The organism is Candidatus Falkowbacteria bacterium (genome assembly GCA_013336275.1).
Classification (GTDB): domain Bacteria; phylum Patescibacteriota; class Patescibacteriia; order Patescibacteriales; family GWE2-39-37; genus JAAXUA01.
In genome coordinates this window covers 1-56,770 of record JAAXUA010000006.1, presented here as the reverse complement: position 1 = coordinate 56,770, position 56,770 = coordinate 1, and the positions used below count along the sequence as shown (strand labels likewise).

At 52.1% G+C, this 56,770-nt stretch carries 51 protein-coding genes; 41 read left to right on the top strand and 10 right to left on the bottom strand.

What is annotated here, in order from left to right; all coding sequences use genetic code 11:
* Window positions 1–4 precede the first annotated feature (4 nt).
* From uvrA to HGA34_05245, 4 genes are all read right to left on the bottom strand, one after another.
* The gene (uvrA, locus tag HGA34_05260) at window positions 5–3,013 is read right to left on the bottom strand and encodes an excinuclease ABC subunit UvrA (protein ID NTW22915.1); all 3,009 of its coding nucleotides are present in this window, start codon (window positions 3,011–3,013) and stop codon (window positions 5–7) included.
* A 155-nt stretch (window positions 3,014–3,168) separates the two neighbouring features.
* Window positions 3,169–3,579, bottom strand: a complete 411-nt coding sequence (locus HGA34_05255; protein ID NTW22914.1) for a hypothetical protein — start codon at window positions 3,577–3,579, stop codon at window positions 3,169–3,171.
* Entirely contained in the window at window positions 3,576–3,863 is a 288-nt protein-coding gene (locus HGA34_05250) for a hypothetical protein (GenBank protein ID NTW22913.1), read from the bottom strand. The genes HGA34_05255 and HGA34_05250 overlap by 4 nt, the downstream gene beginning before the upstream one ends.
* Window positions 3,860–4,549, bottom strand: a complete 690-nt coding sequence (locus HGA34_05245) for an HAD family phosphatase (protein NTW22912.1) — start codon at window positions 4,547–4,549, stop codon at window positions 3,860–3,862. Before HGA34_05245 ends, HGA34_05250 begins: the two co-directional genes overlap by 4 nt.
* A gap of 176 nt (window positions 4,550–4,725) precedes the next feature.
* Here HGA34_05245 and HGA34_05240 point away from each other — a divergent pair, with 176 nt between their 5' ends.
* The 25 genes from HGA34_05240 to recQ all read left to right on the top strand — a co-directional run bounded on the left by HGA34_05240 (window position 4,726) and on the right by recQ (window position 28,484).
* Window positions 4,726–5,844, top strand: coding sequence for a DNA recombination protein RmuC (locus tag HGA34_05240; protein NTW22911.1), 1,119 nt, complete (start codon window positions 4,726–4,728; stop codon window positions 5,842–5,844).
* Window positions 5,845–5,893: 49 nt separating this feature from the next.
* Window positions 5,894–6,781 carry a hypothetical protein gene (locus HGA34_05235; GenBank protein ID NTW22910.1) on the top strand — a complete coding sequence of 296 codons (888 nt, stop codon included), beginning with the start codon at window positions 5,894–5,896 and terminating at the stop codon, window positions 6,779–6,781.
* 11 nt (window positions 6,782–6,792) lie between these two features.
* Window positions 6,793–8,163 (top strand): O-antigen ligase family protein, encoded by a 1,371-nt coding sequence (locus HGA34_05230; GenBank protein ID NTW22909.1) that lies wholly within the window; start codon window positions 6,793–6,795, stop codon window positions 8,161–8,163.
* Between the two features lie 48 nt (window positions 8,164–8,211).
* The gene (locus HGA34_05225; protein NTW22908.1) at window positions 8,212–9,519 is read left to right on the top strand and encodes an insulinase family protein; all 1,308 of its coding nucleotides are present in this window, start codon (window positions 8,212–8,214) and stop codon (window positions 9,517–9,519) included.
* A gap of 1 nt (window position 9,520) precedes the next feature.
* Complete coding sequence (locus HGA34_05220; GenBank protein NTW22907.1) at window positions 9,521–10,144, top strand: hypothetical protein; 624 nt, start codon at window positions 9,521–9,523, stop codon at window positions 10,142–10,144.
* 13 nt (window positions 10,145–10,157) lie between these two features.
* Window positions 10,158–10,859 (top strand): peptidoglycan editing factor PgeF, encoded by a 702-nt coding sequence (gene pgeF, locus HGA34_05215; protein NTW22906.1) that lies wholly within the window; start codon window positions 10,158–10,160, stop codon window positions 10,857–10,859.
* 14 nt (window positions 10,860–10,873) lie between these two features.
* On the top strand, window positions 10,874–13,921 hold the full coding sequence (locus HGA34_05210; protein NTW22905.1) for a UvrD-helicase domain-containing protein: 3,048 nt from the start codon (window positions 10,874–10,876) through the stop codon (window positions 13,919–13,921).
* Between the two features lie 92 nt (window positions 13,922–14,013).
* Window positions 14,014–14,784 carry an HNH endonuclease gene (locus HGA34_05205; protein NTW22904.1) on the top strand — a complete coding sequence of 257 codons (771 nt, stop codon included), beginning with the start codon at window positions 14,014–14,016 and terminating at the stop codon, window positions 14,782–14,784.
* Between the two features lie 10 nt (window positions 14,785–14,794).
* Window positions 14,795–16,588 carry a hypothetical protein gene (locus HGA34_05200; GenBank protein NTW22903.1) on the top strand — a complete coding sequence of 598 codons (1,794 nt, stop codon included), beginning with the start codon at window positions 14,795–14,797 and terminating at the stop codon, window positions 16,586–16,588.
* A gap of 124 nt (window positions 16,589–16,712) precedes the next feature.
* Window positions 16,713–17,438 (top strand): alpha/beta hydrolase, encoded by a 726-nt coding sequence (locus HGA34_05195; GenBank protein NTW22902.1) that lies wholly within the window; start codon window positions 16,713–16,715, stop codon window positions 17,436–17,438.
* Window positions 17,435–18,076 (top strand): class I SAM-dependent methyltransferase, encoded by a 642-nt coding sequence (locus HGA34_05190; GenBank protein ID NTW22901.1) that lies wholly within the window; start codon window positions 17,435–17,437, stop codon window positions 18,074–18,076. Before HGA34_05195 ends, HGA34_05190 begins: the two co-directional genes overlap by 4 nt.
* Window positions 18,077–18,307: 231 nt before the next feature.
* The gene (locus HGA34_05185; GenBank protein ID NTW22900.1) at window positions 18,308–18,478 is read left to right on the top strand and encodes a hypothetical protein; all 171 of its coding nucleotides are present in this window, start codon (window positions 18,308–18,310) and stop codon (window positions 18,476–18,478) included.
* Between the two features lie 154 nt (window positions 18,479–18,632).
* The gene (locus HGA34_05180; protein NTW22899.1) at window positions 18,633–18,980 is read left to right on the top strand and encodes a nucleotide pyrophosphohydrolase; all 348 of its coding nucleotides are present in this window, start codon (window positions 18,633–18,635) and stop codon (window positions 18,978–18,980) included.
* A 152-nt stretch (window positions 18,981–19,132) separates the two neighbouring features.
* Window positions 19,133–20,833 (top strand): DUF2075 domain-containing protein, encoded by a 1,701-nt coding sequence (locus HGA34_05175; protein ID NTW22898.1) that lies wholly within the window; start codon window positions 19,133–19,135, stop codon window positions 20,831–20,833.
* A gap of 15 nt (window positions 20,834–20,848) precedes the next feature.
* The gene (locus HGA34_05170; GenBank protein ID NTW22897.1) at window positions 20,849–21,124 is read left to right on the top strand and encodes a hypothetical protein; all 276 of its coding nucleotides are present in this window, start codon (window positions 20,849–20,851) and stop codon (window positions 21,122–21,124) included.
* A gap of 30 nt (window positions 21,125–21,154) precedes the next feature.
* Window positions 21,155–21,325 (top strand): hypothetical protein, encoded by a 171-nt coding sequence (locus tag HGA34_05165; GenBank protein NTW22896.1) that lies wholly within the window; start codon window positions 21,155–21,157, stop codon window positions 21,323–21,325.
* Window positions 21,326–21,408: 83 nt separating this feature from the next.
* The gene (locus HGA34_05160; protein ID NTW22895.1) at window positions 21,409–22,038 is read left to right on the top strand and encodes a hypothetical protein; all 630 of its coding nucleotides are present in this window, start codon (window positions 21,409–21,411) and stop codon (window positions 22,036–22,038) included.
* 88 nt (window positions 22,039–22,126) lie between these two features.
* A complete protein-coding gene (locus HGA34_05155) occupies window positions 22,127–22,594 on the top strand; it encodes a GNAT family N-acetyltransferase (GenBank protein ID NTW22894.1) in 468 nt (155 codons plus the stop codon).
* A gap of 13 nt (window positions 22,595–22,607) precedes the next feature.
* Entirely contained in the window at window positions 22,608–23,453 is an 846-nt protein-coding gene (locus tag HGA34_05150) for a hypothetical protein (GenBank protein ID NTW22893.1), read from the top strand.
* Window positions 23,454–23,588: 135 nt separating this feature from the next.
* Entirely contained in the window at window positions 23,589–24,080 is a 492-nt protein-coding gene (locus HGA34_05145; GenBank protein ID NTW22892.1) for a flavodoxin family protein, read from the top strand.
* Between the two features lie 11 nt (window positions 24,081–24,091).
* The gene (locus tag HGA34_05140; GenBank protein ID NTW22891.1) at window positions 24,092–24,460 is read left to right on the top strand and encodes a hypothetical protein; all 369 of its coding nucleotides are present in this window, start codon (window positions 24,092–24,094) and stop codon (window positions 24,458–24,460) included.
* On the top strand, window positions 24,457–24,765 hold the full coding sequence (locus tag HGA34_05135) for a DUF1294 domain-containing protein (GenBank protein NTW22890.1): 309 nt from the start codon (window positions 24,457–24,459) through the stop codon (window positions 24,763–24,765). The genes HGA34_05140 and HGA34_05135 overlap by 4 nt, the downstream gene beginning before the upstream one ends.
* 40 nt (window positions 24,766–24,805) lie before the next feature.
* A complete protein-coding gene (locus HGA34_05130) occupies window positions 24,806–25,474 on the top strand; it encodes a hypothetical protein (GenBank protein NTW22889.1) in 669 nt (222 codons plus the stop codon).
* A gap of 208 nt (window positions 25,475–25,682) precedes the next feature.
* Complete coding sequence (locus HGA34_05125) at window positions 25,683–26,270, top strand: HD domain-containing protein (GenBank protein ID NTW22888.1); 588 nt, start codon at window positions 25,683–25,685, stop codon at window positions 26,268–26,270.
* A gap of 69 nt (window positions 26,271–26,339) precedes the next feature.
* The gene (gene recQ / locus HGA34_05120) at window positions 26,340–28,484 is read left to right on the top strand and encodes a DNA helicase RecQ (protein ID NTW22887.1); all 2,145 of its coding nucleotides are present in this window, start codon (window positions 26,340–26,342) and stop codon (window positions 28,482–28,484) included.
* Window positions 28,485–28,647: 163 nt separating this feature from the next.
* On the opposite strand, the gene HGA34_05115 is transcribed toward recQ, so the two are convergent.
* Window positions 28,648–29,034 carry a hypothetical protein gene (locus tag HGA34_05115; protein NTW22886.1) on the bottom strand — a complete coding sequence of 129 codons (387 nt, stop codon included), beginning with the start codon at window positions 29,032–29,034 and terminating at the stop codon, window positions 28,648–28,650.
* Window positions 29,035–29,325: 291 nt separating this feature from the next.
* On the opposite strand from HGA34_05115, the gene HGA34_05110 reads away from it, so the two are divergent.
* Genes HGA34_05110 through HGA34_05095 form a run of 4 tightly spaced genes read left to right on the top strand, consistent with a single transcriptional unit; the run spans window position 29,326 to window position 33,504 of the window.
* The gene (locus HGA34_05110) at window positions 29,326–29,706 is read left to right on the top strand and encodes a hypothetical protein (protein ID NTW22885.1); all 381 of its coding nucleotides are present in this window, start codon (window positions 29,326–29,328) and stop codon (window positions 29,704–29,706) included.
* A 9-nt stretch (window positions 29,707–29,715) separates the two neighbouring features.
* Window positions 29,716–30,741 carry a phenylalanine--tRNA ligase subunit alpha gene (gene pheS / locus HGA34_05105; GenBank protein ID NTW22884.1) on the top strand — a complete coding sequence of 342 codons (1,026 nt, stop codon included), beginning with the start codon at window positions 29,716–29,718 and terminating at the stop codon, window positions 30,739–30,741.
* 49 nt (window positions 30,742–30,790) lie between these two features.
* On the top strand, window positions 30,791–33,199 hold the full coding sequence (locus HGA34_05100; GenBank protein NTW22883.1) for a phenylalanine--tRNA ligase subunit beta: 2,409 nt from the start codon (window positions 30,791–30,793) through the stop codon (window positions 33,197–33,199).
* Window positions 33,200–33,216: 17 nt separating this feature from the next.
* Window positions 33,217–33,504 (top strand): hypothetical protein, encoded by a 288-nt coding sequence (locus HGA34_05095; GenBank protein ID NTW22882.1) that lies wholly within the window; start codon window positions 33,217–33,219, stop codon window positions 33,502–33,504.
* Window positions 33,505–33,555: 51 nt separating this feature from the next.
* On the opposite strand, the gene topA is transcribed toward HGA34_05095, so the two are convergent.
* Together topA and dprA are read right to left on the bottom strand one after the other, a co-directional pair.
* Entirely contained in the window at window positions 33,556–35,826 is a 2,271-nt protein-coding gene (topA, locus tag HGA34_05090; GenBank protein NTW22881.1) for a type I DNA topoisomerase, read from the bottom strand.
* A 94-nt stretch (window positions 35,827–35,920) separates the two neighbouring features.
* A complete protein-coding gene (gene dprA / locus HGA34_05085) occupies window positions 35,921–37,021 on the bottom strand; it encodes a DNA-protecting protein DprA (GenBank protein NTW22880.1) in 1,101 nt (366 codons plus the stop codon).
* 557 nt (window positions 37,022–37,578) lie between these two features.
* Between dprA and HGA34_05080 the strand changes: the two genes are divergently transcribed.
* Window positions 37,579–38,502, top strand: a complete 924-nt coding sequence (locus tag HGA34_05080; GenBank protein ID NTW22879.1) for a 5'-nucleotidase — start codon at window positions 37,579–37,581, stop codon at window positions 38,500–38,502.
* A gap of 23 nt (window positions 38,503–38,525) precedes the next feature.
* Here HGA34_05080 and HGA34_05075 read toward each other — a convergent pair whose 3' ends face one another.
* The 3 genes from HGA34_05075 to HGA34_05065 are packed head-to-tail and all read right to left on the bottom strand — an operon-like array spanning window position 38,526 to window position 42,048.
* On the bottom strand, window positions 38,526–39,053 hold the full coding sequence (locus HGA34_05075) for an aminoacyl-tRNA hydrolase (GenBank protein ID NTW22878.1): 528 nt from the start codon (window positions 39,051–39,053) through the stop codon (window positions 38,526–38,528).
* A 12-nt stretch (window positions 39,054–39,065) separates the two neighbouring features.
* Window positions 39,066–40,523 carry a ribosome biogenesis GTPase Der gene (gene der / locus HGA34_05070; GenBank protein NTW22877.1) on the bottom strand — a complete coding sequence of 486 codons (1,458 nt, stop codon included), beginning with the start codon at window positions 40,521–40,523 and terminating at the stop codon, window positions 39,066–39,068.
* Between the two features lies 1 nt (window position 40,524).
* The gene (locus HGA34_05065) at window positions 40,525–42,048 is read right to left on the bottom strand and encodes an LCP family protein (GenBank protein ID NTW22876.1); all 1,524 of its coding nucleotides are present in this window, start codon (window positions 42,046–42,048) and stop codon (window positions 40,525–40,527) included.
* A 212-nt stretch (window positions 42,049–42,260) separates the two neighbouring features.
* On the opposite strand from HGA34_05065, the gene HGA34_05060 reads away from it, so the two are divergent.
* The 11 genes from HGA34_05060 to HGA34_05010 form a co-directional block, all read left to right on the top strand.
* On the top strand, window positions 42,261–42,491 hold the full coding sequence (locus tag HGA34_05060; GenBank protein ID NTW22875.1) for a hypothetical protein: 231 nt from the start codon (window positions 42,261–42,263) through the stop codon (window positions 42,489–42,491).
* Between the two features lie 63 nt (window positions 42,492–42,554).
* Complete coding sequence (locus HGA34_05055) at window positions 42,555–43,010, top strand: hypothetical protein (protein ID NTW22874.1); 456 nt, start codon at window positions 42,555–42,557, stop codon at window positions 43,008–43,010.
* A gap of 213 nt (window positions 43,011–43,223) precedes the next feature.
* Window positions 43,224–43,700 (top strand): hypothetical protein, encoded by a 477-nt coding sequence (locus HGA34_05050; protein NTW22873.1) that lies wholly within the window; start codon window positions 43,224–43,226, stop codon window positions 43,698–43,700.
* Between the two features lie 103 nt (window positions 43,701–43,803).
* Window positions 43,804–45,453, top strand: coding sequence for a hypothetical protein (locus HGA34_05045; GenBank protein NTW22872.1), 1,650 nt, complete (start codon window positions 43,804–43,806; stop codon window positions 45,451–45,453).
* A gap of 6 nt (window positions 45,454–45,459) precedes the next feature.
* Window positions 45,460–46,269, top strand: a complete 810-nt coding sequence (gene rsmI / locus HGA34_05040) for a 16S rRNA (cytidine(1402)-2'-O)-methyltransferase (GenBank protein ID NTW22871.1) — start codon at window positions 45,460–45,462, stop codon at window positions 46,267–46,269.
* 2 nt (window positions 46,270–46,271) lie between these two features.
* Entirely contained in the window at window positions 46,272–46,994 is a 723-nt protein-coding gene (locus HGA34_05035; protein NTW22870.1) for a PHP domain-containing protein, read from the top strand.
* A complete protein-coding gene (gene metG / locus HGA34_05030; GenBank protein ID NTW22869.1) occupies window positions 46,987–48,513 on the top strand; it encodes a methionine--tRNA ligase in 1,527 nt (508 codons plus the stop codon). The genes HGA34_05035 and metG overlap by 8 nt, the downstream gene beginning before the upstream one ends.
* 17 nt (window positions 48,514–48,530) lie before the next feature.
* Window positions 48,531–49,295 (top strand): hypothetical protein, encoded by a 765-nt coding sequence (locus HGA34_05025; protein ID NTW22868.1) that lies wholly within the window; start codon window positions 48,531–48,533, stop codon window positions 49,293–49,295.
* Between the two features lie 5 nt (window positions 49,296–49,300).
* Window positions 49,301–49,822, top strand: coding sequence for a CvpA family protein (locus HGA34_05020; protein ID NTW22867.1), 522 nt, complete (start codon window positions 49,301–49,303; stop codon window positions 49,820–49,822).
* Window positions 49,819–50,430: a threonylcarbamoyl-AMP synthase gene (locus tag HGA34_05015; protein NTW22866.1), complete on the top strand. Its 612-nt coding sequence runs from the start codon at window positions 49,819–49,821 to the stop codon at window positions 50,428–50,430. Before HGA34_05020 ends, HGA34_05015 begins: the two co-directional genes overlap by 4 nt.
* 129 nt (window positions 50,431–50,559) lie before the next feature.
* The coding region (locus HGA34_05010; protein ID NTW22865.1) for a hypothetical protein at window positions 50,560–56,770 on the top strand (6,211 nt) is incomplete at its 3' end.

The window sequence follows — 56,770 nt, the reverse complement described above, 5'->3', positions numbered from 1 at the left end:
ACAGCTAAGGTTTAAGCGGCTTACATGCGCACAAGCCCACCGAAGCTTGGACTGTCCCTGATTCTAGGGCCAGAGGTACGTTCTTATCTTCACTCGCAGCCTCTTCTTCACGGAAGAGGCGTTTTTGTTCATATGTAACAGCCCCGCTTCCGCGGGGCTTTTTCTTTTTGATGATCTTGGCTAGATATTGTCCGGTGAGGCTCTTTTTGACTTTCGCTACTTCTTTCGGTGTGCCTTGGGCCACGATCTCGCCGCCCTTGTCGCCGCCCTCGGGACCGAGGTCGATAATGTGGTCGACCGATTTGATGACGTCGAGGTTGTGCTCGATGATCAGGACGGTGTTGTTCTTGTCGACCAAGCGGTTCAAGACATGGAGCAGGCGCTTGATATCGTCGAAGTGCAGACCTGTTGTCGGCTCGTCCAGGATGTATAAGGTCTTGCCGGTAGCGCGGCGCGAAAGTTCCGAGGCCAGTTTGATGCGCTGGGCTTCGCCGCCAGACAAGGTGGTGGCCGATTGCCCGAGCTTGATATAGCCGAGACCGACATCACAGAGGGTCGAAAGCTTCTGATGGACAGCTGGGATATTTTTGAAGAACTTGGTCGCTTCTTCTACGGTCATGGCTAGGATATCGGCAATGTTCTTTTCCTTGTAGTGGACTTCGAGCGCTTCCTTGTTGTAGCGCTTGCCGTGGCAGACTTCGCATTCGACGTAGACGTCGGGCAGGAATTGCATCTCGATCTTGACCATACCGTCGCCTGAGCAGGCTTCACAGCGGCCGCCGACGACATTGAAGGAAAAGCGTCCGGCCTTGTAGCCGCGGATCTTGGCTTCGGGCATATTCGCGAACAGGTCGCGGATCGGAGTGAAGACGCCGGTATAAGTGGCCGGATTGGAACGCGGGGTGCGGCCGATCGGCGATTGGTCGATATGGATGACTTTGTCGATATGGGAAAGGCCTTCGATCAGCTTGTGTTTGCCAGGCATTTCTTTGGCCCGATAGAATTTCTGGTTCAGGGCAGTGGCCAGAATATCGATCATCAGGGTCGATTTGCCGGAGCCGGAGACGCCGGTGATGGCGACGAATTTGCCTAAAGGAATCTCGACATCGATATTTTTCAGATTGTTCTCTTCGGCTCCGAGGATTTTGATCGAATTGCCGCTGCCCGCGCGGTATTTAGCCGGAATGGCGATGGACTTCTTGCCCGAGAGGTATTCGCCGGTCAGGGATTTGGCTTTTTTAACCTGGTCAGGCGTGCCTTGGGCCACGATCTGTCCGCCGTGCTCGCCGGCACCAGGGCCGACATCGATCAGCCAGTCAGCGGCTAGCATGGTAGCTTCGTCGTGTTCGATGACGATGACCGAGTTACCGATATCGCGGAGCTCTTTCAGGGTCTCGATCAGCTTGTCGTTGTCGCGCTGGTGCAGGCCGATCGACGGCTCGTCGAGGACGTAGAGCACGCCGACTAGGGCCGACCCGATCTGGGTGGCCAGGCGAATGCGCTGGGCTTCGCCGCCGGAAAGGGTATTGGCCGAGCGGTCGAGGGTTAGGTAATCAAGCCCGACGTTGGAGAGGAACTCCAGGCGGGAACGTATTTCCTTGAAGATCAGTTTGGATATTTTCTTTTCGCGCTCGGTCAGGGTCGAACCGCCTTCAAGCTGGATGAAGAAGGCCTTGCAGGCGTCGATCGGCTTGGTGGTGACGTCTTGGATCGAGAGATCGGCGATGGTGACAGCCAGCATTTCCGGCTTCAGGCGTTTGCCGTGGCAGGTCGGGCAGATTAGGACGCGCATGAAGCTCTCGATTTCCTTGCGGATGTAGTCGGATTCGGTCTGTTGGTAGCGGCGTTCAAGATTAGGGATGACGCCTTCGAATTCGGTGGTCAGCTCGCCGGTGAAACGGGCGCTTTCATATTCGACCTGGTAGTTCTTGTCACCGGAGCCGTAGAGGACGATATCCAGCTGTTTCTTGGTCAGGTCCTTGATGGCAGTGTTGAGATCGAAGCCGTTTTTCTCGGCGACCGTGCCGAGAATCCGCATCAGCCAAGTCTGGCCCGGCGTATTGCCGTGCGACCATGGCTTGATGGCGCCTTGGGCGATGGTCAGGTTCTTGTTGAGGATCAGGACGGGATCGATCTCCAGCTTGGTGCCGAGACCGGTACAGTCAGGGCAAGCGCCGTGGGGGGAGTTGAAAGAGAAATTGCGCGGCTCGAGTTCGGGCAGGCTGATGCCGCAATCCGGACAAGCGAATTTGCGGGAATAGGTCACACGTTCCTGTCCGTCGGCGGTCATGACTTCGACGACATCGCTGCCTAGGTCCAGGGCTTTCTCGACGCTCTCGCTCAAACGGGAGAGGTCGGATTTATTGGTCGTAACGGTCAAGCGGTCGATGACGATGGCTAGGCTGTGTTTCTTCTGCTTGTCGACGGCCAGGTCTTCGGCCTCCTCAAGCGAATAGATGGTGTTGTCGAACAGGACACGGCTGTAGCCGGCTTTGGCGATGGCGATCAGCACGCTCTTATGTTCACCTTTCTTGTCTTTGATGATCGGAGCCAAGAGCACTACTTCTTTGGCAGTGCAGCCCTTGGTGACGCGATTGACGATCTCGTCGACGGTATATGGTTTGACCTTCTGGCCGCATTGCGGGCAATGAGGCACGCCGATGCGGGCGTAAAGCAGGCGCAGGTAATCGTAGATTTCGGTAACGGTGCCGACGGTCGAACGAGGATTATGCGAGGCGGTCTTCTGGTCGATGGAGATGGCAGGGGAGAGCCCTTCGATCGAATCGACGTCAGGCTTATCCATCAGGCCGATGAATTGCCGGGCGTAGGCTGAAAGCGACTCGACATAGCGGCGCTGGCCTTCGGCGTAGATGGTGTCGAACGCCAGGCTGGACTTGCCGGAGCCGGACAGGCCGGTAATCACGACGAATTTGTCACGCGGGATGGTGACATCGATATTCTTTAAATTGTGCACGCGGGCACCCTTGATGACGATGGCATTTTGTTGGGCCATGGAAGGAAATTTAAACCCGAGACTCGGTCTAAGGAGATTTATTTAAATCGCAACTTATTGTACTGGAAAAAAAGGGTTTTGGCAAGGGTATCGGCCGAATGAAAAAACCCGCCTGGTAAGAGACGGGTTTGGCTGATGTTAGCCGAACGTTTCGGTTATTCCAAAACGAGAGTGATGCCCATATCGACGAGGCCGGATTTGAGCCATTCTTGGTGTTCCGGTATGGTCAATAGGAAATTGTCCTGAGGGAAGGTGATGGCCGTCATGCAGCCATTGCAGACCATGACGCTGTAATTGGTGTGGTGTCCTCCGCCGACCGGTGCATATTCGATCAAGTGCGGAGCGGAGTAATTGTGTTCGTGTTCGCCCATGACGATGATTTCAGATTCTGGGCAAGGAACTGCCGCTTTGCGCTTCGGTCGGCAGTTCAGGGCGGGGAGAAGTAGGAATATGAAGGAGCAGTAGATCGCCATGACGACGATGACCCAGAAAAGGACATCGCTGCTTTTGGCGATCGGCCGGTTCAGCAGAGTGGCAAGCGAGTTGAGGGCGTCGTCAAAAGTCATGTGCCACCTCCTTGGCAGGTTTCTGTCGAAAGTCTCGAGCGGATGTCGCGGTAGCGCTGGAAGGCGCCCCACAGGGTAAAGAGCATGAAATAAATCTGGACAAAAACCATGCCTATGTTGTCTTTGGCGTAGCAATCGATGGAGCCGCCGATTTGGCCGCCGACCATCATGGCTGAGAACCAGAGGTAGTGCCGGTCGGACAGTTCGCCTTTGCGGTACTGCATCCAGGCCCAGCCGCCCATCATGACGGCCAGCAGGGGCCAGGTGATGTATTCGATTCTCATACTCCCTCCTTTGCGCAGCCAGCGAAAATCGCGGCAAGTTCAGCGAAGCTCTCGACGACCAGGTCGGCGCCGCAGTTATAAAGCCGAGGCGATGGATAGGAGGTGGTGATGCCGATAGTGCGGCAGCCAGCGCTTTTGGCGCTGGTAACGCCATTGTCAGAGTCTTCGATGACGATGCAATGGCTTGGCCGGACGCCCAATTTCAGGGCGGTCTTCAGGTAAGGCTCGGGGTGCGGCTTGCCGTTGGCCACCTCATCGCCGGTAAGGACTTCGTCGAAGTAGCGTTCGAGATCGAACCGGTCGAACACGAGCTCTTGGATGGCTCGGTTGCTCGAGGTGGTCAGTGCACACAGTCCGAAGAGCGATTGCGCTCCTTTGATGAAGCGGATAGCGCCTTCGATTTCCTGCAGGCCGGTTGCGGCTAGCTCGAGATAGAGCCTGGTTTTGCATTCGACGAACTGCTGGGGCGAAACGCCGCCCTTGGAATAGGTGTTCAGGATGTGGCAGGCGATATCGATCGCCGTCTTGCCTTTGAATCCGTCCCATTCGGAAAAGGGAATCTCGATGCCGAAATGCTGGCAAGCAGCCTTTTCGGCTTCCACGTGGATCGATTCGGAATCGACGATGACGCCGTCCATATCGAAGATGATTGCCTCCGCTCCTTGCAAAATGTTCTGTCCGTTCATTTGGCCTCCCTTGGCTATGGTTTTTTGCGTTTTTGGTTTTCAAACAGCACATCGCATATTAGCATCGCCGGGCTGAAAAATCAACAACCATAGCAAAAAAATAGGATATTCGGCCCTAGCGCCGAAGGTTGCAGATTGGCCCGAGGACTGATACACTGAAGCTATAAACAAACACTATGACCAATATTCTTATTATTTTTTTGCTAATATTACTGATTGCCGGCCTAGGGCTGGTTGTTTTTCTGCTTTTGCGCAAGAAAGAAGGTTCGCTCGAGTCGGAAAAGCTGATCATGATGATCGAGCAGCTGCGCCGGGAGAATCAGGAGCTTCGAGTCCAGCAGCGCGAAGAACAGAAAGAGATGCGCCAGATACTCGATCAGAAGCTCTCCGAGACCCATCAGGCCCATCAGGAACAGTACGGGCATACCACCAGAATTATCCAAGGAATCACCGGCCAATCGGCCAAGCTGATATCCGACGTCACGGAAAAACTGACCAAGCTCGACGAGACCAACAAGCAAGTGGTCAACTTTTCGGCTCAGCTGCAGAATCTGCAGGACATTTTGAAGAATCCGAAGCAACGCGGCGTCCTGGGCGAATATTTCCTTGAAGAGACCTTGAAAAATGTCTTGCCGCCCAACTCGTACCAGATGCAATACCCATTCAAGGACGGCACGATCGTCGATGCGGTCGTCTTCGTCAAGGACAAGGTCATTCCGGTCGACTCGAAATTTTCTTTGGAGAATTATGAACGCATCCTGACCGCGACTGACAGCGAAACCCGTGAGAAATTTGAGAAACTGTTCAAGCAGGATTTGAAAAACCGCATCGATGAGACCTCTAAATACGTCAAGCCATCCGAGAAGACGATGGACTTCGCCTTCATGTTCATTCCGTCGGAAGCGATCTATTATGATTTGCTGATCAACAAGGTCGGTGCGGCCCAGATCAACACTCGCGACTTGATCGATTACGCTTTCAAGGACAAACACGTCATCATCGTCTCGCCGACATCGTTCCTGGCCTACCTCCAGACGGTGCTGCAAGGCCTTCGCGCCATGCAGATCGAGGAGAGCGCCAAGGAAATCAAAGCCAATGTCGAGAAGCTGGGTAAGCACATCCTGTCCTACGATGATTTTTTGAAGAAGCTCGGCGGCAGCCTCTCTACCACGGTCAATCATTACAACAATGCTTATAAGGAGTTCAAGAAGATCGACAAGGACGTGATCAAGATCGCGGGCAGCGAATCGAAAATCGAGGCCCTGGCTTTGAATCGGCCTCAGCTTGAAGACTAAGACAATGACGGCAACCTCTGAGACAATACAGCAGACAAGGCAATCGGTAATGGCGACGATTGCTTTTTTTGACTTGTTCAATTATCCCTTGACCGCCCGTGAAGTCTGGCAGTCGGCCTTTGGCTTGGCTGCCGGATATGACGAGACACTGCAGGAGCTAGACGCCTTGGTGTCCGAGAAGCGGCTGGCGCAGGCGCAGGCGTTTTATTTCTTGCCCGGGCGCGAGGAGCTGGTAACTATCCGGCACGAGCGCTATAACATCACGTCCGAAAAGTTCAAGTATGCCCTGCGGGCCGCCCGGCTTTTCCGCTGGCTGCCCTGGATCAAGCTGATTACCGTGGGCAACCTGATCGGCGGCCACAACTTGCGCCGCGAAAGCGATATCGACCTCTTGATCGTGACAGCCAAGGGTCGGCTGTGGGCAAGTCGCTTGCTGGTGACCACGATTACCAAATTTCTCGGCTGGCGTCCGCAAGCGGGCAACAACCAAGATAAGATCTGCCTGAGTTTTTGGGCCAGCGAAGAAGGCTTGGACTTTTCAGGTTTCAGGCTGCCGGGCGGCGACCCCTATTTCCGCTATTGGCTGGCCGGGTTGTACCCGATTTACGATAACGATAGCGTCTACGATAAGTTGATTGCAGCCAATTCTTGGCTCGCTCAGGAACTGCCTCGATGGTCGCCCAAAGCGACGGTCCGTTGGCGCCGGGTGGGCGGTCGGATCGGTCTCTTGGCGGCCGCTGTCTTCGATCGGCTTTTCGGCTGGTCCGAAAAACTGGCCAGAAAGATCCAGCTCAGGCTGATGTCGCCGGAACTTAAGCGTTTGGCTAATCAGGACACCCGGGTGGTGGTCAACGACTGCGTGCTGAAGTTCCATGCCAATGACCGGCGGGAAGAGTACCGCAGAAGATTGGCAGAAAAATTGCAAGGAATTTCATAATTTCCATAAGTATGACTTTGAAAAAAATCATCGAATACGGCTCATACCTATTCTTATTCATATTGCCGTGGCAGACGCGCTGGATTTTTCATGCTGGGATTATCCAAGGCGGAACCTCAGAGTATCTTAATTACAGCTTGTATGGCAGCGATGTCATCGCCTTAGCCTTGCTGCTTTTGGCCGGCCTCTATTTCTGGCGTTTGCGCGGGTTTGGCCGTCGGGCTGACCGTGTCAAAGGCATCATTGCCGCTTGCGCCGGCGCTTATTTCGCTTTTTCGATCGCCCAAGCGCCTGATCGCGCCTTGGCCGAGTTCGTTGCCTTGCGTTTGGCCTTGGCTATCGCCATGGTGCGGTTGTCCTTGGTTTTTGCCGAGAAAACCAGAGCCGCTTTCTGGCTGGCCGCCGGGCTGGTGCTGCCGGCTTGGCTGGCCGTCTGGCAGTTCCTGACTCAGAGCACTTTTGCGAATAAATGGCTCGGGCTGACTCGGCATATCGCCGCCGAACCAGGCACCTCGGTAATTGAGCGGTATCCGCTCGGCCAGCTGCCGGAGCGCTGGCTCCGGGCCTATGGTAGCTTCGATCACCCGAACATTCTCGGAGGAGCTATGGCCGTCGGTTTGATTTTCGCTTTGTGGCTCTTGGCCGAGTGGTATTATAGTAAAGAAAAAGATAACTTGCGCCTGTTGCTTTATGTGATCATCGCCAGCTTGTCGGCCGGGCTGTTCGTCAGCTTCAGCCGCGGAGCTTGGCTCGGCCTCTTTTTGGGTACGGCCATCTCTTTGTTGATAACCGTCTGGCTCAAGCGCTGGCGGGAGCTGCGACCTTGGCTGGTCGGCGTAGCGGTCATCGCGGCCATCTTCGCCTTCTTCATGGTGCCATTTCGCGACCTGGCAACCAGCCGCTTCACCGCACAAGACCGGCTTGAGCTCAAATCGACGAGCGAACGGCTGGGCAGCTATAGGCAGGCGTCCGCTCTACTCAAGGGACATTGGTTGGCAGGAGTTGGTTTGGGCAACTATGTGCCAGCGCTTGAGCGAACTGAGCCGAGCCAACCGGCTTGGTACTACCAGCCGGTCCACAATACTTTTTTGTTGCTGTTGTCCGAATTCGGGTTGGTTGGCTTATTGATGATTATTCTTATCCTCGGAACCTTCGTCTTCAAGGATCAGTTGCCGCCATTCATTCAGCTCTCCAAGGAGCAGCTGAAGATCAGGAAGCTGATCGAAGACTACGGACGCTTCGATCTGTCAATCACCGCGGCGACGGTTTCGATCGGCACGATGATGCTGTTCGACCACTGGTGGTGGAGCCTGCATTTCGGCGTCTTCCTCTTCTGGGCTATCGTTTCCTTGGCCGCTTTGCCGAAGAAAACGGTTGAATAATCGTGTCGTTTAGGCTATAGTAAGGTGATAATAAAGCGAAAAAACCATATGCATACATTGAAAAAGAATCGGAACGACCTATCGTTCCTGACCGTGCCGATGCCGGGCGCTAAGACCGTGACGGTCCTGGTCCTGATCGGCACCGGCGCCAAATACGAAGATAAGCGCGAGAGCGGCGTCTCACATTTTTTGGAACATCTTTTCTTCAAGGGCACCAAGAAGTATCCGAACCCCATGGCGCTATCGAGCGCGATCGATGCCATCGGCGGCGAATCGAACGCTTTTACCAGCAAGGAATTCACCGGTTATTATATGAAAGTCGCGAGCGCCAAGGCCGAGACGGCTTTGGCTATGGTCGCGGAGATGCTCTTGAATTCCAAGTTCGATGCGGCCGAGATGGCCAAGGAGCGCGGCGTCATCATCGAGGAGATCAATATGTACGAGGATAATCCGATGATGAGCATCGAAGACGTGCTCGAGGAGTGCCTTTACGGCGACACCCCGGCCGGACGCGAGACTTCGGGCAGCAAGGAGACGGTTTCGGCCCTGACCCGCGAGGATATTGTCCGCTATTTCTCGGCCCAGTACCAGCCGCACAACACCATCGTCTGTCTGGCCGGCAATTTCAGCAAATCGTTCGCCGCGAAAGCCGAAAAAACCTTCGAAGCTTTCGCCTCCAAGCATCAAGAGAAGAATTTCAAAGAAAAAGCGGCCGTAGCCGTCAGCCAGAAGGCGCCGCAGCTCAAGATAAAGTTCAAACAGACCGACCAGGCCCACTTCTCGCTCGGCGTTCACGCCCTGCCGCACGGCCATCCGGATGAGACGATCCTGAAAGTCATGGCGGTAATCCTTGGCGGCTCGATGAGTTCGCGCCTGTTCAACGAGATACGCGAGAAGCGCGGTTTGGCCTACTATGTCCGCACCAGCGCCGAGAGCTACACCGATTGCGGCTATTTGACTACCCAGGGCGGCGTTCGCGTCGAGGCGATGAAAGAAGTGATTAAAGTGACTCTGGCCGAATACGCCAAGATGGCGAAGACCCCGGTCCCGGCCAAGGAACTGGCTCGCGTCAAGGATTTGATCAAGGGCCGCATACCGTTGGCTTTGGAGTCGTCCGATGACCTGGGCGAGTGGTATGCCCGCCAAGCGGTGATGAAGCTGACCCAGGAGCGCACGGGGCAAGTCTCGCGTGCCAAGCTTTATTCTCCTGAAGAATTTTTCAAGAAGATCGACGCGGTGACCGCCGCCGATATCAAGCGCGTGGCCAAGAGCGTCTTCGTGGCCGACAAGCTGAATTTGGCCATCATCGGCCCCTACAAGAACGAGGCCGAGTTCAAGAAATTATTGAAGTTCTGATATGTCATTGGAGGCAACACACATAAGATTTGCCCTGGATGTTATCGGCAAGTACGAAATCAAGGACATGGCCCAGTATCTGAGCGGCGCCGTCTACCCCGACAGCCGCTATGTTGCCAAAATCGAACGCGAGCTGACCCATAATCCAAGCGTTTTGGAGGCGTCGTTCGCTGACACCGATTTCAAGAAGGGCTGGCAGAGCCATTTCCTGTGCGACGTGATATATGACAAGGTTAAACGGACCGTTCTACCAGAACTGACCTTTCTTGACTCTGGTGGCCGTGATGACTGGATCCTCTCCACGGCGCTCAAATTGGTCCAGGATATCGACGACATGCCGCGTTTCAATCTGCAGGGCTGCCTGCCGGCCTTGGATTTCGCCGCCAACCCTAACGGCGAGGACTTGGCCAAGATCATGCGATACAATCAGGCGGTCAGGGAATTATATCTGGATAAGCGGGCATGCAAGATAGATGATTATCGCAAGGTTTTCGATGTTTTCGGCATCGGCCGGGAATCCATCGCAAAAATAATCGAGCAGGCCAAAGCCTTGAACGATGACCAGGAGATCTTGGCCCGGATCAGATCAATCTATAGCCTGATGGTGGCCGAGGCGCTGGCATAAGCTTGAATCAGCCATGAAATTAGAAGAGTCGCAAAATATCGTCTGGGGCATCTCTGGGAAAGGGGATGGCCGGATGAAAATGTTGGAAACCAGCGATGAAGAGGCCAGGGAGAACCGCGGCCGTTTTTTCGGCCAGCTCGGCCTAGCTCCGGAAAATATCGTCTCGGCCGGATTGGTGCATTCGAACAGGGTGGCCGCGATCAAGGACGCCCTGGTTCCGGTGATTGCCGAAACCGACGCCCTGGTTACTGACCGGAAAGGCTTGGTCCTGTCCCTGACCGTGGCCGACTGCGCCCCGCTCTATTTTTATGACCCGAAGCGCCAAGCCGTGGGCTTGGCCCATGCCGGCTGGAAAGGCGTCGTCGGCAATATCGGCGGGGAAACTGTCGCCAGACTGCGATCCGAGTTCGGCTCGCAGTCGGCGGATATCATGGTCCTGGTCGGTCCGCACATCCGCAAATGCCATTTCGAAGTCCAGGAGGACGTGGCTAGCCAGTTTGCCGATTTTGGTGATAGTATGGAATCGAGGGACGACAAGACCTATATCGACCTGTCGGCCGTCATTTTGAAGCAGTTAGCAGCCGCCGGGGTCAGGGAGGAAAACATCAGCCTCAGCCCGGAGTGCACCTTTTGCGAAGATAATAAATATTTCTCATACCGCCGGGACAAGCCGGCCAGGCTGGAAGCCATGGCCGCCTACATCGGCCTCAAATAAAGATGTCTAATCTGATGGAACAATTGAATCCGGAGCAGCTCAAGGCCGTCCTGCATAAGGAGGGGCCGCTTTTGATCGTAGCTGGCGCCGGGACGGGCAAGACCCACCTTCTAACCCAGAAGATCGGCTACATCATCGAGCAGGGCTGGGCCAAATCGGACCAGATCCTGGCCCTGACCTTCACCGAGAAGGCGGCCGGCGAGATGGAAGAGCGGGTCGACAAGCTTCTGCCCATGGGCTATCTGGATTTGTGGATCAATACCTTCCACGGCTTCGCCGAACGGATCATCAAGCAGCATGGGCTCGAGATCGGCTTGCCGACAGACTTCAAGCTGTTGAACGAATTCGAGCAATGGATCCTGATTAACAAGAACCTGCCACGTTTGAATCTCAAATACTATCGTCCGGCTGGCAATCCGACCAAGTTCATCCAAGCGCTGGTCAGGCATTTTTCCCGTTTGAAGGACGAGGAGATCGCCCCAGCCGATTATCTGGCCTACGTCGAGGAACTGGAACAGAATTTCGACAAGAAGCTCGGCGGCAAAGCTCCGGCTAAGGCCAAGAAGAGTAAAAGCAAGACCGGCAAGCTTGATGGCGCACTCAAGCGATTCTACGAAGATCTGGACCTCGAAGAGGTCTCGCCCGAAATCATTGAACAGGAAGTGGCGCGCCTCTCCGAAGTGGCAAACGCCTATCATACATACCAGCAGCTGCTTTTGGAAAACGGCTGCCTGGACTTCGGCGACCTCATCAATTACTGCCTGAAGCTGTTCAAAGAGCGGCCGCTCTTGCTCGAGCAATATCGTCAGCAGTTCAAATATATCCTGGTCGATGAGTTTCAGGACACCAACTGGGCCCAGTACGAGCTGGTAAAACTTTTGGCCGCTCCCAAGAACAACCTGATTGTGGTCGGCGATGACGATCAGTCGATTTACGCCTTTCGCGGCGCCTCGATGAGCAACATTCTCCAGTTCCGCAGCGACTACCCCAAGGCCGAACAGGTGGTGCTGACCGAGAACTATCGCAGCCGCCAGAACATCCTCGACCTGGCCTACGAATTCATCAAATTGAACAACCCCAACCGCCTCGAGTGCCAGCTGAACGACGGCAAAGACAAATCGCAGTGCATCCTCTCGAAGCAGCTCAAGGCTTCGAATGATGGAGCGGGCCGGATCGAGGTCATCCGTGGCTCTGATCTGAACAATGAGATCCAGCAGGTTTTGCAGAAGATCGTCGACATCAAGGCCGACGACGAGACGCTCGGCTGGAACGACTTCGCCGTCCTGGTCCGTGCCAACGACACGGCCAAGGAATTCTGCGCCGCCCTGGACAAGCAGGAGATCCCCTATCTTTTCATGGCTTCACGAGGACTCTATACCAAGCCGGTCATCCTCGATATCATTTCCTATCTCAAGCTTCTCGACGATTACCACGAGAGCCGGGCGCTCTATCGCATCCTCAACTTGCCAATGTTCGGTTTCAGCCACAAGGAAATCGTGGACCTGAATTTCCACGCCTACAAGAAGAGCTGGTCGCTTTTCGAAACGATGCGCCAGTCCGGCCAGCTCCATTTGGGCGCCGAGACCGACAAGAAAATCTACAAAGTCCTGACATTGCTCTCGAGTCACGTGCAGATGGTGCGCGACAAGGGGGCGACCGAGATCATCATCGCCTTCCTGACCGATTCGGGCTATTTGGCCCATTTGAGCAAGTTGCCCGAGCAGCAGGCCCGCGAGCAGCTGGGCTACTTGAACCAGTTCGCCAAGCGGGTCCAGGCCTTCGAGGCTAACTCGGACGACCGCAGCGTCAAATCGTTCCTGGAAGAATTCAATATGGAACTCGAGGCCGGCGAGTCCGGCTCGATCACCCCAGACCTCGAGTACGGTCCGGAGACGGTCAAAGTCATGACCGTCCACGGCTCCAAGGGGCTTGAGTTCAAGCACGTCTTCATCGTCGGCATGGTGGACAAGCGCTTTCCGGCCATCGAACGCCGCGAGGCCATTGCCGTGCCGAGCGCTCTGGTCAAGGAAATCGTGCCCGAGGGCGACACCCACCTCGAGGAGGAGCGCCGCCTGTTTTACGTGGCCATCACCCGCGCCCGTGACGGCGTCTATTTTTCCTGGGCGCCGGATTACGGCGGACTGCGCAAAAAGAAGCCATCCCGTTTCCTGCCGGAAGCCGGTCTTTTGGATCTGAAAGAGATGCCCAATGATGACATCGTCGAGGTCAAAAAAGAAAAAGTCCCGGCAGCTGAGGGCGCCAAGCCGGCGGCCTACCGTTCGCCTAACTATTTTTCCTACACCCAGCTGGCCGCTTTCCAGAACTGCCCGTATCAATATTATTTCGCCCACATTCTGCGCATCCCCATGCGTGGCAAGGGCGTCTTCTCCTTTGGCTCGACCATGCACAACACCTTGCAGAAGCTCTTCGAGTTGGTGCGCGAGCGCCGGGGCTTGGGCCAGGGCGACCTGTTCGGCGCCGCCAAGGTCGAGGAGAATCCGACCATCACCTGGGACGAGGTCAACGAACTCTATCGCGAAAGCTGGATTGATGATTGGTATGCTTCGAAGATGCAGAAAGAAGAATATCGCGCCAAAGGCGAGACGATCCTCAAGGAGTTCTATGAACAGAACAAAAATGATTGGCCAGATAACCGCTATACCGAGACCGGCTTCAACTTGAAGGTCAAAGCTAACGGCGTGACCTGCACCGTCCGGGGCAAGATCGATCGCGTCGACAACATCGGCGGCAAGCTGAAAATCATCGACTACAAAACCGGTAACCCCAAGGACAAGCTGACCTTCGAAGAAAAGGAGCAGCTCCTAATCTATCAATTGGCGGCAGTCGAACTTTTCCGCGACGAGGTCTCATCCCTAGCCTTCCACTATTTGGACAACAACACCGAGCAGGAATTCTTGGGCACGCCCGAGGAGTTGGAAAAGATCCAGACCAAGATCGTCGACACCATCGTCGACATCCAAAAAGGCCAGTTCCCGCCATGCCCGAGCCCGCTCTGCAAATATTGCGACTTCTACCAGATCTGCGAATTTCGGCAGGGCTAAAGCCAAATAATTAACCCATATCTCAAAAAAGCGTTATTTAGACGCTTTTTTGTTTTGATGGTAATATTATCAATATCAATGATAAAGAAAATATGGTCCCAATAGCGCTGATTGCCAGTCTTGAAGAGCTAGAAAATAATATCGCATATTTCGACAAGCTTGCTGGCGGCCAAGACGGCAAAGCAGCCCGGGAGCTGATCCAGCGCGGCTTGTGTTTTGTAGTCAAAAAAATAGGCAGCAAATTCTTTTTTTATCCAAGCCGTTTCATCGGTTACCGAAACAATACGTTAGCTTTGCACGCTCAGAACGAAGACAAGGATGGGCGCGTGACCAATCTGGCCATTCGTAAGATATTCAAAAAGGACCCATTGCAGTCAAAAAGCCTGGAAGAAGCCTATGGCGATTATTTGGGTGGGCACGGCGCTCTTCCTGGCAAGCAGAAGCGGAAGTATTGGCTGTTGAATAGCGAAGTTGACAGCGTTGAAAAGCAGGAAGGGAAACAGATGCTCGCCAGTGATGACGATTCGGAATTTCCTGAAGGCAAGCCGCTGGAACTGCTGCACTTGCGCCGGGAACGGAACGCTAAATTGATTGAAAAAACCAAACAGGAATTCAAGGCAAGGCACAAGAAGCTGTTTTGCCAAGCTTGCGGCTTCGATTTCGAAAGCAAGTATGGTGATATCGGCAGGGATTATATCGAAGCGCACCACACCTTGCCGGTAAGTGTCATGGAAGAGGGGCACGTTTCCAGGACGAAAGACATGGCCCTCGTCTGCTCCAACTGCCACCGCATCCTGCACCGCCGCCGTCCCTGGCTTGGAATGGATGAGTTGGCAAGGATTATTGAAAAAAATGACAAATAGCCGCGCATATATGAAAAAACTCGAACAATCGAATATGCAGCCCGAGGGAATCAATATCGATGACTATGACGGCACGGTTGCCGTGGGGGAGGCTGAAGAAATATCCCGGCGCCACGAAGAGCCGGAACGGCCTAGCTCCGAGAAGCTGCAGAAAAAAGTCCAGAAGTTCTTGGATGCCCATGAAAAGGCCTTGATCGGCGGTTTTGGGAAGAAGGGTTTTACCAAGAAGGCGCTGGCTCCTTTAAAAAAGTTTATCCAACCGTTTAAAAACAATGAAGATTTAGTTACGACTTACTTGGGTGATTCGGGTGCTGCTCCGCTCATGCTTGAAGCTTTGCGCCAAGCCTATGTCTTTGAACTCGACACCAAAAAGGCACGTGAGGACAACAAATGGACTTACGGTTTGATTCTCGAGGATGTCCGTTTCGCCTTGCCTGAGCTGGAGAAGCAGCTTCGGCAGAATGACCCGGGCGACGTTAAGCGAAATGACTATGAGAATAAGGAATTGACCGATAGGTTGCGTTTCCGTGCTAATGCCATGTTCGTCGCCAGCGAATCGCTTGACCACGTCGAGGAATCAGACCGTTTGGCCGTGAATCAGTGGTTCAAGAAAAACTTCGACCTACTCAAGAGTGCTGCGCGGCCGTATAAACCGGCAAAGGACACCACCGATTGTATTACCGAATATACTTTGACGAACATCATTTCCCGTTCGAATGACAAGGAGCTCGTTGCCGCCTGTCTGGAATTGGCGGCGGACGAGGAGCGTGGCTCTTTTGGTGATCCCTCCGATCTGAAAGAGCTGTTGTATGACGCGCAACATCAGGTATATGCCGAGAATCGGAAGATGGTTGCCACCTTCTTGGCCGAGCGAGCCGGGCTGGATCGTGAAACGGCAGAAAAAATGGCAGAGAAATGGCAAAAGGCCAAGAAGTCGCTCGGCAAAGATGAGGACGGCTTGGACCAGTACCGTGAAAGCCATCTCGAGAACATCGATGCCGTTACCCAGCTCGAAAGCAAGCAGCCTGGAGCGGCCAAAGAGATCTTTGAGAAGTTCGGCATCGCCAACTTCGCCCGCTACCCGCTTTATGCCCTGTTGGAACAGCTCAAAAAGGCTGACCAGGACCTGCCATACGGCGTGGTCGCCCTGCCCGAGGCTGACCACAACGGCGCTTTTCTGCAGAAACGCTACCTGCTGGAAAAGTTGCGGGGTGATCTGATGAGCGGCGGCCAAGAGACGCGCTTCATCGAAGCCGCCTCCCAGTATGAGCTGGCACGCCGCCTGTCGCGGATGCATCAGCAGTACTCCGGCGCCGGCAATAAGATGGATTATCTGGTTATCGGCGGGCACGGCCAGCCGGAATCGATCCAGCTCGGCGAAAAAAAGCAGACTCCGCCACCGATCCAGACCCCGGAACTCTCACCCCAAGAGTATCAAGAAATATTGGAAGCCTGGAATAATCGACATGGCCAAGAGCAGCGAATGAGGAAAGACGTGCTCATAGACGACCTAAAGGACGGCGGAGGCAAGGGCATTCGGCGCGCGGCCGGCAAGTGGTTCGACGAGAACGCCCAGATCGTCTTCGTTTCCTGCAGCACCGGGGCCGAAGGCGGCTTTGCCCAGACAGTCACCAACGAGCTCGGCTTCTCTACTATCGCGCCGAACATCCCGGCCTACGTCAAGGAAATCAAAGTGACATTCAACGACCAGGGCAAACCGATTTTTGATGTCGACTTCGGCGCTGCCGACGGCGAGCAGCCCGAGGCCAAGAGGTATATGCCCGATGGGAAAGTGATCAAATAGCATCTGCGAATTCAGGCGATGGTCAGATTATAGTTGATGTAGCCACTCAACAAAAAGGTGTCATAATTAGGTTAACAAAATGGGAAAGTTAATAATAAAGAATAAAAAAAGTCAAAATATTGCTGTGATTTTGGAGGAACAGCCTGACGCCGTCGGACTTGTTTTCATCATGCACGGCCTCGGCGGACACATGCGCCAGCCGCACATCGAGACTTTCGCCAACGCTTACCGCGAGAAGGGCTTTACGGTGGTGCGATTCGACACCACGAATACTTTTGGCGAAAGCGATGGCAGTTACGAGGATGCGACCATCACTAACTATTACGAAGACTTGGAGGACGTGATCGGCTGGGCCGCCACGCAGCCGTGGTATCAAGAGCCGTTCTGGCTCGAAGGCCACAGCTTGGGCGGGATCTGCACGGCCCTGTTCGCTGAGAGGCACCCGGAAAAGATCAAGGCGCTGGCGCCGATCTCGACCGTGGTGTCGAACAGGTTCATCGCCGACGTCTATACCGAGGACGAGGTGAAATCCTGGAAAGAGACGGGCTATCTCATCAAGCCGAGCGTTTCGCAGCCGGGGGTGACCAAGAAATTGAAGTGGGCGTTCTATGAAGACCGGCTCAAATACGATTTGTTGGCCCAGGCTGACAGATTGACGATGCCAGTACTTTTGATGGTCGGTGAAAATGACACCCGCACGCCATTGCCGCACCAGCAGGCGCTGTTCGACGCCCTGCCCGCAAAGAAAGAATTGCACATCATCAAGGGAGCGGAGCACACCTTTATCAAACCAGAGCATCTGGAGGAGATAAGGAAAATAACTTCGGCTTGGATAGAAAAATATTTATGAAAGATTTTTGGCAGAAAAAACATCAGAAGTATTCTACTGAGGAGTGGATCAATAAACCTACGGTGTTTGCGCAGTTCTCGATAAGCTATTTTCCCGGGGCAGGCAGCCTCTTAGATTTAGGCGCCGGCCAAGGGCAGGATTCTAGATATTTTGCGCAGCATGGCTTTGATGTAACTTCGTCAGATTACAGCGACGTTGCTCTGGAAATGTCGAGACGCAAGGCGGAAAAAGAAGGACTGCATATTAAATTTATGGAACTGGATATTGCCGACAAGCTGCCGCTTGAAGACGGCACCTTCGACGTCGTTTATTCCCATTTGGCTCTGCATTATTTTACCGACGAAAAGACCAGGGAAATATTCCGGGAGATAAAAAGAATATTGAAGCCCGGCGGTGTGTTGGCCTGCATGTTCAATACGGTCGAGGACCCAGAAACGTCGGATGAGAATTTTAAAAGAGTAGAAAAAGATTACTATCTATCGCCGGACGGAGTGTTGAAGAGATATTTTTCCGTCGATTATATCGAGAGCGTAACCAAGGACCTGTTCGAACCGCTTGTCATGGATAACAAGGGCGGCGGGTACAAGGAAAAAATCAATAGCTTAATCCGGTTTATCGGAAGAGTGAAAAAGAGTTAATGCGCTTTCGTTTGACGTCCAAGTTATTGTTTGTTATCATACGCATATGACAAGATATTCATACGAAAAATCAGCAATGTGTTGCGCTTGCGCCGCTTCCGCGCGTGAGCTGCTTTTCGTATCGTTGACTTAGGTTTCGAACCATAACTCAACGTCTGCAAATCGGCCCCGCGGCCGGTTTTTTTGTCGTCTGAAACGTTCTTTAACCAACACAAGGAAAGGAGAATTACCATGTGCGATTGCCGAGTCATCATCTGCCGCAAAAGAAGCAAGGAACTGGCCGACCCGAACGAGAAGAGGGTCGAAAGCGAGCGTTGCGCCGCCTGCCCCTCCGGCACCAAGTCCGGAGAACGGCATTGCTCCAATCCCAACCCCTGCGCCCAGTGCAGGACCAAAACCTGAATCCGCCAAGGATTCGCTAGGCGAGCCGCCAACGGCTCGCCTTTTTATCATGAATTACGAGTTGGTAATTTTACTAATGTTTAACAAAATGAGCACAGAAACAGGTTGCTTAATTGATAATTACGGCGTAAGATTATGGTAATAAATAAAATATATGTCAGAACTCACTAGGTTAACTGAAAAAATAATAAAATTTAGAAATGACCGTGAATGGGGCCAGTTTCACAACCCGAAAGATTTGGCAATTTCGCTTTCACTTGAAGCATCTGAAGTTCTTGAACATTTTCAGTGGAAGAATGAAATCGAGGCATTAGAGTATATAAAAAAAAATAAAGAAGAAATTGGTGATGAGCTAGGTGACGTATTGAATTATATACTTATTATGGCAAATGATTTTGGGATTGACTTAATTAAGGCAGCAGATAAAAAAATTGATAAGAACATGGTTAAATACCCTGTAGAAAAAGCAAGAGGTGTAGCGACTAAATATAACAAACTATAATTATGATTTTGTATCAAGGAACGGCAAGGGAATTTGTTGAAATAATTGAGACAAATCAAATAATTCCTATTCTCGAAAAAGTTTTTAAAGAAAAACTTGGAAGAGCAATACCCAAAGCTGAAGTTGGTGCATATACAAATTCACTCCCGTATATGGGGCGTGTTGTGCGTAGGTCTGGGATATCTGATGATTGTGGCATTCTTGTTGAATATGTAATTCCACTAACATCAAGCAGAATTGATTTTATAGTTTCTGGTGAGGACGAATTAGGAAATAAAAATTTTGTTATTGTTGAGCTTAAGCAATGGCAAACGGCCCAAGCAACCACAAGTAGCGGTGTTGTTAAAACTTTTTTGGGTGGCAGAGTGAGGGAAACAACCCACCCTAGCTATCAAGCATATTCGTATAAGGTTTTCCTTTCTGATTTTAATGAAAAAATATCTGACGGCAGTATTGGTGCTTATGCATGTGCTTGTTTGCATAACTATGCCAAAACCGCTCCGGAACCGTTAATGGATAGCAGATATGATGATTTTATAAATGAGGCTCCGATATATTTCAGAGACGATCAAGAAAAACTAGAAAAATTTTTATCAAAATATGTTAATAAGGGAAGAGGGGCGGATATTTTATATCAAATTGAGTCAGGCAAGGTTAAGCCGACAAAAAAATTAATAGAACACGTTTCTGCGTTGTTTGAAGGCAATAATCATTTTACTCTTTTAGATGAACAAAAAGTTGCGTATGAAAAAGCTCTGAGTGTGGCAAATAGTAGTTTAAAAAAAACCGTAGTAATAATTAAAGGTGGTCCAGGCACGGGAAAATCTGTGATTTCTGTAAATCTTTTAGGGCAACTTTTAAAAAATGGCCTAAACACAGCATTCGTCGCGCCAAATTCATCATTTCGCGATGTACTAAAAAAACGGTTAGCCCAGGAACACTCGGCAGTAAGAATAAATAATATTTTTAAAGGGTCTGCAGGGTTTGTGGAGGCTGAACCGAATGAATTTGATGTTTTAGTTGTAGATGAGGCTCATAGACTCAAAAAAAGGGGAGCATATATGTATAAGGGCACCAATCAAGTTGAGGATATAATCAGGGCAAGTAAAATATCAATTTTTTTTATTGATGACGACCAAGCTATCCGTGCCGAGGATATTGGCTCGGTTAGTGAAGTTACTAGACTGGCAACAAGTTACGGTGCTGAAATTGTTGAAATTGAGCTTGTTGCTCAGTTTCGTTGTTCAGGCGCGGAGGGCTATATTAATTGGATAAACAATGTTTTACACATTAAGGAAACTGCAAATTTTGATGGCTGGGACAATGGTAATTATGAATTTAAGATATTTGATGATCCAAATGAATTGCGTAAAGCAATTCTGTCTAGACACGAAGAGGGGTTTGCGGCGCGAGTGCTTGCTGGGTACGCATGGAAATGGACGAGCGCAGATGACGGTAACCCCAACGGTGAGGTTGGTGACGTAGAAATTCCGGATTTTGATTTTTGCATGCCGTGGAATTCTCGTAAAGTAGGAACAACATGGGCAATTGACTCGAGTGGAATTAATCAGGCTGGGTGCATTCACACCTCACAAGGATTAGAGTTTGATTATGTTGGTGTGATTGTTGGGGCAGACATATCGTTTGATTATGAAACGTTGACATATAGCACGTGTGTAAAGGAGTATAAGGATACACAGGGAAAGCGCAACCTAAAAAATGAACCAGAAGAATTGAATAGATTGGTGCGTAATATATACAAAATACTGATGACACGAGGAATGAAAGGCTGCTACGTGTATTTTGTGGACAAAAATGTTGAAAAATATTTTAAAAGTAGATTAGTTAATTAATGTTGTTATGATTTTATGGAAGAAAGAACATTAAAAATCGAGGAGGAACTTCGGGAAATTCGTGAGCGTAATTTGCGCGTTGAAGCGGATAAGGCTTGGGAGACTAGTTTGTTTCGTGTCTTGTCGATTGCGGGAATTACCTATGTTGTTGCGTCTATTGTGATGTTCTTGATCGGCTCGGCTAATTTTTATCTCAATGCTTTGGTGCCGGTGGTGGGGTATCTCTTGTCGACGCAGTCATTGCCGGCGGTGAAGCGCTGGTGGATCGATCGGAGAATGGGCGGTAAATAAGGACTTTAACGAAGAATAAACTATAAAATTATGGCAGTGCCAGATCCGAAATATTTGCCTAAGGCAAAAGGGAAGAAGAAAGCGGTCAAAGCGGTGAAGGCTGCTCAACCAGCGGCTTTTCCGAAAGCGGCTAGGCTGCCGGAGGTGAAGCCGCTCAAGAAGAAATCGCCGTTTGGCGACAAGCATGTTTGGGCGAATTGATACCATGCCTCAGTTGCTGGCGTTTTTTGAGAAAATGCCCTATCATATGGTGAATCGATAATAATTAATATTAAAATAATCACATGGCTAAAATCGTGAAGAATGCGAAAGAAGTGAAGCTGCTGTCCGAGGCGGAGCTGGATCGTTTGGTCGAGCTGGGAACCAAAGAGGCTCAGGCGACGATCAAGCAGTATATTAAGTCAGAGAAGGACGAAGAGAAGCGCGAGCTGGCGCAGCGGGCTTTGGCCGCCTGCGAAGCGCAATACTACGAGCCGCGAAGCTCCAAGGAGGAGCAGGAGTTCATCCTCTGCAAGCTGATCTCCATGCGCGAGCGGGAGATTTCCGAATTGGAAGAAGAGGCTGGTCAGTCGGAATTGGAACTGGACAAACTGGCTTTGGAGAAAAAGGTGCATGAGCTGGTTCTGGCCAAGCACAAGGATAAGCAGAAAGCCTGGGCATCGCGCATGTCCGACGACCTGCGCCAGGCCGAGCTAGGCAACTTGAAAGCGATCGAGGATGATTTGGAATACGAAAAAGCCTGGGTCGCAGCGGCTAAGCGGATGATTACCGTTCCGCGCTACAAAGGCGGTATCGAGGCTCGGCATTTCGAGCACTATGATTTCCTCTTTGATGAGGAGGTTGAGGATTGCTGCGGCGATGACTGCGGGCACCACCATCACTGCGATGATGATGAGTGCGAAATCTGCGATTAATCTGAAGGGATATATGAAAAAGCGTCGTTTAGACGCTTTTTTGTTTTGGTGGTAATATTAAAGCATATATTAATAAATATTGTGATATATGGCAGAAATAAGAGTAATCGAGGACAGGGCGGAGAAAAGCCGCATTTGCGAGGCGGTCTTGGCCGATCTCAAGGAATGGTTCGAGGTTGAGTCAGCCGTAGCGGAATATATCGAAAAGGTCGGTGACCGGCTCTTTTTGGCGGCCGTCGCAGAAAACGAGCCGATCGGCTTCATTTCGGTTGAAGATATCAATGAGCACGCCAGCGAGATTTACGTCATGGGCGTCAAGCGCGATTTCCATCGGCAGGGCGCCGGGCGGGAGCTTCTGGCCTTGGCCGAGGAGGAGCTGGCTCGCCAAGGCAAGAAATATCTCTTGGTGAAGACTTTGAGCGAGCGAAGGCCCGACGAGCAATACGACAAGACGCGCCAGTTCTACAAGCGGGTCGGCTTTTTGCCGCTCTGCGAGCTGGATATCTGGGGTAAGGACAATCCTTGCCTTCTGATGATCAAGAATCTAGCTAGTTAACCAATACAAAGACATGCAAAGCTTCGAGCATTATCAAAAACAATTTTCCCGCGCGACTGAGACGGCTTTCGTCGACGAGCAGGTCAAGAATCGCAAGATGACCGAGCACCTGTCCACGATTTTCGGAGCGGAGGAGAGCAAGTTCGACCGGACAGTGGCGATGCTGAGTATTATGCGCACGCTGGTGCCGGTGAATTTGAAATATGATTACAAGACCGAGCATCTGCCGATCAACCCTGAGCGATACGAATTCAAAGAGGGGACGATCGGGCGCGGCGGCGAAAATGACGTCTATCTTCTGGAATCGAAAGTAGACGGCGCCCCGTCGATGGTTCTGAAAATGAACCACATGGATGGCGGCAATGTCGACCAGCTGGTAGCCCGGGCGGTGGAGATCAAGAAGGAATACGAGCAGGTCAAGGAGCGGTTCAAGGAACTACCAGACCTGGTGCCGGAGGAATTTTCCCTCATTATGGAGAGTCCGCGCAACGGCAAGCCGGCCATCGCTACGATCCAGCAATATTATGGAACCGAAATCCGCGACATCTTCAAGTTGATGATGCGCGAGAACCTGCCGAAGCTATTGGAGAAGAATCCGCGGCTCAAGGCGGAGATGGTCAATTTCATCCGCATTACCGAGGCGATGGCGGCCGAGACCGGCAACATGGTCGACCTGCTCGGCAATCGCAACCTGTCGATCGTCAAAGCCGGCGACGAGGAACGCCTACTGCTTTTGGATCCGCATCTGATCAGCCATCCCGAGCGGAACCAGGAAGAGGTCAAGGCGCGCCAGCGGAAACGCCTCGATTATCTGCGTGGCGAAATCGGCTATGACACCGCCGTTCTGGGTGCGGCCTAAAACAGGGCATACTTTTTTATTCATAGAGCGCTGGATTGCGATACTTCTTTTCAGGCAATTAATGAATCGGCCCGCAGCTTAATCTATTTTTAATGATGCCCGGGGACAATGGTATCGCAAATAAGCTCTAATCATATGAAAACCGTCATCGTCTATGATTCCATGTTCGGCAACACCCAGAAGGTGGCCGAAGCCGTCGCCAGCAAGATCGGCGGCGAGTGCGTGCTTTGCCACGTCAAAGAGGCCAAGCCGCAGGAAGTGCAAGCCGCCGGATTGCTGATCGTCGGTTCGCCGACCCATGGCGGCCGCGCTTCGATTCCGACCCAAACCTTCTTGAAGCAGCTCTCTAAGGGGATATTGGCTAACGTCCAAGTCGCGGCCTTCGACACCAGAATCGCGGCAGCCGATCAGTCATGGTGGCTCAAGCTCGTCATGAAGCTGATCGATTTTGCCGCACCGAAAATGGCCAAAGGCCTGGCAGGCAAAGGCGGCCGGCTGCTGCTCGAGCCCGAGGGCTTCATCGTCAATGACAAAGAAGGACCGCTCCGCGAGGGCGAGCTCGAACGGGCGCAAAGCTGGGGAGAGAAAATCAATAACCTACTCTTGCAGAAGCAGGAGGGGAACTAATCGATAAGCGTATGACTAAGCAAATCGTGAGGGACGGCTTCGGCTGGGGATTCCTGCTGTGGTTGGTCGGCTATGTTATCGGCATCGCGCTCTTCCCGTTCGTGCCAGGGTGGGCGATCGGCTGGATTATTATGCCCATCGGCATCGTGCTGACGCTTGGCGTCTTGTTCAGAAAGATCGACAGCGCGGAATTCTCGCATTATCTGTCTTTGGCCGCTATCTGGACGGCAATCGCCGTCGTCTTTGACTACTTTTTCTTGGTCCTGATTTTCAAGCCAGCTGACGGGTATTACAAGCTCGATGTCTACGCCTATTACGTTCTCATGTTTGTGTTGCCGATCGCGGTCGGCTTAAGAAAGATTGAAGCAAAAAACCGATGATAGATAATTTGCAACTCTATTCCTTGTCGATATTCTTAGCGATCAACATCATTGCTTTTCTGATAATGCTGGTCGACAAGATTAAGTCGCGCAACCAGGGAACGGAGCGCATCTCGGAAGGGACGCTTTTCTTCATGGCCGCCGCTTTCGGCAGCCTCGGGGTCTACGCCGGGATGTTCGCTTTCCGCCACAAGACGCGGAAGTGGTACTTTATCATCGGCATCCCGCTCCTGATCATTCAGAACGCCGCCTTGGTCTATCTAGTCTATTCATATTTTTCTGGCCAGCAGGCCGTGGCATTCTAGGCGGTTGTCTGGGGTCGCATCGATGTGCTAAATTATTGATATGCAATCCTTAAGATCAAATCTTGATTTATTAATCGCGGCGGCGGCCATCGTCTTCGTCGGTGCGGCCGTTATGCTTTGGTTCAGGCTTTCCAGAATTCCTGAACCGGTTTTCTGTACCCAGGAAGCGATGGAGTGTCCTGACGGCTCATTCGTCGGCCGGACCGGACCGAAGTGCGAATTTTCGCCTTGCCCGGCGACTCCGACTTGTGACTCGCCAGACGGTTGCGGCGAAGACCTGGCCGGCTTGGTGACCAAGATTGATAGCAGGCAGGGCGTCGCCTACAGGTATACGGAAAAGTTGCCGACCGTATATATCCAGCCGCAGGATTGGCCGCCGATAGTAACAGTTACGAGCACGCCATGGAGCTGCACGGGCGAACCGGCCAGTACCAGCACGACGGAGGTTACGGCCAAGGAACGCCTGATCGATGGCCGGCAATATTGCGTCAAAGAAAGCGTCGGGGCGGCTGCCGGTAGTGTTTATACGAGTTACGGCTATTCCGCAACCAAGGCTGGCCGAGTGATCTCGGTGGAATTCACCCTGCGGGCGCCGCAGTGTGCCAATTACAGCGATCCGGAAAAAACCGCCTGCGAACAGGAGTACCGAACTTTCAACCCCGATACTCTGGCCGCTACGGTAGTTTTAAGCCTCAAGGATCTCCCCTGACAAAATACTTATCGAATTACGTCAAAAATACGGCTCGGGGCAGCAAGACTGGCCAGGCCGTCGGCGGCGTCTGGTATGTAATTGATCCGGACAAACAGGTCGCGGCCCAATAAGCCATTATCACGATATATCAAGCCGCACCCTCATGGGGGCGGCTTTCGTTTTTCTGTCTTTTGACTCAAAAAGTTATATGGTCTAAGATTGGAGTATGAATTCTACGGATATGAAATATACGCAAAAAATCCAACGGGCCATCAAATTCTCGGTCAAGACGCACGAGGTCTACCAGAAGCAGAAGCGTAAGGGCAAAGATATCGCCTACATCACTCATCCTTTGACGGTGGGTCTGATTTTGTCGCAGGCCGGGGCGAGCGAGGACGTGATCGTGGCTGGTATTTTGCATGATACGATCGAGGATAGCCCGGACCACAAGAAAGTCGACGCGGCCATGATTAAGGACCGCTTCGGCGACCATGTGGCCGAATTGGTGGTGAGCGTGACCGAGGCCGACCAGAGCCTGCCTTGGGCCGACCGCAAGCGGGAAGCGCGGGAGCATATCGCGGATTTCTCCATCGACTCTCTTTTGGTCAAGTCGGCCGATGTCCTGTCCAATACCTCAGAAATCGTCGATGACTTCGCCCGTTACGGCGACGAGGTCTTTGAGCGTTTCAGCGCCTCGAAGGCCGATTCGCTCAACCATTATCTTTTGGCCATAGAGGCCTTGATAAAGCGCTGGCCGGAAAGCCCTTTGGCGGACGATCTGCGGGGCGTAGCGGAAAATCTGCGCAAGCTCTAGACGGAGCATCGCGCGTCCGCCTGCCAGCCTCCCCCTCGAATGGGGGAATTTTATTTTTTACCCCACCGAATGAAAAGATTGCTCAAAAAATATTTCGGATACGATGAGTTCAGGCCGCTCCAGGCCGAAATCATCGACAACGTCTTGGCGGGCCGGGATAGTTTTGTTCTGATGCCGACCGGCGGCGGCAAGTCTTTGTGCTACCAGCTGCCGGCCCTGCATTTTCCGGGCCTGACCCTGGTCGTCTCGCCGCTCATCGCCTTGATGAAAGACCAGGTGGATGCCCTCCAGGCCAACGGCATCAAGGCTGAGTTCGTCAATTCGTCGCTTACCGCCTCGCGGATCAGCGAGATCTGTGCCGCCACGGCCCGGGGCGAGGTCAAGATCCTTTATGTCGCGCCGGAACGTTTCGCTTTGAAGAGCTTCCAGGAGTTCTTGGCCGGCCTCCAGGTCAGCCTGATCGCCGTCGACGAAGCGCATTGTATTTCCGAGTGGGGCCATGATTTCCGGCCGGATTACCGCAATTTGAACCAATTGAAAAAGATGTTTCCCTCGGTGCCGCTGATTGCCCTGACCGCCACGGCCACCGCCCGTGTGCGCGAGGACATCGTCAACCAGCTCAATCTGGGCAAGGCGCGGCTGTTCATCTCGAGCTTCGATCGGGAAAACCTGAAAATCAGCGTGGTCGAGAAGAAGCAGGCCTTCCACAAGCTGGTCGCCCTGCTCGGAGCCTACAAGAAAGAGTCGGTCATCATCTACTGCTTTTCGCGCAAGGAGACTGAGGAGGTGGCGGCTAACCTGAATCTGAATGGCTTCAACGCCCGCGCCTACCACGCGGGCCTCGAGGCCAACGACCGCAAGCTGGCGCAGGAATTATTTATCAAAGACAAAGTCAATATTATCGTTGCCACCATCGCCTTCGGCATGGGCATCGACAAGCCGGACGTGCGGCTGGTGGTACATTACAGCTTCCCCAAGACGCTCGAGGGCTACTATCAGGAGATTGGCCGCGCCGGCCGCGACGGCCTCCAGAGCGAGTGCGTCCTTTTCTATACTTATGCTGACGCGCGCAAGCATGAATTCTTCATCAACGAGCTTGAGGACGAGAAGTTGGCCGAGCGGGCTCGCGAGAAGCTGGCCCAGGTTTTGGAATACTGCGAACTAGTTACTTGTCGCAAGAAGTACCTCTTGCGCTATTTCGGCGAGGAGATGCCGAGCGATAATTGCGGCAGTTGCGACACCTGCACCACCGAGCGCGAGCGCTTCGATGCTACGATCATCGCCCAGAAAATACTTTCAGCCGTGGTCCGGACCGACAACCGTTTCGGCAAGAAATACATCGCCGAAGTCCTGTTGGGCCGCAAGAACCAGAAGATACTGATGAACAAGCACGACGGGCTGTCGGTTTTCGGTATAGTGAATGATTATTCGGAGCACGAATTGGGCCAGCTGATCGCTCAGCTCCTGGCGCTCGGCTATCTGGCTAAGAGTGACGGCATGTACCCGGTTTTGTCCGTCACCAAGAAGGGCAGTAACCTCTTTGGCGGACAGGAGCAGCTGGTTTTAGCTAAGCCTGAAGCCGACCGGGTCACGCCTAAAGCGGGTAAGAAGGGCAATGTCGATTACGATGCTGAGCTGTTCGATGATCTGCGTGCTTTGCGCAAGGCCTTGGCCGAAGAGGCTAACGTGCCGCCCTTTGTCATCTTCGGCGACGCCTCGCTCCGCGAGATGGCCAGCTATTTTCCCCAAGACGAAGCGGGTTTTTCGCGGATCGTCGGTGTGGGCGCGCGCAAGCTCGAACAGTTCGCCGATGATTTCCTTAAGATCATTCGCCGTCATGTCCGCGACCGCGGTCTGAAGCCGGCGGAAAAGCCGGGCAAGGCCAAGAAAGAAGAGCCGGTCATCAAGACTATCCGCCAGCCGCAGTTCTATGCCAAGACCAGGGAGTTGGTCATCAAGAAGATACCGCTTGAGCGGATCGCCAAGAACCAGAATCTCGATCCAGGCACGGTGGTCAACCACATCGAGAAGATGATCGATGCCGGTGAGCATCTCGACTTGGAATATTTGAAATTGCCCCGCCATCGCTATATCGCTATGAAGCAGGGTTTCGCCGAGTGCGGCGATGAGCGCCTGAAACCGGTTTACGAGCATCTCAAAGGAGAATATTCCTATGACGAACTCAAATTAGCTCGGCTATTGATTAGATTGTAGGATTTATAAAAAGGATTTTTCAAGCTTCGTGAGTCCGATTTGCGGCATGGTTTTTCCTGCTTAGACGAGTACGTATGCGCGATAAAAACCATGCCGCAAACCGGACAAGCCCATAGAATTTTCTAAAAAAAGAAGCGGCATGCAATAGGAGCGCATGTCGCTTTTAGCTTTCCTGGTCATAGATGCCAGGGAGCTCGACGAGGATCAGGTCGGTCAGCCAATCGATCATCGATTCGTAGGTCTCGAAGCCGCCGAAGGTGTAGGTAAAGACGTAACAGTCGATGTTTCTGTCTTTACCGTCGACCATGAGGCCGACGTAGTATTCGAGAAGTCGGTCCGACTTGGTCAGGGGGAAGAAGCAGAAAATGTGGTCGTTCGCGTCCATCCTTTCGAACTCTTCCGAGGTCAGGCCTTTGCCGAAAGTCGTGGCGTGCGGGGTGTGCCACTGGAGTGCTAGGAAGAGGCGGCTGGAGAAACGGAAGCCTTCGAGGGTGGGCAGGTCGGGACAGAGGATATGGAATTTCGGGGCCGGTTGCGAGTCTTGGGTCATGGAGACCTCCTTCTAAAGTGCGATTTGCTTGAAAATTACCATTATTACACCTATTTGTCAATAAAAAATATTATTTAATTTTAGCCAAAAAATCAATATTTAATATTGACTTTGGGGCTATATCGTGCTATAATTTAAATAAGTGGCTCAAAATCAGACATTTAGGAGCGTAAAACCTTGCCGGCAAAATCATGCCGGTATTTTATTTGATCAAGGTCTCGGGTCTTGAAAAATAAGGGGAAAGATGGTAATGTAATGTTAGTCTTTAATTGGCTAATATTATTATTTTTTATGACTTTACGCGGATATTTGGGCACGATGGCTGCCACCTCGGCAATCTCCTGGCTGGGCTGGATTTACGTCTTGGTCACGGTCGATCCGACATCGACGAATTGGCTGGGTTTCCTGCTATTCTACCTCTCCCTATTTTTGGCCCTGACCGGCACGGCGGCCATCATCGGCTTTTTGGTGCGTTTCATCGCCTTGAAACATGAGTTGGTCTTCCGCCAGGTCAAAGACGCCTTCCGCCAATCTTTCCTTTTTGCCCTGATGATGGTGGTGGCGCTGTATCTTTTGTCCCAGAACCTGTTCAGCTGGCTCAACGCCGCTTTTCTGGTCATCGCTCTGTCGCTCTTGGAATATTTTTTGATCAGCTATCGTAAACAAGCTTAATATAGATATATGAAAAGCAAATTATTGGAATTGAAGAAGGAGGCGACCGAACAGCTGCAGAAATTGCGCGAGCTGCCTTTGGTGCAGGATTTGGAAACCAAATACCTCGGCCGCAAGGGCGAACTGACCGAGCTTTTAAAGAAGTTGCCTGACTTGGCGATCGAGGAACGCAAGGAATTGGGCCAGTTGGCCAACGAGATCAAGCTCGAATTGGCGGCCAAATTCAAGGAGGCGGCCGAGATGCTCGAAGGCGGCAAGGAGCAGGCCAGCGTCGACGTGACCCTGCCAGGCATCCAGCCGGCCACGGGGCACCTGCACCCGATGACGATCGTCACGCAGGAGCTGGAAGAGCTCTTCGCCTCGATGGGCTTCATGGTCCTCGATGGTCCAGAGCTGGAATCCGATTATTATAATTTCGAAGCATTGAATATCCCGAAGCACCACCCGGCGCGCGATATGCAGGACACTTTCTATGTCGACAAGAAGAACAAGAACGGGGAATACGACCTGGTGATGCGCACGCAGACCTCCCCGATGCAAGTCCGGGCGATGCAGAAGTACGGCGCGCCGCTGCGCGTGGTCATCCCCGGTCGCTGTTTCCGTTCCGAGGCCACCGATGTGCGCCATGAGCATACTTTCTATCAGCTCGAGGGCCTGATGGTCGGCAAGGATATCAGTCTGGCCAATATGCGGGGCGTCCTCGAGGCGGTGGCTCAGCGGCTGTACGGTCCTGAGACCAAGATTCGTATGCGCCCCAAGTTCTATCCGTTCGTCGAACCGGGAGCCAACGGCGAAGTGACTTGCTTCATCTGCAAAGGCCAAGGCTGCCGTTTGTGCAAGAACACCGGTTGGCTCGAGGTTTTCGGCTCCGGCATGGTCCATCCGAACGTGCTCAAGGCCGGCGGCGTCGATCCCAAGGAGTACCAGGGTTTCGCCTTCGGCTTCGGCCTGACCCGCTTGGTGATGCTGAAGTACAACATCAGCGATATCCGTCTGCTGCAGTCGAACGATCTGCGCTTTTTGGAGCAATTTTAAAATTCTGGATTCCGGTTTTCCGGAATGAAATAACTATATGTATTTATCTTTGAACTGGTTACAAGATTACGTGAAGATTCCCAAGGGCGTGGCAGCTGAAGACCTGGCGACCCGCTTGAGCCTGCACACCGTCGAGGTGGAGAAGGTCGAGAAGCAATCGGATAAGTTCGACAAAGTGGTGGTCGGGCGCATTTTGGAAGTGAAGAAGCATCCGAATGCCGACCGTCTGCAGCTGGCAGAAGTGGAAGTCGGCGGCAAAAAGCCTTTGCACATCGTCTGCGGAGCCCCGAATATCGCGCCTGAGCAGCTGGTGCCAGTAGCCTTAGTCGGCGCTTTGTTGCCGAACGGCCTCGAGATCAAAGCGGCTGAAGTCCGCGGCGAGGTGTCCGAGGGCATGCTCTGCGCGCCGGACGAGCTCGGATTGGGCGATGACCATTCCGGCATCCTGATTCTCGAGGGCAAAGCCAAAGTCGGCCAAGCCCTAGCCAAATATCTGGGACTCGACGATATCGTGCTCGAAGTCGACAACAAGTCGCTGACCAACCGGCCCGATCTTTGGGGTCATGTGGGTATGGCGCGCGAGATTTCCGCTTTCCTTGAGACTAAATTCCACGGGTACAAGCCGAACAGCAAGCTCTTCGCCAAGCCGACCAAGGGTTTTTCGATCGAAGTCAAAGTCGAGGACGGCCAGCTGTGCCCGCGTTATATGGCGGTCGGAATCGAGAACGTGACCATCGCTCCGTCGCCTGATTGGCTGCAGCAGCGGCTGATTGCCGTCGGATCGCGTCCGATCAATAATATCGTCGACATCACTAACTATGTCATGCTCGAGCTGGGACAGCCGCTGCATGCTTTCGATAAGGAACAGCTCGACCGCATCGTGGTCCGTCGTGCCAAGAACGGCGAACTGATGGAGACGCTGGACGGGCAGAAGCGCGAGCTGACCGCCGAGATGCTGGTCATCGCCGATTCGTCCAAGCCAGTAGCTTTGGCCGGTATCATGGGCGGGGCCAACAGCGAAATCAGCGGCAGCACCAAGAATATCGTGATCGAGTCGGCCAATTTCGACTTCGTCTCGGTCCGCAAGACTTCCGGCAAGCTGGCTTTGCGCACCGAGTCATCGATGCGTTTCGAGAAGGCGCTTGACCCATATCTGACCGAGACGGCGATCGCTCGCGCCACCGAACTGATCTTGAAGGTCTGCCCCGAAGCCAAGGTCGCGACCGAGCTGATCGATGTTTTCCCTGGTAAAAAGAAAGATTTGAATACTATCAAATTGGATCTGGTCTGGCTCAATGCCATGATCGGCGAGGATTTCAAGGCTGAGCGGGTAATCGCGATCCTCACGAGCCTCGGTTTCGGCGTCAAACAGGAAAAGGATGAGCTGACTGTGACCGTACCGACCTGGCGCGCCACCAAGGACGTCTCGATCCGCGAAGACCTGGCTGAAGAAGTCGCTCGCATTTACGGTTTTAACAATATCAAGACCACAATGCCGCTGGTAGCCATGCTGCCACCGGAGAAGAACGAAGAGCGCGAGCTGGAACGCCAAGTGCGCGAGCGTCTGGCTTTCGGCGCCGGCTTGTTCGAGGTTTATAATTATTCATTCGTCGGCGAGGAGCAGCTCAAGAAGCTGTTCATCGATCCGAGCACCCATCTGCGCTTGGTCAATCCGATGGCTTCGCATCAGACGATGATGCGCCAGAGCCTTTTGCCTAATCTGGTTGACGCAGTCAAGACCAATCAGCCGCGGTACAAAGATTTCGGCCTGTTCGAGATCGGCAGCATCTATCTGGACTTGCCCAGTGAGGTCAACAAGGACGGGCAGCCAGGCGAATCGTTGCCGTATCAGGAGAAGCGTCTCGGCATCGTCATGGCCAGCGATAACGGCGCGGAGCTTCTGCGTCGGGTAAAAGGCGCGTTGGAGCATCTGACCGAGTCGCTAAACCTGCATATTTCCTGGCAGCCGAACGAGATTACCCCGAATTGGTCTGACAAGACCCGCTACGCCGATATCGCCGTTAACGGCAAGGTCATCGGTTGGGTCGGTCAGCTCGACGCCAAGGTGGCCAAAAGCTTGGGCATCAAGAAGGCGGCCGTCGTGGCCGAGCTTTCACTCCGTCACTTGCTGAATTTGGCCAAGAAGCGAGGCCACGGCCTGTATCAGGAATTCGAGAAGTTCCCGCCCTTGGTCCGAGACCTGGCATTTGTCGTCAACGAGAAAATACTCTATAGTGAAATCAGCCAGGAGATCCTGAAATTCAATCCGCTGATCAAGCAAGCCGAGCTGTTCGACGTCTTCCAGGGCGGCAAGCTCGGCGAAGAGAACAAGAGCCTGGCCTTCCACGTGACCTATCAGGCCGATCGTACTCTGACCGGCGAAGAGGTGGACAAAGTGCAGTCCAAGCTGCTTGAGCGCATGGCTGAGCGGTTCGATGCCAAGTTCCGAGACTTTTAATACATAAATCAAGGAGTATGTATCTTTTCCAATCCAGCCAAGATGTGCTCAATATGACCTTGGCTTTTTGCGCCCTGCTTCTGTCGGTGCTGGTCGGCTGGTTCATCTTCTATCTGGTGATGATGGTCAGGGAAATGTTCAAGGCGGTGCACGGCGTCAACGAGAAGATCGAGCGGGTCGGAGCGGTCATCGACGCCCTCAAGGACAAAATCGAGCACAGCGCCTCTTACCTCTTGCTGATCGGCGAGGGGGTAAAGAAGCTGGTCGAAATCATGGTCAATAACAAGACGAAAAAGAAGAAATAGTTCACCATAAAAAAACAGCGCTTGTGTAAGCGCTGTTTTTTTTGTATCTGATTATAATTGCACTTGGTACGAGCAGCCTTTCTGGCTGCATTTGACGCTGCTGTCCTTGTCTTCGATCAGGAGCGAGCCGCAGTCAGGGCATTTCTCGCCGGTCGGCTTGCCCGGAAAGGAGGTCTTGCAGTCCGGGTAGTTGTTGCAAGCGTAGAAGGTGCCGCGCTTCGAGCGCTTCATCACGATTTCGCCTTTGCCGCAGGCCGGACACTTGATGCCGGTGTTGGCTGCCGGGTTATCGATGCCTTTGATGTTCTTGCACTTCGGATAACCGGTGCAAGCCAAGAACGGGCCGAAACGGCCGGTCTTGATGGCCATCGGCGAGCCGCATTTCTCACAGACCGTGTCTTTGTATTTCTCTTCAAGCTCCTTGATTTTCTCACTCTTTTCGCCTGGCTGGCCGGGGGCCCCGCCGTTCAGCGATTTGATGTTGCGGCAATCGGGGAAGTTGGAGCAGGCCAGGAATTTGCCGTAACGCCCGGCTTTGATGATCATCGGGGAACCGCATTTATCGCAGATTTCCTCGGTTTTTTCTTCAGGCATAATGTCCTCCTTATTGATTGATTTATATTTATTGTCCAGGTTGGCCATGAACGGCTCATAGAAATCCTTGATGACCGGCTGCCAGTTCCGTTTGCCTTCGGCGATGCTGTCAAAATCGTTTTCCATCTTGGCAGTGAATTCGAAATCGACGATTTCCGGAAAGTGCTCGACCAAAAGGTCATTCACTGTGAAAGCGATATCGGTCGGCTGCAAGCGTTTGCCGTCGTCTCGGGTAACGTAGTGCCGGGTTTCGATGGTGGCGATAGTCGGAGCATAGGTCGACGGACGGCCGATGCCGTAGCGTTCCAGGACCTTTACCAGACCGGCATCGGAATAGCGGGCCGGCGGCTTGGTGTAATGCTGTTCCGGCTTGAGCTCGGCCAGGGCCAAGAGCTCTTCTGGTTTGACTGAAGGCAGGATGGTCTCGGTGCTTTTTTCCGGATAAATCTTGAGATAGCCGTCGAATTCGAGCACCTGTCCGGTCGATTTGAAGAGCCAGTTGCCTTCTTTGCCGGCTCGCTTGGCCTCGACTTCGATATCGGTCGAGAGGACGCGGGCGTCGGGCATCTGGCTGGCAACACTCCGCTGCCAGATCAGTTTGTATAATTTGTATTGGTTGGGATTGAGAGAATCTTTGACGCTTTCAGGCGTGCGGGCGGCTTCCGTCGGGCGGATGGCTTCGTGGGCTTCTTGGGCGCCCTTGCTCTTAGTCTTGAACAATCTCGGCTTGTCGAGAGCGTAGGCAGCGCCGACTGATTCCTGAAGATAAGCCTTGGCATCGCCTAGGAATTTTTCGGATAGGTTCAGTGAGTCGGTACGCATATAGGTGATCAAGCCGACATGTCCTTCACCAGCCAGATCGATGCCTTCATAGAGCTGTTGCGCCAGCATCATAGTCTGCTTGGCGGAGAAGCCGAGCCAGCGGTTGGCGGTCTGCTGCAGAGTCGAGGTGGTAAAGGGCTTAGGGGCGGTACGCTTGGCTTGGCGCTGCTTGATGTCGAGGACGCGATAGTTGGCACCAGCGAGATCCTCAAGGATGCCCTTCGCCTTGTCCTCTGTCGGTATGGAAAATTTTTCCAATGTATCGCCGCCGATCTTGACCAAGCGAGCCTCGATCCTTTCCTGCTTCTCGGTGTCGAGCAGGGCGTCGATGGTCCAGAATTCTTCAGTTTGGAATTTCTGGATCTCGCGTTCGCGCTCGACAACCAAACGCACGGCCACGCTTTGGACGCGGCCGGCCGAGAGGCCTTTGACCACTTTTTTCCAAAGGAAAGGTGAGAGTTTGTAGCCGACAAGGCGATCAAGAACGCGGCGGGCCTGCTGGGCGTCAACCATTTTCAAGTCGATGGTGCGCGGGTGCTCCAAAGCTTCCTTGATGGCCTTTTCGGTGATTTCATGGAAGACGATCCGTTCGGTCCGCTCCGGAGAATTCTCCAAGCCGAGCGCTTGCGACAAATGCCAGGCGATGGCCTCTCCTTCGCGGTCTTCATCCGAAGCGAGGATGACTTTTTTGGCTTTTTCCGCTGCTTTTTTCAGTTTGGTGACGGTCTTGCGCGAAGCTGTCGGAATGACGTATTTCGGCTGAAAGTCATTATCGACGTCGACACCGAGGTCGCGTTTAGGCAGATCGCGAATGTGGCCGAATGATGATTCGACCTTGAAACCCTTGCCCACGAACTTGGCGATGGTTTTGGCCTTGGTCGGTGACTCGACAATGATTAGGTTCATGATGGTTAGTTGAAAATGCAAAATTCAAAATGAAAAATTATTGGAGCTCAGCGCAGCTGAGCATGCATAAATTTTTCATTTTGAATTTTGATTCTTAAATTTTTCTTATATATTGCATGCCGCCGATATTCCGGGCCAGCCCTTTGATTTCCAGAAGAGTCAGGGCGCCGTTGGCTTGGCTCGCCGTCAGGCCGGTTTCGGCTATTATTAGCTCGATATGCTTGGCTTCTTGGCTCAGCGCCGACATGATCGCCGCTTCGGTCGGATCAAGCGAAAGGGAGGCATCTGTCTTAGCATGCTTTCCAATATACTGACTTAGGTCGGTTAAGTCAAGGGCGGAGAGGATGTCTTCGCTGGAAGTGATGCTGGTTGCCCCTTGTTTGATCAGCTGGTTGGTTCCGGCGGAGAGGGGTGAGTAGATGCTTCCTGGCACGGCAAAAACCTCCCGCCCTTGTTCCAGTGCCTGGTAGGCGGTGATAAGCGATCCGGATTTGAGGGCGGCTTCAATCACCAAAGTGGCCTGGCTGATCCCAGAGATGATGCGGTTGCGCAAAGGGAAGTGGTGTTTAAGCGGCGGAGTGCCTGGAGCGAATTCCGAGAGCAGCTGCCCTCTGGTTCCTATGATCTTTTCAGCTAGGTAGCGGTTGTTCGAAGGATAAATAGATTGCCTGTCGAGACCGGAGCCTAATACGGCAATAGTGCGGCCCCCTGCGTCGAGGGCGGCTTGGTGAGCTAGGGCATCGATACCCAGGGCCAGGCCGCTGACAACGGTGATGTTCCTTGCAATTGAACCCACAAGCTGTTCGACCGCTTGCCGGCCGTAAATGCTGAACTTCCTGGCCCCGACTACGGCTAAAGCGAGCTCTTTACCGACGGCCGCGCCTTTGCTATATAATAGGAATGGCGGCTGATAGATCGAGGCCAACAATTCCGGGTATCCAGGGTCAGTCCGAAGTATGACGTCTATTTTTTCACGCTCCAACCAGTCGCTGAATTTGGTTAAATCAAGCCCGTGACGCCAGGCGGCGAATTCTTGGGCTAAGGCCGGATCAAGACCGGCATGGGCCAGTTCGCTTGCTGAAGCCTTGAGGACCCTATCCGGTTCTTTGAAATGCGACTCAAGCCGGCTCAGCCGGGCAGGCCCGAATTTAGAAAAAGAGCCGATTGCGGCCCAAGTTACCGATTCCGATGCCATTTATGTGCAAAAATGGTTAATAAGTTGGATATTGACAGGAAAGAAATTTCGTGATAAGGTAGGGTATCGTTAGTGGTTGAAGCACTACTTGTTTAAGGGTGTGGTGCGACATATGGCTTTCCTCCTTGACCATATGCGTGGCTTATATCCCTTATGGCAAGTAGTGCCTTGATCGCTAACGCAGACGGATATCACAATTGTAACATATTCATTTTGGCGTTGATAGCTTTGTCTAGGAGTCATCTTGGCAAAATCTTCCCTCCTTTGATTTTGCCGGATTAATAAGGGTTATCTCTTAGCTTCTAGGCAGAATCATCCACGTCAGATGGCAACAGAGCGATTACTCTGTTTTTTTGTGCCCGATTTGCACTTTTGTATTTGGCAAATTCATAGTCGCAGCTAGTTTGTCCCCTGGCAATCATTTTTGCTTAGATGACCTGCCTGCCGGCAGGCAGGGTACATATGCGCAAAAATGATTGCCAGGGGACAGACATCTTTATGGGTTTGAAAAATAATTTAACCGTATAGAAGCTCATTACATAAAAGAGGAGGATTGAATCGTGAAGAAATTAGATGGCAAGATCGTTATCGGCATCGCTTCAAGCGCGTTGTTCGACCTGGCCGCCTCAGATGCGGTGTTCACCAGCAAGGGCCCAGCCGCCTACAAGCGGTATCAGGAGCGGCATATCGACAAAGTTCTCGAGCCCGGAGTCGCCTTCCCATTCATCAGACGCTTTTTGCGGCTGAATCAGATTTTTCCTGAGCAGCAGCCGGTGGAGGTCATCCTATTTTCCCACAACAGTCCGGAAACCGGCTTGCGCGTCTTTCGCTCGATTAGGCACTACGGTCTCGATATCACGCGAGGCAGCTTTTTCCCGGGAGGCGAATTCTATGATTTTCTGCCGGTGTTCAATGTTTCCTTGTTCCTTTCCGGGAACGAGAATGATGTCCGCGAATCAATCAAGCGAGGACACCCGGCCGGGCTAGTAATCGGCAGCAAAGTCGATGATTCGGCTGGGGATGATGAGCTTCGTATCGCCTTCGATTTCGATGGCGTAATCGCAGACGATGCAGCCGAGCAGGTCTACAAGGAGCGCGGCCTGGACGAGTTCCAAGTCTCTGAACAGAAGTCGGCTGCCGTGGCCCATGAATCAGGACCGTTAGCCCGTTTGGTCAGGCAACTGATGGCGATCAGGCAGCTTGAAGTGGCCGCTGAAGCCGCTGACAGGACTTATCGGCGTTTTATCAAGACTGCCATTATTACGGCAAGGTGCGCTCCGGCTCACGAGCGGGTTGCGACTACTTTGCGTGCCTGGGGAATCGAGATCGATTACGCTTTTTTCTTGGGCGGACTGGCCAAGAAACCGGTCTTGGAAAAGCTGAGGCCGCACCTTTATTTTGATGACCAGATCGCGCATCTTGAAGGCGTCGACGGCGTACCTTTAGTCCATGTCCCGTTCGGCCGCTTGAATGAAAAGTGACCTGAAACAAAAAAGCCCTTGGTTTAACCAAGGGCGATTTTTTTTATCTCAGGGAATTGTTGTTTGATGGCTGCAAGCTCCTCTTTTTTGAATTTTTCCAAAACGAATTTTTCAGCGGGGATCCTTCTGGGGTTCGGTACGCGGATGCCGACACGACAGCGGGTGAATTTTTTGGTGCCCAGATGGTCGATCAGCGATTGGACGCCGTTGTGGCCGGCAGCTCGGGAGGCGGTCGCCACCTTGAAGGCCCCCAGATCGACATCGAGGTCGTCGTGGATGACGGTCAGGATGCTGGCCAAGTCCTCTTTGACCGGTATCTTGTAGTAATCGAAGATGTTTCTGACGGACAGGCCGGAGATGTTCATGAAATCCTGTGGCTTGACCAGGATGATATCGTTGTAGCGGGAGACTAGAGCACTGTATTTGTCCTTCCACTTGGTCCAAGTCAGTCCGAATTCATCGGCGATCGCGTCAACCGCCAAGAAACCGACGTTGTGGCGGGTGAGTTCATAGGGTTTTCCTGGGTTGCCGAGACCTACAATCAATTTCATATTTTTTGAATGCTATATTTCTTCATCCATGATATCTGTCTCGCCTCGACCGTGCTCTTGCCGTCCGTGCACTTTGCGTCCTTTGGTGATCCAGACGCGGATCGGGGTGCCGGTGAAGCCGAATTTCTCGCGCAGACGATTGGCGATGAAGTGGGTGTAGGACTTATCAAGATTCTCTTTGGCGCCGATGCGGACTTTGAAGGCCGGCGGGTTGACGTTGCATTGCTCGAAGCGGCGGATGCGCGGATTGACCGTGCCCTTGCCTCGGGTCGGGCGATGGAGCTTGACCAGCTTCATTAGGAAGGTGTTCAGGACTGAAGCGCTTATTTCTTTTTGGCGCTCTTCAGCGACCTTAAGAACGGACTCCAAAACATGCTTGGTTTTGGCGCCGGTTTTGGCCGAAAGAAAAAGGACCGGGGCCCACTGGGCGAAAGGCAAGTGGCTGAAGATTTCGCGGGTGTGCTTCTTGACGTCCTTGGTCTCGATTAGGTCCCATTTGTTGCCGATAATGATCAAGCTTTTCTGGCGATCGACGATTTCCTCGACGATCTTAGCGTCCTGGTGGGTGATTTCGTCGCTGATATCGAGCACTAAAATGGCGATGTCAGCTTTCTCTAGGCTCTTCAATGATTTTTCGATGCCGATCTTTTCCAGCTGGCTGTCGTGCTTCTTCTTATAGCCGACTTGGCGGCCTTTGCGGCTGATACCGGCCGTGTCGATCAGGCGGATAGTCTTGTCTTTGTAGATGAGTAAGGTGTCTTGCGGTTCGCGGGTGGTGTGGGCTATCGGACTGACGATGACCCGTTCTTCACCCAAGAGGCTGTTCAAAAGGCTGGATTTGCCGACGTTCGGTTTGCCGATGATGACAGCTTTGATTTCTTCGACTTCGGTCTCCTCGGCTTCAATCTCGGCTGGCAGCTTCTCGACGATGACGTCGAGCAAGTCACCGGTGCCTGAGCCGGTGGCAGCGGAGAGGGCGAGCGGCTCGCCTAACGCCAGCTTGTGGAACTCCACGACTCGGTCCTTTTGGCGGCGGTAATTATCTACTTTGTTGGTTACGAGCAAGATGCTGTCGGTCTTGTCCTGGAAGATTTTTTTAAGCAGGTTGGCTAACTGGCGATCGACCGGCAAGATGCCGTCTTTGGCGTCGACGACGAACAATATCAAAGCAGCGCGCTCCAAGTGGAGGCGCGCCTGCTCTTCGATCTTCTTTTGGATCAAGTCGGTCTGTTCACGCCGGCCGGCAGTACCGAGGAAATTATCAAGATTGATGATACCGCCAGTGTCGATGAGCTCGAAGCGCCGGCCGCGCCATTCCACCACGCCGGCGTTGGCGTCGCGCGTGGTGCCGGCGATATCGGAAACGATCGCCTGCTGCTTTTCCAGAAGGCAATTGAAGATGGTCGATTTTCCGACGTTGGTGCGGCCGAAGATGACGACTTGGGGCAGATTTTGATTGGCAGTTTTCATGTTAATTCGGGTTTACTAGGCCGCTCTTGGTATTGTCGGCTGATTGGCCGACAACTAAGACGAAGTCTGGCTGGATGAAATTCTTATTGGCTTTAGCTGATTGGTTGAGTTCGGTGGTGAGCCACGATGGCAGTTCGAGTCCGAGATTGGCACCGGCCTTTTCCTTGAGCAATTCAAGAGATTGCGGCTTGGCGCCGTTGGTCAAATCGTAGATGACCGAGCGCTGATAGTTGCGCATGCTGGCGTTGGCGACGCTGGTGACGTCGAAGCCGAATTTCTCCATGTCGGTCGAGACCTTGCTGGCGAGACCGTTGATCCAGGTGCCGTTGCGGATTTCGAGCAGCACCTTTTCTTTGACCACCTTTTCGACGGTCGTAGCAGGGGCATCGGCGAAGACGTTGGCAATCAGATATTCGATCTGCGAGAAGTCGCCCGAGCGGGGGACTAGGATGTATGCGCCCTCGTCGCCACGGCTGTCCATCAGGAGGCCGTCCGGACTGTTGTCGAGGACCTTGTTGGTGATCTGCTCCTTTTTCACGTTCTTGAACAGGTCCCACATCTTGACCATCTCCCAGACCTGGAAGTTGGTGGTGACGTGTTCCTGGTAGGTGCCGACCAGGTTGCCGATCAGTGTCGGCTTGAAAATATTCGAAGCGGAGAAGAGCTTGTCTTTGACGGCCTGGATGACCAGCTGCTGCCGTTTGGCGCGGGCGAAGTCTGAGCCTTCGCCGTTGACGCCGTGACGTGAGCGGGCGAACTTCAGGGCCAACGAGCCGTCCATGTGTTGCAAGCCAGGAGCAACGCTCAAGTGTTGGTAGCGGGCGTAATAGTTCGGATTGTCCTCTTGACCGAGAATCGGGTACATGTAATCGTCAAGCTGCTTTTCGACCTCGACATCGATGCCACCGAGCTCGTCGATAACCTTGGCGAAGCCTTGGAAGTCAACGCGCAGGTAGTAGTCGATCGGCACTTTGAAAAGTTCGCTGATGGCTTGGCTAGCTGCCAAACCGCCAGAGCCGGGATTTTCCTTTTCAGCGAAGGCGCCGATGGCGTTGATCTTGCGCCAGCCCATGTTTTCGACGGGTACGGTCAGGTCTCGAGGTATGGAAATCATGGAAACACGTTTGGTGGAGGGCTGGAAGCTGACTAGCATAATGGTATCAGTCAGCCAGCCGCCGTCGTGGTTCTTGCCGCCGACGCCCAAAAGGAGGATATTGATGCGGTCACGCTCTTCGCCTTTGAGCTGTCGGTCAGAACTGACAGCCAAGTGGGTGATTTGGCCGACTAAGCCCAGGTTATCAAGCCAACTGGTAACGACCCCGCCGTTTTTGGCCGAGTTGTTGTTCCTAGCATTGAAGCCGGAAAAGGCGGCTAGGCCGATTCCCGCGAATATTAGGAAAAAAATAGTGAATTTGAAGAAGAATTTGAAAAAAGAACGTTTTTTCTTCGGTTTGGACTCTTTTTCCGATTCTTCGAAATATATATCGTCGAGTTTCTTGACCTCGATCACGTCGGATTCCTTCATTTAATTTCTCTAAAATTACATAAAAAATAAGACAGACAGAAAAATACCCAAGGCGGACTTATTTATTTTTCCGTTTGCCTTATCTTGATAAGATTATAACTGGTTTTTATTTATTTGGCAAGTCTTAGGCTAAAAACAGCCGATCTTTCCGATGCTGGGCCAAATCGGCACAATATGGTACTATTAAGATATTGAAAATCTAAAACAAACCTATGAATCATTTTCTGAAAAAATTGCGTCGCAAACTTGACAGTATGGCTTGGACTTTAGCCACGACTGGCGCCATGATGATCCTTTTGGGCATCTTGGTAGTGTTCTTCAATTTTTTCACCCGTCTGGTCTTCGGCTTCATGATTATCCTTATGGCCATGGTCTTCATCTATTTAGCTGATAAGTTCTGGTGGCTGAAGCGTGAATTGGACCAGCTGTTCAAGATAAAATAGGCTACTTTACAAACCGGGGAGGAGCGTTTACAATATGGACTTAAGATTAAGCATCTGTTTATTATGACCAAGAAACAATTTTTTTCCGTCCTGATCATCATTTTTCTCCCCTTCATCCTCTCCGGCTGCTTCAAGAAAGAAGTACCGATCAGCCAGGGGGAAAACGGCAGCTATGTCTACACCGCCAAAGACTTGGGTTTCGGCCTGACTTTACCGAAGGAGTTCCAATATTTTCAGACGCAGCGGCAGAATAAGGGCGATTACACTGATTTGCAGATCTTCGTTCCGACCAGTGATACTGATTTTCCGCAAATCGTACCAGGTTATGCCGAAGTCGTCACTATCCGGGTCGTTACCAATAAAGAACATCAGCCAGAGAGGGCTTTCGAGTTGATCGGTTCCGCCGAGGATCGCAGCCATTATATCCTATTCTGGAACAATATTCCCAAAGACTGGAAAGAAAAGTGGACCGACGCCATGAAAAAACAAATTATCGATTCATTCAAAAAGATCAGTTAGCAATAACTGTTCTTTTTTTAGCCTCTTCGGGAAATTTATTGGTAAACAATTTTTGCGGGTCCGGCTTTCGGCATCGTTTTTCCTGCTTAGACGAGTACGTATGCGCGATAAAAACGATGCCGAAAGCCGGCTAAACCCATAGGATTTTACAAATATTTTTTATCGCTCATTCCAAGCCGAATATGATGGCCAAACGATAAAGGAGGCGTGCCCATGGAACGGACAATATTGCATGATGCGGAGTCGTTGCGCAAGCGGATCACTGACACGGAGTGTTTTTCTGATGGCGCCCTGGCGCTGCTTCTGGAAGTGATAAAGTCGGGCTTCATCTCAAGGCTGGAGAACCCAGAGTTCAAGTCTGAACACGGCATCTCCGACAAGTACTTGTGCGGCGAGACCTTCAAAGGCGCGAGTTACGTCGTGGATGTCGAAGGCAGCCAGGTCTTCATCAACTTGCAGGCCTGCGACATGGATATTCGCGGGTACAATGGCAGCTGGCACGTCACCAGCTGCATCGGCTTCAAGGGAAGCGAGGCTGCGGTATTGCGCCTCAACCGGTTATTCCTGGATTACTTGGCTCGAGCTGAGCTTAACGGCCTCAAAGAGCAGGTCCGGGAGATGTTGGCAGCGAATTCGCACCACTTTGTCCTTATCGACCACCGTAGGCCATTCTATGATGCCGCCAAGTGAGCGGTTGTCGGCCGACACCTCGAGTGTCGGCTTTTTTCTTGATTTTAGCCGAAAAATGTGTTACAATATACACAATGGAGGTAATTAACGTTAGCTTTCTATTATGTTTAACCCAACCCTCAGTAAAAAAGAAGAAACTAGGCTAACCGTGACTGAAGAGATCAAAAAACTCTTTCAGGAGACTTATCGCGCCCAAAGCCAATCGACCCGCGAAACTGATGAGCCGAAAATCAAGGTTTCGGATATCATTTCCAAGATGGCTTTTTATTACGAGAAGATCCGTAACTCGGTCGACGACAAAGAAGATCATCTGCTGCACAAGAACGCCATCGACCGCATCATCCGCCGCCAAATCTCGATCGAGCAGGTGCGCAACGGCCAGGAAGTCGCCGCCCACTTGCTGACGGAGATGATCCGCGCCGGCTATCTGCCAAACAATAAGCTGCCAGAGAGCAACATCGCCGAAGTAGGGGCGATTATCGATAAATACATAATCTTGCGCCGCTTGGCTGCACCCAGGCTGGATGAACTTCAGTATGAGGAGAAGAAAGAAATCAACCGCTGGCTGATTTCCTTGGCCGCTTGCGAGATCGAAGAGAAGCTCAAGCGAGATTCGATTACCAAGCTGGCGATCAATATCCTTTATGCCAACCTGGCCAAAGACATCAAATTCCCGGACGACTCGCCATATCATAAGGACAAGGAAATCCAGATCTTTTCCGGGATTTACCGCAGTTATCTCAAGGCCGATCGCGACATGGTCAGCTATGTCCTCTTGAAATTTTACGTCTCCGATTGGCAGCAGCCATCAGAAGAGGTCATGAATAAGACGGCCGCCAACTTGGTCGGTCTCTACCGCGCGATCAACCAGCAGATCGCACATCCGCTGGCACCGCAGCTCGGGCGCATCATCGATCGCTACACCGTTTATTTCAGCATCCTCCAAGAAGTGATCTCCGAAAACCCGGTTTCGGTCTATGATGATTTCAAGAAAGACCCCAAAGCTTTTCCGCGCAATATCAAAGGCGTCTGCGCCAAGCGGTACAAGAAGACCAAGTCGAAGCTGTGGCGTGCCGCCATCCGCAGTATCATCTACCTGTTCGTAACCAAGATGTTCTTGGTATTCATCCTGGAAATTCCTTTGGCTACGCTTTTGAAGGAGAATCCGAGCCTCGGCGCTTTGGCTGTCAATGTCGCCATGCCGCCGATTTTGCTATTTTTCATCATCCTTTTCACCCGCTTGCCAGGAGAAGCCAACACGGCCAAGATCGTGGCTGGCATCGAGGAACTGACTTTCGCTGAGAAAGCCCGCCAGGAACCGATGAGGTTGCGGCCGCCGGTCAAACGCAGCGGTTTTCGCAACGCCTTTTTCAACTTCCTTTACGGCGTTACTTTCATGGTCACTTTCGGTGCGGTCATATATCTTTTGGCCCAGATCGGATTCAATTTCATCAGCATCACCATTTTCTTATTCTTCTTGGCTTTGATCAGCTTCTTCAGCATCCGCATCCGCAAACGCGTCCGCGAGCTGATGGTAGTCGATGCTAAAGAGAATATCTTCGGCTTCATCACGGACTTTTTCTATGTCCCGGTCATCGCTGTCGGCAAATGGCTGTCGCAGCATTTTTCCAAAATCAACGTCTTCGTCTTCATTCTGGATTTCATCATCGAAGCGCCATTCAAGGTCTTTGTCGAAATCGCCGAGGAGTGGGGCAAGTATGTCCGTGAACGCAAAGAAGATATCAGCCAATAAAACATTATGCCAACCCTATATATCGTCGCCACTCCCATCGGCAACCTGGAAGATTTAACACTCCGCGCCCTCCGCATATTGAAGGAGGTTGATTTTATTTTGTGCGAAGACACCCGGGTGACCGGCAAGCTGCTGGCTCACTACGAGATCAAGACTCCGACTATCTCCTATCATCAGCACTCCAATCTGCACAAGGTCGATCGTGTTTTGTCCTTGCTTGAAGAGGGCAAGAATCTAGCCCTAGTCACTGACGCCGGTACGCCAGGGATTTCCGATCCGGGCGGCATGCTGGTACAGGCAGTCTTGGAAAAATTCGATGACGAAGTCAAGGTCGAATCGGTACCGGGCGCTTCGGCGGTCACAGCCGCCCTGTCCATTTCCGGCGTCGCTGCTGACAAGTTCGTCTTTCTCGGCTTTCCGCCCCACAAGAAGGGTCGGCAGACTTTCATCATGAAAATCATCGAAAGCGAGTTTCCGGTAGTGGTTTATGAATCCAAGCATCGCATCATCAAGTTTTTAGAAGAACTCAAAGCCTTGAACGATGAGCTCAAGGCCGTGCAGGCAGCCGATCAAGAAGGAGATGAGGATAATGCCAGCAACCAGGATTATGAAATAGAAGCAGAAAAGAAATATTATAAGAAAGCTAGGAAATCAGAGTGCAAAAAAATCGTGCACCTGACCTCGGTCGTGGTCTGCCGCGAGCTGTCCAAGATGTACGAGACCGTCTATCGCGGCGAATTGGAAAAGATAATCGAAAAGATAAAGAGCAATCAGGACGATCAGAAGGGGGAGTTCGTAGTGATTATCGCCAAGTAGTTATGCTGAAGATTGATCTGCACATCCATACGGTATTCAGCGGCCATGCCCATAGCACGATTGCTGAATACGTGAATCGCGCCAAAGAGCTGTCGATGGATATCATCGGTATCAGCGATCATGGTCCGACCATGTATGGCGCCACGACTAATGATTACTATTTCGGCGGCCTCAAACGGGTGCCGCAGAAGATCGATGGTCTTCTGGTTTTGAAAGGCATCGAGGCTAATGTCATTGGCCTAGATGGAGAGCTTGATCTGGCCGACCGCCTGCTCGCGCGGCTCGATTATGTCATGGCCGGCTTCCATGGCGAGGCTTATAAGGATGTCGGAATTGAAGCCAACACGCGGGCGATGGTCGCGGCGATCCGTTCGGGCAAAGTCGATGTCATCACCCATCCGTTCGTCACTAAGGAAATCGCTGTCGACATAAAAAAAGTGGCCGAGGCGGCCTGTGAGCACAAGGTCCTTCTGGAGATTAACACTTCATATCTCCGTTCGCATCGGCTGACCGAAGACACGCTCGACAATATCGAAAAGATGTTGGCCATAGTCAAACGTCACGGCCAGAAGATCATCGTCAATTCCGATGCCCACTCCATCTGGGAGCTGGGCGATGATGCGCCTTTGGAGAAGCTCAGGCACAAGATCAAATTGGACGATGAGATGATTATCAATAACTATCCTAAAGAATTGCTACGATTATTAAAATACGATAATGAATAAATTTTACGTCACTACGCCGATCTATTACGTCAACGCTCAGCCGCACCTAGGACATACCTATACCACTATTGCCGCCGATGTCTTGGCGCGCTATCACCGCATGACCGGCGACAAGACTTTTTTTCTGACCGGTACCGACGAGCATGGCGCCAAGATCGCCCAAAAAGCGGAAGAGGAGGGCAAAGAGCCGCAGCAATTCGTCGACGAAGTGGCGGCCAAGTTCCAGCTGGCCTGGGATGAATTGGATATTTCCAATGATAACTTCATCCGAACCACGGATCCGGCACACAAGCTGGCCGTTCAGCGGGCCTTGCAGCAGATGTACGATAAAGGGGATGTTTACAAGAGCAAATACGAGGGCCTTTATTGCCAAGGGTGCGAGCAGTTCAAGAACGAAAAAGATCTGGTCGACGGGCTCTGCCCCGACCACAAGGTCGCACCGCAATGGATGAGCGAGGAGGCCTACATGTTCAAGCTCTCAAGCTATCAGGATATACTTTTGGACAAGATCAAGCGCGATGAATTGAAGATCCGCCCGCTCGAGCGTAAGAACGAGATGGTCAGCTTCATCGAGCAGAACGGCTTGAATGATGTGGCGTTTTCCCGGGCCAAGGTCAAGTGGGGCATTCCCGTGCCTTGGGATGAGAATCAGACAATCTATGTCTGGGCCGATGCCTTTTTGAATTATCTCACCGGCTTGGGCTGGGATGGCGAGGCCGGCAAGGCGCCGGAGTTCTGGCCAGCCAACGTCCAGCTGATCGGCAAGGACATCTTGCGCGTCCACGCCACGATCTGGCCAGCCATGCTTCTGTCACTCGGCTTGCCGGTGCAGCAAGAGCTGTTCGTGCACGGTTTCTTCTTGTCTGAAGGGCAGAAGATGTCGAAGTCTCTTGGCAACGTCATCGCCCCCGAAGATCTGGTCAAGAAATACGGCGTCGACGGCACCCGCTATCTCCTGATGGGCGCGACGCCTTTCGGTAATGATGGCGATATCACTTGGAAATTCTTGGATGAGAAATATAACGCTGACTTGGCCAATGGTCTTGGCAATCTGGTGTCACGGCTCATTACCATGACTTTGAACGGTTATGATGGCAAGGTGCCGGAGCCGACCCAGCCTGAGTTGACGCACGGACAGTTGATCCAAGAGGTCAAATACCAGCTGAGCGTCTATTGCAACTCTATGGACAACGTCCTGGTTTCCAACGAGCTGTCCGGCATCATGAAGCTGGTCGGACTGCTGGATAAGAATATTTCGGAATTGACACCCTGGAAGGCGCTGAAGGAAGGGCAGGCCGACACGGTTGCCATGCGCAACTCTTTCTATATCTGGCTTGAGACTCTGCGGGTCATCGCTTGGCTGGCTTGGCCGTTCATGCCGAAGGTCGCAGAAGCGATTTGGCAAGCTTTAGGCCGTGAAGGCGAGTCGCAGAATGATTTCCATGAGGCGGCACGTTTCGGCGGCCTCGTTCCAGGCGCCACGGTAACCAAGCCGGAATCCTTGTTTCCGAGAATCTAATTACTAACGATAAGCTCATGCAAAAGAAATCGCTTGCGGCCCTGGTATTATTGCTAGTTGCCGCTTTCGTCGTGGGTGCCAACGCTGTCTTGGCCACCTATACCAATGAGTCCCAGCCGGTCAGCACGGTCAAATCGATTACTTTGACCGCCGGAGGCGACAACCAGATCAGCTGGTCGACCAATGGCAATTCGGTCAATGGCTTTAAGATCGCCTGGTCGCTCAATCCCGACCCGACTTACCCGCTCCGCTCCGGCGACCAGTATCATTATTATGCCGAGCCGAACAAGTCGAACGATACGCTCGAGGCTTTCTCCGGCGATGGCATCTACTACGTCCGCGTCTGCGAATACCTCGGCGGCAAATGTGGTCTTTATTCGAACCAGGTCAAAATGACCTTGAGCGGTTCCGGCAAGAAGGCTGAACCCATAATCAAAAAAGAGAACAAGGAACCGGTGGCTTGCACCATGGATTATAACCCGGTCTGCGGCCAGAAGAAGGTGGTGTGCATCAAGGCCCCCTGCGATCCGATCAAGACCACTTACTCCAACAAGTGCATGCTTAGCGCCGCTAAAGCCGAGTTCCTCTATGCTGGCGAGTGCAAGAAGGAAGCTGCCAAGCCAAGAAATCTGACTGTCGAGAATAATATCTTGGCCAAGAAGGCCAAGGACTGGGAGAAACGGGTCGGCGTACTGCAGGCCGAGAACAAGCGGCTGAAAGACATCATCAAAGCCCAGCAGCGTGAAATCGCGGAGCTGAGGGCTTTGCTGGGTGAGGAATAATCCGCATGGCAATTTTTGACGCGATACTGCTGATCATCCTGGCCGGGTTTATCTTCTATGGCCTATTCTTCGGGCTAATCCGGACTCTCGGCTCGCTCATCGCCGTCATAGGCGGCGTGCTCTTGGCCAGCTGGTTTTACCAGCCGGCTTACGATTGGGCTTCGGGCTGGTTTTTGGGACACGAGGTTTTGGGCAAGGTGACGGTTTTCTTCCTGCTCTATGGCCTTATCAACCGCTTGATCGCGCTCGGCTTCTATCTTTTAGATCACGTCTTCGACATCCTGACGATTATTCCTTTCCTGAAAACGATCAACCGTTTGGCCGGCGCAGTTTTCGGCCTGATCGAAGGCTTCTTCTTGATCGGCTTGGGGCTCTATACCATTTCGGGCCAACCGATCGTGGGTACCTGGGTGACAGCTTCTCTCGCCAAGTCGGAGGCCGCGCCTTATTTCATTAATTTTATCCTGTTCGTCAAACCGGTTTTCCCGCAGGTACTCGAAGTGCTCAAGTCGCTTTTGAACATATGATGATTTTGGACCTGAAAACCGATACGGCAGCCAAGTTGAAGAAGCTGGCTGCTCTTCTGGCACAAGGCGAAGTAATCGCCTATCCGACCGAAACCGTTTATGGCCTAGGTTGCGATGCAACCAACCAGGCAGCAGTGGAAAAAATTTATTCGATCAAGGGCAAGGATAAGAACAAGCAGCTGCTGGTCTTGGTGGGGAGTCGGGCGATGGCCGAAAAATATTTCGAGTTCAACGCGTTGTCGCGGCGCCTGGCAAGAAGGTATTGGCCAGGCGCCTTGTCCATGATTCTTCCTGTAAGACCGGAGTTTTTGGGAGTATTCGGCCAGGAAAAAGTCGGCGTCCGCTTGTCGAGCAATCGGATGGCAACCAGCCTGTCACGAAGACTGGGCCGACCGATAATTTCAACCTCCGCCAACCCTAGCGGTCAGCCTGCAGCGCTTTCCGGCGAGCAGGTCCAGGCTTACTTCAAAAATGAAGCTGGAATGATTGCGGCTCTGGCCGACGGCGGAGCACTTGAACCATCCCTCGGCTCGACTGTAGTTGACGCCTCTTCTGGTGAAATAAAGTTAATCCGCCAAGGCGCAGTTGAAATTATTGGGAAAATATAACAAGAATTACAGATTCGATATTGATAAATAAGGAGCCAAGAGCTCCTTATTTATTTTTTATAAGTTCACTTCTTGGATGTTGTAAAATATGTTATAATAAGCTTACTCACAAAGAGTATTTTATTATCCATGCTTAGAATATTTCACTTGCTGCAAAGCAAGGTACAACAGATAGAATTCAAATTGGCGCAGAAGCTCGAACAACGGCTGAATCAGCCCTATGCCTCGAGCATTTTTTATTTCGGCATCATCGGTTTGAATGTCTACTTGGTGTTCTGGCAGGTGGTGACTGATCTGTACAAGTTTTTAGTTATACTTTTCGCTGATCCAGGAAATTCATTTAATCTATTTTTCCGACAAAGAGAATTGCGTTCCTGCCCCTTTTCCTATGCGTCTTACAAGAAGGTTCAGGGCAGGGTTAGATTATTCTCGCTCGCCGGCGTAACCGCAATCGTGGCTGTCTCAGTCATGTCCTCCCTTATCACGAACCTGCTTTTTGGCGGCAAGCTCCCGACTTGGGCCGCGACTAAGGATTTTAAGCAGATAGATTGGTCCAACGGTGTTTCGGCGGGCTTTGCAACTATGACCGGCTGGGATCGATATTTGGCTGCATCTTCGACCCTTAACTTGTCCGGTCAGAATATCGCTTTGAATATTGCCGCTAGCTCAACCACCCAGACCACGGATGCGGATTTCAATGCCGGCGCCACCTCTTCGACGGCCGTCGGCGGCAACTCGGTCAAGTTGGCACAGACCAGCCAGAACTACAGCTTGTCTCAAACAACCGATTCGGTGATTACGCCCGGGCCTGGCAATTTGACCGGCGGCTTCAACAATCGCAGCTTGGCTGCCAGTGGCATGTCCAATGTCGTGGCCAACGGTTCGACCGGAGCCAGCTCCAGCATCCAGCTAGCTGTACAAAACTCATCGTTTACTAACACTTTTCAGTTCAATGACGGAAGATATACCCTGACAAGAGGCATGACAATTGATAGCGCTGGCAATATCTATTTGGTTGATGGACAAAGCTCGTCTGGGCATATCTTGAAATACAGTCCAGACGGCAGCACCTTGTTGCTTGATAAGACAGGCTTTGTCAGTGCTAATGATAATGTGGCTTGGGCCTATGATGTCGCGGTTGATTCCGCACAAAATTTCTATTTTATAACCAAGTCAGGAATACCATCTTTTAAAAAGTATAATTCCAGCGGGGGTTTTGTCTATTCGATCAGCCATCCAGGTGGCAAGGGTATCACCATTGACCAATCAGGCTACCTCTATGTCGCCAATGATTCGGGTTTTAAAATTGACAAATACCGATCGAGCGATGGCGGTTTCGTCGCGTGGTTGGGATGGGATGGCGGCTCCGGTTACGGATGGCACACCAGTGGCACGGCTGCTCAAGGCACCGCAAATGGTCAATTTTATTCGCCTGCAGATGTAACATTAGATTCCTCGGGGAATATTTATGTTACAGATTACCCAACACGAGTTCAAAAATTTGCTCCTGACGGTACATTTTTAAGTGCCACCAATAGTTATGGAGGATCCAATATGCAGGTGGCAGTGGATTCGGCCGGGTATATTTATTTGACCGGAAATGGCGGGACGATGCACACAAGACTGAATTCAAGCTTTGCTCTAGTAAGTTCATTCAGCGTTCCAAATGTCACACAAGGTTATGCCGTAACCTCGGACAATAACGGTAATGTTTATTTTTCGGGCAGAAACAACACGACAGCCTACGTTTCCAAATACGGCACGGTTTATACTTATTATGCTAGCGGAACGTACACTTCATATTTTGACGCAGGCACAGCCTTGAATAATATTTGGAATAATTTTTCTTGGACAGAGACAGTGCCAACGGCTAATGTAACGTTGTTTTCCGATGCGTTTACTAGCTTCACAGGGTGGACGGTGAATAGCGGGACTGTTAGTGGTAATGCTTTTGGAAATCCATCAAACAGCGTATCGATGGGGGGAGCTTCTCCGAGCATCTCAAAGGCGTTTACTTCGGGCGCAGGAACGGTTTCTTGGACATACAATGCGTATACGACAAACGGGGGGGTAACAGCTAGTTCAAATGTCGATGGCACTGGCGCGGCTACTTGCACGCTATCACCAATCAATAATTGGTATTCATGCTCAAACTCGAAAGTTGTTTCGGCCGGCTCACACACGATCAATATATCAAGCGGAGCAGGAACTTATATTGATAACTTGACGATAACCGGGCCGTCTGTGGCCGTCGGGCCAACTATTAGCTATAAAGTAAAAGCAACAAATTCAACAACGACCCCAAGTTTCGCCTCGGGAACGTGTGATATAGCCGCTACTGGATCGAATGGAACGGCAACTCTGAACACGACTTGTGCATCGAGCACTAATCGATATCTTTGGTACCAGGCAACCCTCAATGCATCGGCTGATCAAACACAAAACCCAACCCTCGACAGCGCTAACGTCAGTGTCAATGTTGGCAGCTATCTGCCGTCCGGTACCTTTACTTCGAGTTTCGTGGATTTGGGTAGGTCTGTATCGTCTTGGAACAACCTTGCGTGGACTAACCCAGTGGCCCAACCTTTTTCTGTAAAGGTTCGCTCTGGTCGCAGCAACGGTTCGATCGCGCCGACGGTCAAATACATAAACATAGGCACTTCTGGCAGTGAAGCTTGGGAGACGGCAGGTGTTTCGTTGCCGCTGGTTTCGGCATTGACCTCTCCGGCTGGCGGCAATAAGAACTTGACCAGCGCCTCAGACAGTTCATATTGGGAAACGAAATTGACAACTGGACATGATCAATACGACTATCAGATTTATCGGTTGAAAAGTAATTACGCCCTTGCTTCGACAACGGGTTTGACTATAAATTGGCGCGGTTACGGCGAAGCGCAGGCCGGTTATGATGTCGGACTATATCTTTGGAATAATAATGGTAGTAGCTGGGAAGAGCTGGATACTGGTCATCTGGCTGCTGCTGGCGACCTTACGGGCAATAAAATTGCGGCCCTGGATGAGTATATAGACGGCAGCGGATATATCTATGTTGCCGCTTCTTCCAGACACTACAATTACGCCCCGAACGAACCTGCCAGTCCCAATCGCAGCGTGGCAACGACCAGCAACTCGGCCACTATGTCCTGGGCGGCTTATGACGATTTGGATGGTGATAGCGACAAGGAATATTATGTCGAATTCCATAATGGCGCCGGCTGCGGCAGCCTCGATAGCAACAGTGGCTGGATCAGCGCTACTGATTGGAACAAGGGCTCATTAGCTGATGGCGGTTATTCTTGGCGGATCAAGAGTCGCAATTCACCACAAGTCACCCCTGAATCAAACTATTCGGCGTGCTCTAATTTTTCTATTGGCATCGGCCCGGTTTGCGGCAATGGAGTGCAGGAGGCAGGGGAACAGTGTGATAGTGGCGGAGGCAATGGAGCTTGCCCAGCGGCATGCTCTGCCAGCTGTACTAACAACGGCTGCGGCGGAGTGGCCAGCAGCACCTCTTTTGGCTACACTGGGGCTTTTGTTAATTGGATAGTGCCGACAGGAGTTACCTCAATCAGTGTGGTTATTCGGGGCGGTGGCGGTGGCTCATCTGACACCTCTGGAGGTAGCAGCGATTTGGCCTCTTCAACTTTATCCGTCACCCCTGGAGCAACCTTAAAAATTTATGTCGGTGGCGCTGGCGGGTCGCGCCAATATTATAATGGAGATGACGGCGCTGGCGGAGGTTCAGGAGGCTTCGGCTATGCGAACGGCACCGGCGGTAATAATTCACAGAATGGTTGGGGCGATAATTATTGCTATGCCTCTGGTAGCGGTGGCGGTGGCGGTTCGAGCGCAGTTGTTTCAGGGTCGACACGCTTGATTGAGGCTAAGGGCGGTCAGGGCGGCTACGGTTATGACTATGATGACTATGATTATGGCGAATGTAACTATGAATATTTTACTGGCGGAGGCGACGGTGGACCAGGTGGCGGCGCTACCTATGCTTCATCGACTCAGGCTGGCGGCGGCAGCGGTTCTGACACAAACGGTTCGGTCGTTATCAACTATCAGCTGCTTGCATTCAGTGATCAGTCTGGGCAGTCAACCGAGTATGCTAGCATCATCGGGGGCTCATCATTTTTAAATATTATTTCAAGTTTAGCTTCTGGTTTGAGCGAATTCTTAGGAATTGCCAACCCAGAGTCAGAATATATTCAGCCAACCAACCAAGAACTGACTTTTAACTCGCAAGAAAATAGCGAAACGGAACTAGCCCTTCGGCGCTCCCTTAATACTGATTTTGTAGAATTGGTATTAAACGTGGATGAACTTTCGGTGGGCAATCCTGACGATATTAACTGGGCCGCTGACGACATAACCACTTGCCCAGACATCGGCAATGGCGCATCGATTTCTTCTGGCAATAGCTGCGTCCGTGCGGGTGATCGCTTTGTCCAATACCGGGCAGCTTTTTCAACTGCCGATCCGGCGCAAAGTCCGTCTCTTGATAATATTACCTTCGGCTACAATCAATATCAGCCTTCCGGCACTCTCATTTCCAATGCTTATGATACGGGCAGTTTCGCGAATATGATCGCCCAGATCCAGTGGTATCAGAATCTAGCAGCTGGCACTGGCATAAAATTCCAAATTTCGACCGCACCTGACAATGCGGGCGCGCCGGGGACGCCTGGTACTTGGTCGGCTTGGCTCGGTCCGGATGATGCTAGCACTTTTTACACTTCTGCCGTCAATGGCGCCGCGATCGGCCAGGCCATCAACACCGCCCACGCTACGTCTTCTGACAATAGATGGTTTCGCTATTTAGTTACGCTAGAATCGGACGGGGCGAACACCCCGACCCTTCTTGGCGGTGCTAATCAGGGAATTACCATTGTTTATGTTGCCAATGAGCCTCCTGAAGTTGCTGGCGTTACTGCCCACCAGGTTACCACTTCCACTGATCCGGATTATGGCAAGGTCTTTATCGGTTATCAGGCCAGGGATATTGATACTATCACTGACAACATCACCCCCTCTTTTGAATATTCGACCAATGGCGGGTCAAGCTATTCGCCGATTACCGCCGGCCTTTCCGTTGCGGCCACTGCAACCAAGGCCGTGGCCACTTCTACCTTCAATGCATATCAACTTTCTTGGGACCCGAAGCAATCTGTTACCATTGATCAGATTGCCAATGCCCGCATCAGGGTCATTGCTAATGATGGCGAGGCCGCGCGTTCATCCGGCTCTAGCGATTCAGCCGATTTCGTTCTGGATAGCCGAGCCCCGGTGTCAGCCGCTAATTATCCAGTCATTGTCGCTTCGTCCAGTCCGCGTATTTTCCGCTTCTCTACCACCGACAACTCGCCTGTGTCTATGCGCTATTCGGACAATCCTACTGATTACGCCAGCTTCTCTCCGAGCAACAATGCGGGGTGGGTTGATTATGCTGCCAGCGCCACGAGTTCACTTAGTACCAATCCGCTGACTATCTATGCTCAATTCCGTGATTTGTTCGGCAATGTTTCGACTGTGCAGTCGGCCACCACTCCCGAAACCCCACAGAGCTTCATGATCCAGGACACTTCCAATATCAAGGATGGCTTGACTGACTTCCGCTTGTTCTTCGCCTGGAAGGTGGTCAGTGTCAATCAGCCCTCTGGCAGTTTTTCGAGCTACAACATCTACCGTTCGACCGACGGCCAGGCGACATTCCATCACTACGGCACTATCACTAGCTCGACTATTAATTATTTTACCGACAACAACGCACCGTCGATCGAACCCACCTATTATTATGTCACTACCAAGGACGGGAGCGGCAACGACTCGTTCGTGTCACCCATAATCCAGGCCCAAGCCGATGGCTACCAGAATTTTGGCGAAGGTGGTGGCGGTTCGTTCGGTTCCAGCACCGAGGAGTTGCCACCAGCCATCAAGGGCGGGTCGATCAACCACACGGCCGTTTATACTACTCAGGCGACTATCAATTGGGAGACGACGAAGCTGGCCGATTCATTGGTTTATTACAAGACCAGCGCTGGCTGTGATTTTTCCGATGCTATCTCGGCTGGCAGCGCCACTCTTCGTGACGAGTTTAGCCACTTCGGCGGTCATACGGTCACCCTTCTGGGACTTAACCCTAATACCACCTATTATTATCAAGTACGTTCCGCAGCTGGCAGCCTTGTCGCCTCAAGTACTTGTATCGATGACGGCTACTCATTCACCACCCAAGCCGGCCCAGCCATCATCCCGGGTTCGGTCTCGACCGCCAACGTGGGCAACACCACCATCGACATCGCCTGGGACACCGACCAGGCGGCCGACTCCTACGTCG

Excerpts from the sequence above, each read along its gene's own strand:
- HGA34_05200 (NTW22903.1), top strand. The coding sequence starts at position 14,795 with ATGAAAAAACTCGAACAATCGAATATGCAGCCCGAGGGAATCAATATC.
- pgeF (NTW22906.1), top strand. The coding sequence starts at position 10,158 with ATGAAATTAGAAGAGTCGCAAAATATCGTCTGGGGCATCTCTGGGAAA.
- HGA34_05020 (NTW22867.1), top strand. The coding sequence starts at position 49,301 with ATGGCAATTTTTGACGCGATACTGCTGATCATCCTGGCCGGGTTTATC.
- pheS (NTW22884.1), top strand. The coding sequence starts at position 29,716 with ATGAAAAGCAAATTATTGGAATTGAAGAAGGAGGCGACCGAACAGCTG.
- HGA34_05110 (NTW22885.1), top strand. The coding sequence starts at position 29,326 with ATGACTTTACGCGGATATTTGGGCACGATGGCTGCCACCTCGGCAATC.
- HGA34_05135 (NTW22890.1), top strand. The coding sequence starts at position 24,457 with ATGATAGATAATTTGCAACTCTATTCCTTGTCGATATTCTTAGCGATC.
- HGA34_05210 (NTW22905.1), top strand. The coding sequence starts at position 10,874 with ATGGAACAATTGAATCCGGAGCAGCTCAAGGCCGTCCTGCATAAGGAG.
- HGA34_05240 (NTW22911.1), top strand. The coding sequence starts at position 4,726 with ATGACCAATATTCTTATTATTTTTTTGCTAATATTACTGATTGCCGGC.
- HGA34_05050 (NTW22873.1), top strand. The coding sequence starts at position 43,224 with ATGGAACGGACAATATTGCATGATGCGGAGTCGTTGCGCAAGCGGATC.
- HGA34_05075 (NTW22878.1), bottom strand. The coding sequence starts at position 39,053 with ATGAAATTGATTGTAGGTCTCGGCAACCCAGGAAAACCCTATGAACTC.
- dprA (NTW22880.1), bottom strand. The coding sequence starts at position 37,021 with ATGGCATCGGAATCGGTAACTTGGGCCGCAATCGGCTCTTTTTCTAAA.
- HGA34_05140 (NTW22891.1), top strand. The coding sequence starts at position 24,092 with ATGACTAAGCAAATCGTGAGGGACGGCTTCGGCTGGGGATTCCTGCTG.
- HGA34_05245 (NTW22912.1), bottom strand. The coding sequence starts at position 4,549 with ATGAACGGACAGAACATTTTGCAAGGAGCGGAGGCAATCATCTTCGAT.
- HGA34_05185 (NTW22900.1), top strand. The coding sequence starts at position 18,308 with ATGTGCGATTGCCGAGTCATCATCTGCCGCAAAAGAAGCAAGGAACTG.
- HGA34_05015 (NTW22866.1), top strand. The coding sequence starts at position 49,819 with ATGATGATTTTGGACCTGAAAACCGATACGGCAGCCAAGTTGAAGAAG.
- HGA34_05190 (NTW22901.1), top strand. The coding sequence starts at position 17,435 with ATGAAAGATTTTTGGCAGAAAAAACATCAGAAGTATTCTACTGAGGAG.
- HGA34_05170 (NTW22897.1), top strand. The coding sequence starts at position 20,849 with ATGGAAGAAAGAACATTAAAAATCGAGGAGGAACTTCGGGAAATTCGT.
- HGA34_05150 (NTW22893.1), top strand. The coding sequence starts at position 22,608 with ATGCAAAGCTTCGAGCATTATCAAAAACAATTTTCCCGCGCGACTGAG.
- HGA34_05255 (NTW22914.1), bottom strand. The coding sequence starts at position 3,579 with ATGACTTTTGACGACGCCCTCAACTCGCTTGCCACTCTGCTGAACCGG.
- HGA34_05180 (NTW22899.1), top strand. The coding sequence starts at position 18,633 with ATGTCAGAACTCACTAGGTTAACTGAAAAAATAATAAAATTTAGAAAT.
- recQ (NTW22887.1), top strand. The coding sequence starts at position 26,340 with ATGAAAAGATTGCTCAAAAAATATTTCGGATACGATGAGTTCAGGCCG.
- metG (NTW22869.1), top strand. The coding sequence starts at position 46,987 with ATGAATAAATTTTACGTCACTACGCCGATCTATTACGTCAACGCTCAG.
- rsmI (NTW22871.1), top strand. The coding sequence starts at position 45,460 with ATGCCAACCCTATATATCGTCGCCACTCCCATCGGCAACCTGGAAGAT.
- HGA34_05175 (NTW22898.1), top strand. The coding sequence starts at position 19,133 with ATGGGGCGTGTTGTGCGTAGGTCTGGGATATCTGATGATTGTGGCATT.
- HGA34_05035 (NTW22870.1), top strand. The coding sequence starts at position 46,272 with ATGCTGAAGATTGATCTGCACATCCATACGGTATTCAGCGGCCATGCC.
- uvrA (NTW22915.1), bottom strand. The coding sequence starts at position 3,013 with ATGGCCCAACAAAATGCCATCGTCATCAAGGGTGCCCGCGTGCACAAT.
- HGA34_05025 (NTW22868.1), top strand. The coding sequence starts at position 48,531 with ATGCAAAAGAAATCGCTTGCGGCCCTGGTATTATTGCTAGTTGCCGCT.
- HGA34_05230 (NTW22909.1), top strand. The coding sequence starts at position 6,793 with ATGACTTTGAAAAAAATCATCGAATACGGCTCATACCTATTCTTATTC.
- HGA34_05055 (NTW22874.1), top strand. The coding sequence starts at position 42,555 with ATGACCAAGAAACAATTTTTTTCCGTCCTGATCATCATTTTTCTCCCC.
- HGA34_05060 (NTW22875.1), top strand. The coding sequence starts at position 42,261 with ATGAATCATTTTCTGAAAAAATTGCGTCGCAAACTTGACAGTATGGCT.
- HGA34_05155 (NTW22894.1), top strand. The coding sequence starts at position 22,127 with ATGGCAGAAATAAGAGTAATCGAGGACAGGGCGGAGAAAAGCCGCATT.
- HGA34_05115 (NTW22886.1), bottom strand. The coding sequence starts at position 29,034 with ATGACCCAAGACTCGCAACCGGCCCCGAAATTCCATATCCTCTGTCCC.
- HGA34_05145 (NTW22892.1), top strand. The coding sequence starts at position 23,589 with ATGAAAACCGTCATCGTCTATGATTCCATGTTCGGCAACACCCAGAAG.
- HGA34_05045 (NTW22872.1), top strand. The coding sequence starts at position 43,804 with ATGTTTAACCCAACCCTCAGTAAAAAAGAAGAAACTAGGCTAACCGTG.
- HGA34_05095 (NTW22882.1), top strand. The coding sequence starts at position 33,217 with ATGTATCTTTTCCAATCCAGCCAAGATGTGCTCAATATGACCTTGGCT.
- HGA34_05250 (NTW22913.1), bottom strand. The coding sequence starts at position 3,863 with ATGAGAATCGAATACATCACCTGGCCCCTGCTGGCCGTCATGATGGGC.
- der (NTW22877.1), bottom strand. The coding sequence starts at position 40,523 with ATGAAAACTGCCAATCAAAATCTGCCCCAAGTCGTCATCTTCGGCCGC.
- HGA34_05165 (NTW22896.1), top strand. The coding sequence starts at position 21,155 with ATGGCAGTGCCAGATCCGAAATATTTGCCTAAGGCAAAAGGGAAGAAG.
- HGA34_05125 (NTW22888.1), top strand. The coding sequence starts at position 25,683 with ATGAATTCTACGGATATGAAATATACGCAAAAAATCCAACGGGCCATC.
- HGA34_05130 (NTW22889.1), top strand. The coding sequence starts at position 24,806 with ATGCAATCCTTAAGATCAAATCTTGATTTATTAATCGCGGCGGCGGCC.
- HGA34_05160 (NTW22895.1), top strand. The coding sequence starts at position 21,409 with ATGGCTAAAATCGTGAAGAATGCGAAAGAAGTGAAGCTGCTGTCCGAG.
- HGA34_05235 (NTW22910.1), top strand. The coding sequence starts at position 5,894 with ATGGCGACGATTGCTTTTTTTGACTTGTTCAATTATCCCTTGACCGCC.
- HGA34_05065 (NTW22876.1), bottom strand. The coding sequence starts at position 42,048 with ATGAAGGAATCCGACGTGATCGAGGTCAAGAAACTCGACGATATATAT.
- HGA34_05225 (NTW22908.1), top strand. The coding sequence starts at position 8,212 with ATGCATACATTGAAAAAGAATCGGAACGACCTATCGTTCCTGACCGTG.
- HGA34_05205 (NTW22904.1), top strand. The coding sequence starts at position 14,014 with ATGGTCCCAATAGCGCTGATTGCCAGTCTTGAAGAGCTAGAAAATAAT.
- topA (NTW22881.1), bottom strand. The coding sequence starts at position 35,826 with ATGAACCTAATCATTGTCGAGTCACCGACCAAGGCCAAAACCATCGCC.
- HGA34_05220 (NTW22907.1), top strand. The coding sequence starts at position 9,521 with ATGTCATTGGAGGCAACACACATAAGATTTGCCCTGGATGTTATCGGC.